We start from the raw sequence: 57152 nt of genomic DNA on the forward strand, positions 1-57152 counted from the left end.
GGGGGGCTTGCCTTGGGCAGGGCTGCAGCTTAGGTTGATGACATTGGGATCTTTGCTGCGGTCGATTGCCTGCTGGGTAGTTTATGTTCCGCAGATAGAATATAACGTGCGGTTGTCCATTGTTCAGGGCCTGATAAGAGCTTGCCGTTACGCTTGAATATGAGATCGTTGAAAGTATCTTAAGGTGATGTCCGGTATAAAGTTGTTCCTGTAGGCTTATGGATAAGAGTAGTTGATCAATCTTTTACAAACTGATCAGATTAGGTGAGTATCACCGTTAGGTTGATCGATATAGCGATACTTTGGCCAGATGGATCAGTTGTGTCGATTCGCAATATTTGGTTTGTCCCTGTTCTGAAGGGTGCTAAATCACGTAGCTCTAACAATATCTCTTTCATTTGCTTTATGTAGTTGATGCTGGCTTGATCCAGCGGGCGTTGGTGAGCCTGTTGCTTAGGGTAGGCGCCTGAAGGGCTGTTACCCGCCCTTTGTAATGTGACACGGATAATGCATCCAGGTACTAGAGCCTGGATAACCGCTGGTGTTAACGCCCACCCGAGAATAATGCTGTTCCGAGGGAGTGACACTGCGTAGGGCGCGGGCGATGGATTTGGCGTATTTAAAAAATACGGTTTCGACCCGATAAGTGGCAGTGGCATAGGCTGGCCTCCATGATTACATCGTGCACATCATTCGATTTTTTGAGTGAGCGGTAAATTCCGCCACCCTCAATGACACGCTAAGGTATTCTAGCCTTACAGCGTTATTGATAGATTCGTTGAAATTATCTTAACGGTGTTCAGTGTGTCAGTAATGTTTATTCTTAATATGTAGTTTGTGTTTGGAGTAAGAGACTTGAATGTGCAAATTTCTATTCCAATAAAGCCAAAGGTTGCCGCTGTTTGAATTCGCTGATTAGACAGCACTTCAGTGAAAATCTGTTGTGGGGGGTACGGCCCTGAAGGGGTATTACCGTTTCTTTGCAATGTGACAGTTATCTTATCCCCAACAGTGAGCGCTGCGAGTGACGCCGAGTTTGTCGGTGCTTTTACCACTTCGCATGCGCTGGTTGGGTTCACGCGGAACGGTCCTGAAGCCGGGAGAGGCTTATTCGAGAATGTGGGTCTTGGCATTATCAGTGGAATGGTTGGCATAGTAGGCGTTCCTTAAGCTGTCTTTAGGTACCTGGTCAATATGGATGCTGATAATGTTAAATAATCATAATCAAAATATTTGGGGTCAATGCTTTTACCATGCCGCTGCTATCTGTTAGTGTGATTCTTAAAGTGTAGTTCAGATTTTTAATCAGTGTTTTGAACATGCTGACATTTAAGTTGAAATAGTTGGGTGGGGTATTCATTGCGGTATTCATTTTTTGCTGTTCAATACTTTCCAATGAAATAACATTGACAGGATAAGGCCCTGCTGGGCCACTGCCATTACGCTGCACAGATATTCGCCATTGATCAGTTGGTGAGTAAATGGCAAATGTCGCGGGCGTGATTACCATATTCAATGTTTGATTGACTGGGTTCAATGGGATCTTGTAAGGGCCACTTTTTGGTTTGGCCACACCGGGAAAACTAGGAGCAGATGTGATAATAGGTAACGGCATGATAGCCACCTTGGTAAGTCTGATAAATCAGGAGTAATCCATTATGAAGGCTAATCTTTCTCTTTCACGCCTCTCTTCTTCAGCACGCCAATAGGCTACGTCTAAACGTTGAGGCGGAGGTGGTAGTGATGCTCCTGTGGGCGGGTAGTTGGTTTGCTCGTATATGTTAATATTGTGGTTTCCATCCGTGAGCTCTGTGATTTCCACAATAATCGGCACATTAATTGTCACTATCGTGACCGAACTTACCTGAGGGCCTGGACTGGAGAGTGTGGGGTTATTTGAGATCGCTACCGCGCCCTGGTACAAGGGCTCGGCGTATTGGACGCCTTGATAGGTGTAGGCTCGAATACCTGTGTTTTCCAGGGGGAAGCCTATGGCGAGTTCTTTGGATTGCTCCACCTTCAAGGGGACAGAACTGCCTGTTGAAGGACAAGGCTGAGGTATAAGTTTTATGGCCAGTTTCATGCCCTCAATAGCGATCGCTTCCTGTGCGCCTCCGGCTGTTTTTATCAGCGCACTTCCTTGTTGCACCCTAAGCAGGGTGGCGTGGCTATAAAGTTGGTCGTCAGCGGTAAATGAGAAAATTTCCCCTTCTTTAATTGCTATAAATTGTCGGATTTCATTAATAATGCTCATGGTTAAAAAGTTCCTTTTTCATAGAGGGGGCGGTGGATTTGCACATGTCGTCCAGCCCCCCGACCGTTAGAGTTAACGAAGGAACAGTCCGTAGTGAGACCAGCTTGTCAGGTAAGAGATTTTTTGAGCAGCTAATTTCGGTTTTGCTGAAGGAACGTCTAGTGCACTGGATATCGTGACAGGTAGAAGGGGGACAGTATCGTTATAAGGGATCGCTTCAATACCGTTGGCAAGTGATTTGATCGTCAATACATAGTCTTGTTGGTTGTCGTCGTAGTCGGCAGCAACCAGTTCTGCATCACGGTAAATAGTTCCGGCGGAGATGAAGTCGAATTTTTCTCCGACCTCGATTTCCACGGCGCTAACGATATACTCTACAAACTTTGGCATTTTATTATTCCTTTTTATCACGTAATAAATATTTTGATTTGCGAGTAACCATACGTTAGCGAACGATAAACGGGCTATGGGCGACAAATGCCCGCGTCGATGCTAGGAATTTTGCTCTGTACGTCGCGCTCCGAGTATATTGGTTGACAGCGTAAACGGGTCCGTTGAAATTGTTATTGATTCCGCCATACTGTCCTGGGTATATGTTGACATTGTTTACAGGGGCGTAGAAAGATATAAAGCGGGCACTTACGTTCGTTGTTGCGCCGGTTTCACCGTCTGCGATAACTGCGGTTTTTCCGTCAGTAGAGATACTGTCCAAAAATCCGGCCACTTCTGTCGCCACGCCCGCGGGATTTAACGTATCAGCGATTACAAACTCACCCACCCTCAAGAACGAGTTGATCGTCAAACCGGGTTTCGATCCAATGGTTTGTATTGGCGCAGGGGCGGTGGGGGTGGGAGAAGTTGAACCGGTGTCGCAACATGGGATCGTCGCAACATTCGGGGGAGACCAGAAAAAATTATTAATAGCCATTTTTATATTCCTCAGCACAATGTGTGAGCCTTCATTGTGTGAGGTTTCATTGGGGGCTGATACTGTCAAGGTTGACAGGTATGCATAATTTTTAGATATATTTAATATTCTGTTTTTGCATAAGGTTTGTGATTTTTTTGCTGACGGGCTTTTATGGGGGGCAGATCTATTTTTGCTTTTGGGGTCTGCCTTGTTCTCGGTTTTTAATTCGTGGGTCTGTAATTTTTTAGAATAAAGTGGGCAGTGTTATATAAGTCTGTCCCTTTTAAGGAGTGATGATTCCTTGGCTTCAGCTCTTCATCTTCAGGCGAAGAAAAAGCCCGCAACATTGCAGGCTCAATCGTATGACTAGAATTGATCACGCGGCGTTAGGCGTATCAAAACCCCGATGCTCGATCACGCGGAAAACATCACTGACGTCCTGCACCAGAATGCGCGCCGTGTTCGTCACATTGTTCAGGTCGCGTTCGCCAAAGTCCGGCAGGCTGGTGCAGGCCATCAGGTTGAGTTGTTCGAGGGCGGCGTTGAGGCGTTCGCGCAGGCAGGCGTGGAGGTCTGGCAGTGGGGCGTCGCTGTCGATCAGTAGGACGGGGTTGTCCGTAGCGTTTTCGGTGCAGGGGTAAAAGCGGCGGGGTGGTAGTTGGTTCTTCATGGCAAATCCTTAACTCAAGAGAAGAATGGCCACCGTTTGCTGCGAAACAAATAGGGTGGCAGTTGTGCGCGGGTTCGCAGACCGAGGAGTTAAGACCCGGCAGACCCGAAGGTCTCCCACGCACAACCGCCATAACAAAGACGGCCGTCGGCAAGAATACCGGGGCTGCTTTGACGGTTGTGGTTTTAACTCTGAAGGGCTGCGAAACCCTATCGCCGTTCAATGCCGGCGACGGGGCGAACTATAAGCGTGGCCCTGATTCACCGCAACGGCCCTGTAGGACGCAGAACCCCTGTGGGAGCCGGGCTTGCCCGCGATGGCGGTGGGCCAGTCACCAAAAATGTTACCTGATACACCGCCATCTCGGGCAAGCCCGGCTCCCACAGGGATCATTGGCGTGTTCAAAAAGGTGATTGATCTCTGGCTTGTTCGGATAAGGCCTACACGGTAGTGAGCGATGCTCAGTCGTGATCAATATCCAACTTGGCAAACGTCACCCGCGCCCCTTCCTTGCTATCCCCACTGTTGTCCTGCACGTAAGCGCCCGCCTTGAAATACAGAGGCTTGCTGCCCCACGCCGCACCAATGCGCTCATTCCACTCCCCATCCGCTGCATACACACTGAGCAGCCCGGCTTTGTTGAGGTTGATCACGTAGGTGAAGCTCTTCTCCAACGGCACATTCGAGGCCACGATGATCACTCGCCCTTCACCATCATCCGGGCGCATGCGCACCTTGGCGACGATGTTGCCGGTCTGGGTTTTTTCCTTGAATTGATACTCCAGCTTGATCAGTGGTTTCTGGCTGTCATAGGCATGGATCTGCCCAATCACGATCTTGCCGCTGGACGGCACCTGATTGACCTCTAAAGTGGCGCGCAGGAAGTTGTCCGCATCCGGATAGGTCCAGTTACGCAGGCGCCCATCGGCATAGGTCTCACGCAGTTCGCTGCGCGGGTACACGGCGTTTTCGGTGCGGGTGCCGGTGACGGGGGTCCAGAATTGCACGTTGCTGCCTTCGGCCTGGAAGTATTGGTCGTTGAAGCCGCTCATCAGTCTGGGGGTTTCGATGGTCGCGGGCGGGGAGCCGACAGGGATGCTGAGGTTCCAAGTAGATAGGTCGATCATGGCGTAGGCCTTTTTACAGAGGGGTGTAGGCTAAGGCCCTTGGGCCAGACAGGTTCTTTATAGGTGGTGTTAACCGTCTTGTTAAACGTTTGCTGGCAATTTATTGGCGTCAAAGAAGTGTCAAAAAGCCATGTTTCCCATGATCCGTGGGCTCCAGGCATTGACCGTTAGTCGGCTTCCTGAAAATTGGCGCAATGATGGCACTGCCATTACTTCTGATTTTCCGGAACCGGGGCTAGAGTGAGGCCTCAGTGTTTGTCCGGGTTTTCTCCCAGAATTGACCGGAGTGGCTCCCAAGGAAGAGACGTAGCATGGAATGCGCTCCACACCACGGCGATGGTCGTTCGGTTCTTCTGGTGGTCGACGACTATCCGGAAAACCTGCTCAGCATGCGCGCGCTCTTGCAGCGCGATGACTGGCAGGTCATCACCGCAGCGTCTGGCCTGGAAGCCCTGGAGCTGTTGCTGCAGCATGATGTCGACCTGGTACTGCTGGACGTGAAGATGCCCGGCATGGACGGCTTCGAAGTGGCTCGCCTGATGCGCGGCAGCCAGCGCACGCGGATGACGCCGATCATCTTCCTCAGCGCCAACGCGCAATCCCCCGCCGCCGTGCTGGAAGGCTACGCCAGCGGCGCCATCGATTACCTGTTCAAACCCTTCGACCCGCATATTCTCAAGCCCAAGGTCCAGGCATTGCTGGAGCACCAGCGCAATCGCCGGGCCTTGCAGCGCCTGAGTCATGACCTGGAGTCCGCCCGCGCGTTCAATGCGTCGGTGCTGGACAACGCCGCCGAGGGCATTCTGGTGGTGGGCGAGGGCAGTGTGATCGAGTACGCCAACCCGGCTATTTCGCGGCTTCTGAATGCCACCATGACGGAGTTGCAGGGTGAGAGCTTTCTGAGTTTCCTGCAAAAACCTCACGTGCCGGCCTGGCTGGGGTTCGCGATGTTCGAGGCGTACCGCAAAGGCGAAACGTGGCGCCAGCACGACGCCATTTTACGCACCGGTCGCGGTCAGCAGGTGCCGGTGGCGCTGTCCTGCGCGCCGTTGCCCGCCGAGCAGAAGGCCATGGTGGTGACGGTGCTGGACATGTCTGAAGTGCGCCATTTGCACCAGCAACTGGAGTTCCAGGCGGTGACCGATCCGTTGACCGGGCTGTTGAACCGGCGTGGTTTCCATCAGGCAGCAGAGAGCACATTGTTGCGCAGCGAGCGGAGCGAGCACTCATTGGTGCTGCTGTACCTGGACCTGGATGGTTTCAAGCGGGTCAATGACTCGTTGGGGCATGACGCAGGCGACCGGGTGTTGCGCTGGGTGTCGGAGCAGATGCAGGCCTGCTTGCGGTCCGGCGATATGCTCGGGCGCATGGGCGGGGATGAATTCACGGCGTTGCTGGAGCTGGAGTTTCCGGAGCAAGCCGCGAAGATTGCGGAAAAACTGATCGAACGCGTGTCGGTGTGCCAGCAAATCGACGGTCTGGATGTGATGCTCGGCGTCAGCATCGGCATCGCCACGTTCCCGGATTGTGGTTCGGACTTGAATGGCCTGCTACGCGCCGCAGACATTGCCATGTACGAAGCCAAGCGTGCGGGCCGTCAGCAGTATCGCTATTACGACCAGGAAATGAACGGCCGCGCCCGCTCTCGGCTGATGCTGGAAGACAGTGTGCGCACGGCGATCCAGAACAAGGATTTCACCCTGGTCTATCAGCCTCAAGTTTCTCTGGACGATGGGCGCCTGCGCGGTGTCGAAGCGCTGTTGCGCTGGCAGCACCCGAGTGTTGGCGATGTGCCGCCGGGGCTGTTTCTGCCGTTGCTGGAGGAGGCGCGGTTGATCAGCCAGCTCAGCACCTGGATTTATCAACAGGTCGCCGCGCAACGCCAGGCCTGGAAAACCACGTTTGATGATGAATTGGTGCTGAGCGTGAGCCTGAGCAGCAACCAGTTCAATATGCCCAACCTGGCCAGCCAACTGCAGCAGGTACTGGAGCGACATGGGTTGCAGGGGCGGCAGTTGGAGGTGGAAATCAGTGAAGACTGCCTGATGAGTAACCTTGAAGAGTCGACCAAGCAGCTCAAGTTGTTGCGCCAGATCGGCGTGCGCACCGCGCTGGATGACTTTGGCTTGGGCAATTGCTCCCTGGCGCATCTGCGCGACCTGGCGTTCGATACGCTCAAGCTCGACCCGCAATTGGTCGCGCGCCTGCCGGGTTCCGCGCGGGACGCGGTGATGGCGGGCAGCATCATCGAACTGTGCGGGCATTTTGAGGTTGTGGTGGTGGCGGAGGGCGTCGAAACCCAGGAGCAAGCCCAATGGCTCAAGGCCAACGGTTGCCCGTTTATCCAAGGCCCGTTGGCGGCGCAACCGTTGATGGCCGAGGAAGTGACCGACTGGTGCCGCGCTCGCCTGGGCTGAATTCGTTACACTGGCGGCCATCCGAACCTGTTGCAGACCCCATGACCGCGCTGAAATACCTACAGGCCTATCCCGCCGCCCTCCAGGAACAAGTGCGCCAGCTGATCGCCAAGGACCAGTTGGGTGCCTACCTGGAACAACGTTACCCCGAACGCCACGCCGTGCAGAGCGACAAGGCCCTGTACGCCTACGCCCTGGCCTTGAAGCAGGAGCACTTGCGCAATGCGCCGGCCATCGACAAGGTGTTGTTCGATAACCGCCTGGACTTGACCCACCGCGCCCTCGGCCTGCACACCACGATTTCGCGGGTGCAGGGCGGCAACCTCAAGTCGAAGAAAGAGATTCGCATTGCCGCGCTGTTCAAGGAGGCCGCGCCGGAGTTTCTGCGCATGATCGTGGTCCACGAGCTGGCGCACTTCAAGGAATCGGACCACAACAAAGCGTTCTACAAACTCTGTGAGTACATGATGCCGGGCTACCATCAGGTGGAATTCGACCTGCGCGTCTACCTCACGTACCGCGACCTGCAGGGCAAACCCTGACCGCACAAGGCGACCGACCATGGATGTGAGCAAGACCAAGAGCAGCTTTTATCGCCGCCTGTACGTGGCCTACCTGATCGACAGCGGCCAGGCCAGCAGCGTCCCAGCATTGACCGACGCCACCGGCATGCCCCGGCGCACGGCGCAGGACACGATTGCGGCGTTGGCCGACTTGGACATTGTGTGTGAATTCGAGCAGGAAGACGGTGCCCGCAACCATGCCGGGCACTATCGGATTCGCAGCTGGGGGGCGATCGATCGGCGCTGGATCGAGGCGAACCTCGGGCAGATCAAGCAGGTGCTGGGTTACCCCTAGTCCTTTCTCATGCCAATGTGCGGAATATCATCTTCCAGGTATTCCTCACCGGCGACGACAAACCCATAACGCCCGTAGTAGCCCTGCAAATGCGCCTGGGCTGACAGGAAAATCGGTGTTTGTGGCCAGATATCCTCAATCCGCTTGAGTGTTTCTTCCATCATCCGATGCCCCAGCCCGGTGCCACGCGCTACCGGCGCCACAATCACGCGGCCGATTACCACGTCACCACCTTGGGTTTCTGGGTCCAGCAGGCGCAGGTAGGCCACTAACTGATCATCCTGCCAGGCCATCAAATGGTGGGTGTCGCCCGACAGATCCTGCCCGTCGAGGTCCTGGTAAACGCATTTCTGCTCGACAACGAAGACCTCGTTGCGCAGGCGCAGGATGGCGTAGAGCTGCTCCTTGCCCAGGTCATCGTGGTGCTTGCAAACCCATTCAACGGTCATGGCGTGTTCTCTTGTAGATGTCTGCTGCGGATAGTAAGCGCGGCAGCCGTTTGTGTCTAAATCGACTATTTTTGTGAGTGAAATCAAATTGCCATCATTGAGTGCGTTCGGCGCCGGTTTCTTTGTGTAATCTGAGCTACTGTTAGAACCTCAGGCCTCGCCTGAGCTAAGGCTACCGCCTGCCTGCCAAGGACTTTGAGCATGCCGCGATTCTCTCGTGCCGTTGCTTTGATTGGAGTGTTGTTGCTGGCCCAGCCGGCCTTCGCACAGCGTCTGCGTCTGGTAGCGGATGCCTGGCCGCCGTTTACTGACGCCACTTTGATCAATGGCGGGCTGGCCACCGATATTGTCAGCACCGCCCTGGCCCGCGCGGGTTATGTCAGTGATTTCGAACAGGTGCCCTGGGCCCGGGCATTAATGGGGGTGGGCGACGGGCGTTATGACGTGTTGGTGAACGCCTGGTACGACGATGCGCGCACGCAGCTGGGGCAGTTTTCCGGCGAATACCTGCTCAACCGCGTGCGTTTCATCAAGCGGCGTGACGATCCCATTGCATTCCAGAACCTTGAGCAACTGCACGACTACCCCATCGCCGTGGTGCGCGGGTATGCCTATTCGGCGGCGTTCGATGGCGATGCGCAGTTGCAGAAAGTGCCGGTGCATAACTTCGCCATGGCGGTGCGCATGCTTGCGGCGCAGCGGGTGCGGCTGACCGTGGAGGATGAATATGTGGCGCGTTATTACCTCTCCCGCGAGTCGGCGCGGGTGCGCAATGCGGTTGAGTTTTTACCCAAGCCGTTGAGCGAAAACAGTCTGCATATCTTGGTGAGCTTGAAGAACCCCGAGCATGAACAGATCGTCGCCAGCTTTGACCGGGAGATTGCCAAGATGAAGGTGGATGGCAGTTATGCGCGGTTGATGAAGGCGCATGGTATGTAGTGGGCTTGTTGTGGCAAGCCCGCTCACCACAGGTCAGGCCGCGCTGGTGTCTTTGATCAGATGCGCCGCCAACGTGCGTAACGGCCCCAACTGCCGACAGATCAACGCCAACTGTGTCTGCACCAATCGCTGCCCTTCATCAATCTCATCCGGCATCTGTTCCAGGTCGGCCGCTAACGCTTCCTCGGCGTCGCTCTGAATCGCAATCGGCTGCTTGTTCGCAAGCCCCGTGGCGATCTCATCAATACTCGCCGCCAAGGTATTCCCGGCGCCATCGATCAGATGCTCGCGCACCTCCGCTGGCAACTGGGTTTCGCGGTGCGCGCCGAGGCCTGACAAGTAACTGAGCAAGGTGTGCGACAACACCAGGAAGCGGAAGCCCACATCCGCCTCCTTACGGAAGTGCCCCGGCTCCATCAGCATATTCGCCAGGGTGGTCGACAGCGCCGCATCGGCGTTGTGCGCGTTGCGTCGCGCCAGGCGGTAAGCCAGGTCGTCGCTTTTGCCAGCGGCGTATTGCTGCATGATCTGGCGCAAATAGATGCTGTTGCAGGTCAGGGTGTTGGCCAGCACTTTGTTCAGGCGACGGCCCTGCCAGTCCGGCAGGAACAGGAACACCGCCAGGCCCGCAATCAAGCTGCCCAGCAAGGTATCGAACAGACGCGGCAGGAACAGCCCGTAACCGTCACCCACCTGGTTGAAGCAGAACAGCACCATCAACGTAATCGCGGCGGTGGCCAGGGTGTAGCGCGTGGTGCGGTTGATAAAGAACACCAGGCCGGCGGCGATGGCGAACATCGACTGCACCAGCGGGCTCGGAAACAGGTCGAACAAGGCCCAGGCCACGGTAAGGCCGATAGCGGTGCCGATGATCCGCTGGCCGAGCTTGCGCCGGGTGGCGCCGTAATTCGGCTGGCACACGAACAGCGTGGTCAGGATGATCCAGTAGCCTTGGGAGGCATGAATCGCATGCAACATGCCGTAGCCCACGGTCAGCGCCAGGGACAGGCGCAACGCGTGACGGAACAACAGTGATGTGGGCGTCATCTGCGTGCGCAGGCGCGTCCACATTTCCTTGAGGTTGCGCGGGGCGCGGTCCAGCAGGTTGCTGTCGGTGGCGTCGGCCAGGCTGTCGGGGTTGCTGGCGTCGCCCAGCAGGCGGTCCAGCGTTGACAGGTTGGCCGCCAGCGCGCGCAACGAGCGCAGCAGGCCGCGCCAGGCTGGGTTGCTCTGGATGCGCAGGTGTTCCAGGGAGGCGTTCAAATCGCCCAAGGCTTCGGCGAAGCTGTCGTCATAGATGAACGGCTGGCGCAGCTGGATCGACTCGGCCAGGGTCTGGCACGCCTTGCCCTGTTGACGCAGCAGGCGTTGGCAGCGGAACAGCACGTCACTGTGGAAGAAGGCTTCGGCCAATGCGTTGTAGGGATAGTGGGATGAGCTGGCACGCTCATGGATGTCTTGGGCGAGGAAGTACAGCTTGAGGTAGCGGCTGACTTTCGAGCCAGGGCGGCCATTGCCCACGCGGTGCAGGATGATTTCCTTCGCCGCATTCAGCGCGGCAACCACCCGCCCATTTTGCTGGGCCAGTTCCAGGCGACGCGCTTCCACATCCAGCTGGCGGATCGGCTCGAACAACGACGACTTGAGCTTGAGGTAGCGCCCCAGCTCGCGAAACAACCGCGCCAGGCTTTGCTGCACCGGCTGGTTGGAAAACAACGCCTGCCACAGCACCGACAGCGCGCCGTACCAGGCGGCACCGGCCACCAGCAGCAGCGGCTCATGCCAGAAATCCGAGACGGCACCACCGCGCTGGTCCACGCCGATCATGGTGTACACCGACAGGATCAGCGTCGCGGAGGCAATCGCCCCATAACGTTCGCCCAAGGCGCCGAGCATGGTCAGGCAGAAGGTGGCCAGGGCCAGGGAGATCGCGAAGACCCAGGGATAAGGGAACAGCAGCTCCACCGACAGCGCGGCGATGCTGAAACACACCAGCGTCACCGCCAGGGCGTTTAGACGGCCTTGCCAACTGTCATCGGTCTCGGCCAGGGCGCTGGCGATAATCCCCAGGAACAACGGGATCAGCAGCGTCATTTCATCCTGATACCAGCACAGCGCCATGCTGCCGGTGAGGGCGATGAACACCCGGATGCTGTAACTGAATTTATCCAGCGCCCACAGGCGCCGCATGGACTGCTTGAACGAGGTCGATGACATGAAGTCTGGAGTCTTCCGGGACGATGCCGCTAAATTGAGCTATCAAGGACGCCACGGCAAGCGTGGCGATCACATCCAACAGCAAAATTTATTCCACTGCGCCGATCAGGCGTACTGCGCCGCCGCGTAACCCGAAGCCCAGGCCCATTGGAAGTTGAAGCCGCCCAGGTGACCGGTCACATCCAGCACTTCACCGATAAAGTACAGACCAGGGCTTTTCAGGGATTCCATGGTCTTGGACGACACTTCACGCGTGTCCACACCGCCCAGGGTCACTTCGGCCGTGCGATAGCCTTCGGTACCGGCCGGCACCAATTGCCAACTGCCGAGTTTTTGCGCGATGTCGGCAATTTCAGCGTGGGTGTACTGCTTCATCGGCTTGGACGAAAACCAGGTGTCCGCCAGCAGGTTGGCCATCTTCTTGGTGAAGATCTCGCCCAGCAGGGTTTTCAGCTCGCTGTTCGGGCGTTCGGCCTGTTGCGCTTGCAGCCACTCGTGGGCGTCGTGGTCGGGCAGCAGGTTGATTTCCACCGTGTCGCCGGATTCCCAGTACGAAGAAATCTGCAGGATCGCCGGCCCACTCAAGCCGCGATGAGTGAACAGGATGTTCTCGCGAAAGCTCTGGCCGTTGCAGCTCACCAGGCAATCCACCGAGGTGCCAGACAGCTCGCCGCACAAGTCTTTGAGCTGATCGGTGATGGTGAACGGCACCAGCCCGGCGCGGGTCGGCAGCAGTTCGTGGCCGAACTGCTTGGCCACTTGATAACCAAAACCGGTGGCGCCCAGTGTCGGAATCGACAGGCCACCGGTGGCGATCACCAGGGATTCGCAGCGCAGCTCACCCAAGGTGGTCTGCAACTGGTAGCCGCTGTCGAGCTTGGCGATTTCCTGGATCGAGGTGTCCAGGTGCAGGCTCACGCCGACCTGGATGCACTCGTCTAAGAGCATGCCGAGGATGTCGCTGGACTTGTTATCGCAGAACAGCTGGCCGAGCTTCTTCTCGTGATATGGCACCCCGTGCTTGGCCACCAGCCCGATGAAATCCCACTGGGTATAACGCGCCAGGGCGGATTTGCAGAAGTGCGCATTGTGCGAGAGGAAGTTGGCAGGCTCGGTGTATATATTGGTGAAATTGCAGCGGCCACCACCGGACATGAGGATCTTCTTGCCGGCCTTGTTCGCATGGTCGATCAACATCACTTTGCGCCCACGCCCGGCGGCGGTCAGTGCGCACATCAAGCCTGCGGCGCCGGCGCCAATGATCACAACTTCGGTCGAGCGCAAAACGGTGTCCTCACAAAAATCTGATTTGAAGCACGTTTAAATGTAGGTGCGGGCTTTTTGTGGCGAGCGAGCTTGCTCGCGCTGGAGTGCGAAGCGCTCCCAAAATCGTGGGGCCGCTGCGCAGCCCAGCGGGAGCAAGCTCCCTCGCCACAACAGCCCGCTCCTACATTAGATCTCCATTGAACGAGAGAGCTTTACAGGATCCGCACGCGCAACGAACGGCCTTTGATCTTGCCGTCGTTCAAACGCTGCAACGCCTGCTTGGCGATCCCACGTTCCACGGCCACGAAGGCCTGGAAGTCAAAGATTGCGATCTTGCCGACCTGGGCGCCCGGAATCCCGGCTTCACCGGTCAGCGCACCAAGGATATCGCCTGGGCGAACCTTGTCCTTGCGGCCGGCAGCGATACACAGGGTGCTCATCTGTGGCAGCAACGGGCCACCGCTTTGCGGCTTGAGGTTGTCCAGTTGGTCCCAGTTCAGCGGCGACTTCTGCAGTTGCTCGATGGCCTGGGCGCGGTGCGCTTCGGACGGCGCCACCAGGCTGATGGCAATGCCGGTCTCACCGGCACGACCGGTACGGCCGACGCGGTGGATGTGGATTTCTGAGTCGCGGGCCAGTTCGACGTTGATCACCATGTCCAGCGAGTCGATGTCCAGACCACGGGCAGCCACGTCGGTGGCAACCAGCACTGAGGTGCTGCGGTTGGCGAACATGGCCAGCACCTGGTCACGGTCGCGCTGTTCCAGGTCGCCGTGCAGGCCGACGGCGGAAATGCCCTTGGCCGTCAGGTGATCCACGGTTTCCTGCACTTGCTGCTTGGTAAAGCAGAACGCTACGCAAGACGCTGGGCGAAAGTGCGCCAATACCTTGGTCACTGCGTCCATGCGCTCTTCCGGCGAGATCTCGTAGAAACGCTGCTCGATCTGGTCATCGGAGTGGAAGGCTTCGGCCTTCACTTGCTGCGGCGCGCGCATGAACTTGGAGGCCAACTGCTTGATGCTCACCGGGTAGGTGGCCGAGAACAGCAGGGTCTGGCGGCGCGGTGGGGTCTTGCTGATGATGTCTTCGATGGCGTCGTAGAAGCCCATGTCGAGCATGCGGTCAGCTTCATCGAGGATCAGCGTGTTCAGGCCGTCGAGGACCAGCGAACCTTTGCGCAGGTGCTGCTGGATACGGCCCGGCGTGCCGACGATGACGTGGGCGCCGTGTTCCAGGGAGGCGATCTGCGGGCCGAGGGACACGCCGCCGCACAGGGTCAGCACCTTGATGTTGTCTTCGGCACGGGCCAGGCGGCGGATTTCCTTGGCGACCTGGTCGGCCAGCTCACGGGTCGGGCACATCACCAGGGCCTGGCAGCCGAAGTAGCGCGGGTTGATCGGGTTCAACAGACCGATGCCGAAGGCGGCGGTCTTGCCGCTGCCGGTCTTGGCCTGGGCAATCAGGTCCAGCCCCTTGAGGATCACCGGCAAGCTTTGCGCCTGGATCTGCGTCATCTCGACATAACCCAGCGAGTCGAGGTTAGCCAGCATGGCGGCGGACAGGGGCAAAGTATTAAAAGCGGTGGCGATGGTAGTCACGGGACTGGCTCTGCAAAACAAAATGTCGCGCAGTGTACCAGCCCTGTGGGAATTTCCCCGCAAGTTCTAGACGAGAAGCCTGTTAATGCTCGATATGCTGCTCGGGGCTGGCGGCACGCTTGCCGTCTTTTGGCGACAGTTGCAGGAAGATCGCGGCCGCCAGCATCGCCATGATGCCCACCGTGAGGAAGGTCAGCTGGAATGCGCCGAGGACCGTGCTGACGCCGTCGTTGCCGGTTTCGGCGGTAAACCCGCCGAGCAGCGCGCCGGCGCAGGCGACCCCGAGGCTCAACGACAATTGCGCCACCACCGACAGCAGACTGTTGCCGCTGCTGGCCTGGGCGTCATCGAGATCGATCAGGGTGACGGTGTTCATCGCGGTAAATTGCAGCGAGTTGATCGCCCCCAGCACCGCCAGCATTCCCAGCAGCAGCGGGTAGGGCGTGTGTTCCGTGACCAGTCCCATGCTCGCCAGCATGATGCCCAGGGCCAGGGTGTTGCCGGTCAGCACGATGCGGTAGCCCAGGCGTTCGATCAGCGGGCGTGCCACGGACTTGGCAAACATCGCCGCCGCCGCCAGGGGCAACATGCTCATGCCGGCTTCCGACGGTGAGTACCCCAGCGCCACCTGTAACAGCAACGGCACCAGGAACGGCAGGGCGCCGCTGCCCAACCGCGCGAACAAGTTGCCGAGGATGCCCACGGCAAAGGTGCGGGTCTTGAACAGCACCGGTGAAAACAGTGGATTATCGATGTGCCCGGCCCGCAACCAATACGCCGCCAGGCACGCGAGCCCGCCGAACAGCAGCAACATCACCCTCAAGTGCGGCAAGTGCAGTTCGCCCAGGCCTTCCATGGCGATAGTGATCAGCACCATCGCGGCGCCAAACAGCAAGAAGCCGATCCCATCGAAGCGCGTGCGCTCGCTGCCGCGCAGGTCGGGGATGAATTTCCACACGGCGTAGCAGCCAATCATGCCCACCGGCAGGTTGATCAGGAAGATCCAGTGCCAGGTCAGGTATTGCACCATCCAGCCACCCATGGTCGGGCCGAGCAACGGGCCGAGTAAACCGGGGATGGTGATGAAACCCATGATGCGCACCAGTTCGGAGCGCGGGTAGGCGCGCAGCACCACCAGTCGTCCGACGGGCAGCATCAATGCACCGCCCAGGCCTTGGATCACCCGTGCGCCCACCAGCATGGTCAAGCTGCTGGACAGGGCGCACAGCAGCGAGCCAATGCTGAACAGCATGATTGCGCCAAAGAAGATTTTCTTAGTGCCGAAGCGGTCGGCGATCCAGCCCGACGCCGGGATCAGCAAGGCGACGGTGAGCATGTAGGCGATCACCACCCCTTGCATACGCAGCGGGTTTTCCGCGAGGTCCCGGGCCATCGCCGGTAATGCCGTGTTGAGGATCGTCCCGTCCAGCGACTGCATGAAGAAGGCAATCGCGACCACCCAGGGGAGCCAGCGGGCGGTCTTGGCATCGAGCGGGACGCGGTTCGGCATGGAAACCCTTTTGGTTAGCAGGCTATGTGTTGGCGATTATGCGCCATTCGTCGCGCCTTTTCCCACCAGGAAATCCAGCAGTTCACGGTGCACCGCCACCGCGGCTTCGTTGGATTCAAGGTCGAGCAAGTGGCCAGTATGTTCGGCCACAGCGAAACTGCTGCGCCCCACGTATTGCTTGAACAACTGGGCCTCGGCGGCGGGGGTGTATTCGTCGAGAGCACCGTTGAGAAAGTGCACCGGCGTTTCAATCTGCTTGAGTGCCGGCAGATAGTTGCCGTCACCCAAGGCCAGCACTTGGTGGATATGAAACCGCGCCTGGCGGTATTCGGTGGTGGCCATGGTCGACAGGTGACGGTGGTTGTTGCGTTTGAGCCGGGGCGACAAATATTGGCCGACGGTTTCATTGAGCAAGTGGCCGACGGCGGACTTGTCATCGGCCTCGATCAATACACGTACGCGTTCCACATAATCGAGCATGGCTTGGTTGAGGTTGGGTGCCAGGGCCATCACCACTGAGCTTTCGATGGAGGGTGGGTTGTGCGCCAGGGTCAGCAACGTCGAGATGCCGCCCCAGGAGGCCGATACCAGGTGGTTGACCTGAAAGCGCTCGACCAGCGCGCGCAGCATCTGCACTTCGTCGTCCTTGGTCACCAGGTCCAGCTCAGTGTTGTGTTCGCGGGAGTAGCCGGAGAACGGCAGATCGAACAGCACCACATTGAAATGCTCCGCCAGGCATTTGCTGGTGCGGGCGAAGGAGCGCGTGGTGGACAGCGCGCCATTGACCATCAAGACGGTCTTCTTTCCAGAATCGTTTCCTAGCTGCTCAACATGAACGTTGTAGTGCTTGAACAGCTTCTCAATGACAAAACTTCCATGGTTCATGTCAACGCTCCAGCTTGCCCTTCCCGGGCAAGGTCGTGCTCTCGTGGGTGGGGGTGGCGGGATGCCATTAACCCTTATAACGAGGATTCTGGAGGAAAGGAAGGTGTCCTACGGTGGAGGAGAAACGCCTGTAGGAATGCCTCTGCCTACAGGCGTAAGACGCTTACAGAGTAAGTGTCAGGCGTTTTACCAACGCTCCTGGCAGCAGATTTGAGGCGGTATTGCGCTGACTGTAAGTGCTGGCAGAAAGCAGCAACTCCCGATCAGAGGTCAGGGCTTCGAGCTGCGAACCGAGCAGGCTGTAGACACTGTCATCAAAGCGCATGGTGCTGACCGGCGCCTTGATCTCGCCGTCTTCCACCCAGAAGGTGGCGAAGCGCGTCATGCCGGTCAGACGTGCCGCCGGCAGGTCGGAATAGTTCAGGTACCACAGGTTGCTGATGTACAACCCGGTGCCCAACTGCTTGAGGATATCGGCCTGGGCCAGGCTGCCGCCGGCCATCTGCAAGGCGCTGGGCGATTCATCGCTGCTTGCGCCATTGGTGCTCAAGCCGTATTCGGCGGCGCTGCGCGAATTGATCAATTGGCCCTCGGCGTTTCCCGCCTTGATCAGCGTGACGTCGCCGCGCGGGTAACCTTCGGTGGAAAACGCCTGGCTCAGGGAACCGCTGATCTGTTCCGTCAGCGTCACCAGCGGGCTCAGGGACTGTTCGCCGGCGTACAGCTTTTGCAGCGAACTGCCCTTGCTGGCGATGGCCTGGGCTGAAAAACCACCCCAAGTGATGATGCTGATGATCTCTTCAATCGCCGCCGGGGCGAGGTAGGCGCGGTATTGCCCAGGCGCCAGTGTGTGCAGTGGCCGGCCGAGGAACTCCAGCTGTTCGCGGGCCTGCTGGAAGCGCGCGGCAAACTCGGCGCTGTCCCAGGTGTGCCCGGCGTAGCTGGCTTTCACCGCTTCGCCATTGGCGTGAAACAGGCTGAAATCGAAGTTGAAGCTATTGGCCTGGTGCCAGCCGAAGGCGCCCGACGAACTGGCAAAGCCCCGGCTGATGGGGCCGGCCGCATAGAAACCGACCAGGTCGACGCCGTGGGCGGCCTGGCTGATGTCTTCCAGTACCTGGGCCAGTTCCGGCAGCGGGCGGGTTTGTTCGTTGCTGCTTTGCCAGGCATTGTGGTTCAGCAGCAGGTACGGATCCTGGGGCAGCAGCGGCAGGGTTTCACGCAACTGTTGTAGGCCGTCGGCCAAGCGTTGGCGGTCCAGTTCGGGCTCGCCGGCCAGGGTGATGCCGAGGTCGGCGTGGCGGCCGTCGTTGATCAGTTTCAGGTTGAGGCTGGCCTGTTGCACCTGGCCGGCCTGGCGCACCTTGGCGTGGTTGAAGCGCACGAATTCGGACGCTTCATCCGCATAGCCCAGGTGGAACTGTTCGTTGTCGGTGATGGTGTGCTTGAGCCATTCCACCAATGCCTTGAAGTTGTTCATCAGGCGTCTCCCCCAAATACGTCGACATCACTGAATACGCAGGCCGGCGACGCATGGCCGACGCGGATCACTTGGTTGGGTTCGCCTTTGCCGCAGTTCGGCGTGCCCAACACCTTGAAGGTGCTGGCGTCACCGACCGCGCTGAGGTTGCGCCAGAAGTTGGCAGAAATGGCGCGGTAGTTGGGGTTCTTCACCACGCCTTTCAGCTCGCCGTTCTCGATCAATTGGCCCCATTCGCAGCCGAACTGGAATTTGTTGCGCGCATCGTCGATGGACCATGAACGGTTGGTCGACATCAGCACACCGTTTTCGATACCGCCGATCAGTTGCGCCAGGCTCTTGTCGCCCGCTTCGATGTTCAGGTTGGCCATGCGGTCGATGGGCGCGCGGTTCCAACTGCTGGCCCGGCTGTTGGCTACGCCGCTCATACCCGAACGGAACTGCGACAGCGCACCGCCCAGCGGTTTGAGCAGCAGCCCTTCGCGGATCAGGAACTGCTTGCTGGCGGGCGTGCCGTCATCGTCATGGCTGTAGCTGGCGAGTTGCTCGGGGATATCCGGGTCGAACGTTACGTTGAGCAACTGGGAGCCATAGTGCAGATGGCCGAAGTCGCTGGCCTTCACAAAACTGGTGCCAGCGTAATTGCGCTCGTCACCCAGAATGCGATCCAGCTCCAGCGGGTGGCCGATGGATTCGTGAATCTGCAGGATCATCTGGTCGGGCATCAGCAGCAGGTCGCGTGGGCCGTTGGGGGTGTTCGGCGCGAGCAGCAGTTGCAGGGCTTCGTCGGCAATGCGTGGCGCGGCACCGACCAGGCCGAAGCGGCTGATCACATCAAAGCCGCCTTGCTGGCCGAAGTTGCTGCCACCCAGGGTACGGCTCTGGCTATCGTTGCCGTCGTAGGCGGTCACGTTGACGCCGGGGAACACGAAGCGCTGGGCCTGGCGCAGTTCGGCGCCAGCGTTGTTGAGGTAGATCTGCTCGACGTGGGTCAGGCCGAGGCTGACTTCCCAGCTCACCAGGCGCTCGTCCTTCGGCACAGCGGCGGATTCGTCGCCCAGCAGCTGGTAGCAGTCGCTCAAGGACGGGAAGGCTTGGTTGAGTTCAGGGGATAAATAGTCGGCCACATCACTGGAGACATGCTGGTCGCGCAGGTCGAGCAGGGCGTGGGGCTTGATCAACCGGGCTTGCTGTTCGGCCCGCTCAAGGGCGGCTTGCAGGCCAGGCAGGGAAATGTCGTTGGTTGCCGCGTAGGCTTCCACACCGTTGAGACGCACGGTGAGCATGGCGCCTTCGTCGTGGTTCAGGTGCGGTGGTTCGGCGACGTTCTTGCGTACGGCCAGATATTGGCCGGATTCGCGTACGTAGCGCAGGGAGAAGAATTCGGCGGTGGTGCGCAGGGCACTGAAGTGTTTTTTGAGTGTGGCGTGGTGGTCGAACATGGGGCCTTCCTTGTGGGCGGCTCGTCGCGGGCAGGCAAACAGAGTAGGCCTGGGCTGGGAGCTGATCAAGGAAAGGCAACCATTTGTGGCAGGTGAACTATTGTGGCGAGCGGGCTTGCCCCGCGTTGGGCTGCGCAGCGGCCCCAAAAACCTTGGGAGCGCTACGCACTCCAACGCGGGGCAAGCCCGCTCGCCACAAGGGTGTATCAGTTACTGCGCAGTCGGACCCACTTCACGCATCGGCTTGCCACGCACCGGCGCATCGCCCGCCACGTAGTAGTCGGCGGTGCTGCGCGGCAGTGGCTGGCGGCCACGGATCTTGTCGGCGATTTTCTCGGCGATCATGATCGTCGGCGCGTTCAGGTTGCCGGTGGTGATGATCGGCATGATCGACGCATCCACAACGCGCAGACCCTGCATGCCATGCACGCGGCCTTCGCCGTCCACTACGGCCATCTCGTCGGTGCCCATCTTGCACGAGCAGGACGGGTGGAACGCAGTCTCGGCGTGCTCACGGATGAACGTGTCGAGCTGCTCATCGGTTTGCACGTCAATGCCGGGGCTGATCTCGCGGCCACGGTACTGGTCTAGAGCAGGCTGTTGCATGATTTCACGGGTCAGGCGGATGCCATCGCGAAATTCCTGCCAGTCCTGTTCGGTGGCCATGTAGTTGAAGAGGATGCTCGGGTAGTCCCGTGGGTTCTTCGACTTCAGCTGGATGCGACCACGGCTCGGCGAACGCATGGAACCCATGTGCGCCTGGAAACCGTGCTCTTTCACACCGTTGCTGCCGTTGTAGTTAATTGCCACCGGCAGGAAGTGGTATTGGATGTTCGGCCACTCGAATTCTTCACGGGTACGGATGAAACCGCCCGCTTCGAACTGGTTGCTGGCGCCGATACCGGTGCCGTTGAACAGCCATTCGGCACCAATGGCCGGCTGGTTGTACCAGAGCAGCGACGGGTACAGCGAGACCGGCTGAGTGCACGCGTATTGCAGGTACAGCTCAAGGTGGTCCTGCAGGTTTTCGCCGACGCCGGGCAGGTCGTGGACCACTGGGATGTCGAGGCTTTCCAGCAGTTTGGCCGGGCCGACGCCGGAGCGTTGCAGCAGTTGCGGCGAAGCGATTGCGCCGCTGCACACCAGCACTTCTTTACGGGCGCGGGCTTCAACGCGCTCTTCAGCGGCGCCGATCAGGTAACGCACGCCCACGGCACGCTTGCCTTCGAACAAGACTTTGTCGGTAAGGGCGTGGGTGACGATGGTCAGGGTCGAACGCTTTTTGGCAGTGTCCAGGTAACCACGCGCGGTGCTGGCGCGACGGCCTTTAGGCGTGACGGTACGGTCCATCGGGCCGAAGCCTTCCTGCTGGTAGCCGTTCAGGTCGACGGTGCGCGGGTAACCGGCCTGTACGCCGGCTTCAACCATGGCGTGGAACAGCGGGTTGTTGCCGGCTTTTGGCGTGGTCACGCTGACCGGGCCATCGCCACCGTGCCAGTCGTTCGGGCCGATGTCGCGGGTTTCGGCCTTGCGGAAATACGGCAGGCAGTCCAGGTAGGTCCAGTTTTCCAGGCCTGGCAATTTCGCCCAGTTGTCGTAGTCCATGGCGTTGCCACGGATGTAGCACATGCCGTTGATCAGCGAAGAACCACCCAGGCCCTTACCGCGACCGCATTCCATGCGACGGCCGTCCATGTGTGGCTCTGGATCGGTCTCGTAGGCCCAGTTGTAGCGGCGGCCTTGCAGTGGGAAGGCCAGGGCGGCTGGCATTTGCGTGCGGAAGTCGAAACGGTAGTCGGGACCACCGGCTTCCAGCAGCAGGACGGTGACGCCTTCGTCTTCGGTCAGACGGGTCGCCAGGGTGTTACCGGCGGAGCCGGCACCCACAATGATGTAATCGTATTCTTGGGACATTGGATGCACCCTCTTTTGAGATAGTCAGGTCGGGCCTCATCGCGGGCAAGCCCGGCTCCCACAGGGGAACGCATTCCAACTGTGGGAGCTGGCTTGCCTGCGATAGGGCACTCACAGGCAATACAAGGCTCGGGTCTTAGAACACCGAGGCGTAGTCGCCCAGCTCAACCTGTACCGATTTGATGCGGGTGAAGTTGTTCAGCGAGCTGATGCCGTTCTCACGGCCCACACCGGATTGCTTGTAGCCACCGACCGGCATCTTCGCGTCGGATTCGCCCCAGGCGTTGATCCAGCAGATACCCGCTTCCAGCTGATGAATCACGCGGTGGGCGCGGTTCAGGTCCTTGGTCACCAGGCCTGCGGCCAGGCCGAAGTCGGTGTCGTTGGCGCGGCGGATCACTTCTTCTTCGGTTTCGTAGGTGAGGATGCTCATCACTGGGCCGAAGATTTCTTCACGCACGATGACCATGTCGTCGGTGCAGTCGGTGAACACGGTCGGGGCCACGAAGGCGCCTTTGGCGAAGTCGCCGTCGGTCAGGCGGTCGCCGCCGCACAGCAGGCGGGCGCCTTGCTCTTTGCCCTTGGCGATGTAGCCCAGCACGCTTTCCATGTGGGCAAAGCTGACCAGCGGACCGAAGTTGGTGTTTTCGTCTTCCGGGTTGCCAACGCGAATGCGCGCGACACGCTCAACGATCTTGGCTTCGAACGCCGCTTGCAGGTGCTTGGGTACGAATACACGAGTGCCGTTGGTGCAGACCTGGCCGGAGCTGTAGAAGTTGGCCATCATCGCGGTGTCGGCGGCGCGGTCGAGGTCGGCGTCGTCGAAGATGATCAGCGGGGACTTGCCGCCCAGTTCCATGGTCACGTCTTTGAGCGACGAGCTGGAAGCGCTGGCCATGACTTTCTTGCCGGTATCGGTGCCGCCGGTGAACGAGACTTTCTCGATGCGCGGGTGCTCGGTCAGCCAGGTGCCGACTTCACGGCCGCTACCGGTCAGTACGTTGAACACGCCCGCCGGAACGCCGGCTTCGGTGTAGATCTCGGCCAGTTTCAGGGTGGTCAGCGAGGTGACTTCGCTCGGCTTGAAGATCATCGCGTTACCGGCAGCCAGGGCCGGTGCGGATTTCCACAGGGCGATCTGGATCGGGTAGTTCCACGCGCCGATACCGGCGACCACGCCCAGCGGCTCGCGGCGGGTGTAGACGAACGAAGTGTCGCGCAGTGGGATCTGCTCGCCTTCGATGGCCGGCACCAGGCCTGCGTAGTATTCCAGCACGTCAGCGCCGGTAACGATGTCGACGTACTTGGTTTCGGAGAAGGATTTACCGGTGTCCAGGGTTTCCAGGGCGGCCAGCTCGTCGTTGCGCTCGCGCAGGATGTCGACGGCACGACGCAGGATGCGCGAACGCTCCATGGCGGTCATGGCGGCCCAGATTTTCTGGCCTTTTTCGGCGCTGACCACGGCACGTTCAACGTCTTCTTTAGTCGCGCGTTGCACTTGGGCGAGAACTTCACCGTTAGCCGGGTTGATGGCTTCGAAGGTGGCATCGCTGCCAGCGTCGCTGTAGCCGCCGTCAATGTAGAGTTTTTGCAGGTCGAAACGGGCCATAAAGTCCTCGCAAGTGCATAAGTGGTTGGCGTTAACCGCCGAACAGTGAGCCATAAGGGTGTGGCAACACTGAGCGACAGCAGTTCAGGGGTTGAGCGGTTATGTGTGCTCTAACTCACCTGCTTGGCCAATTGGAAATCCATGTATTCGTAAGCGATCCGTTGCGCCTGCGCCGTGTCGAAAGCGTCTCCCGACAGGGCGCCGCGCAACCATAAACCGTCGATCAGGGCCGCCAGGCCTCGGGCTGCTTTGCGTGCGTGCGGCAGCGGCAGCACTCGGCGGAACTGGCAGCACAGGTTGGAATACAGACGTTGATCGTTGATCCGCTGCAACCTGTGCAATGACGGGTGATGCATGCTGGTGGCCCAGAAGGCCAGCCAGGTTTTCATTGCCGGGCCGTTGACCTGGCTGGCATCGAAGTTGCCCTCGATGATCACTTGAAGGTGTGCCCGTGGGCTGTCGTCCTTCAGTGCGAGCCTGCGTTCGTGGACGTTCTCGATCAGCGCATTCATCAAGTACCGCATCGTCGCGGCGATCAGGCCGTTCTTGTCCTGAAAGTAGTGACTGATGATGCCGTTCGAAACGCCGGCCAAACGGGCGATCAGCGCAATGCTGGCATCTCCCATTCCGACCTGATCGATGGCCGTCAGCGTGGCTTCGATCAACTGCTGGCGGCGTATGGGTTGCATACCGACCTTGGGCATGTAGCACCTCTCCTTAGGCCTGCCGATGGGCGATCAACGTCCGTCGGCTTGAGGGCCAGTCTATTTTGTTTTGATTGAGCGTTCAATCAACAAAGAATAAGATCTGCGACAAATGGTCGCGTCCTACAGGTGTTTCCTACATGTAGGCGCGACATCTGGCACCTGGTTAAACCCCTGAAACGTCCCTGGGCACTGCGCTCATGGGGTGCAGGGATTTAAGGGGTGTCTTTATAACACCCGTCCGTCGACTGCCGAAAAATCGATGTCCCGGGATAACCGTTGCCTTGTGTTTCTCTCTCGCACTGCCCGGAGCATCTGCGCCATGAGTTCTGCCTCTCTTATAAAGACCCCACCGGAAAAGGTGCGGGTCAACGGTTGGGTGTTCTACACCTCCACCGCGTTGATTCTGTTGTTGACTGCCATCCTGATCATCGCCCCGCAGGAGGCCGGGCGCATGCTCGGTGTCGCCCAGGCGTGGCTGTCGAAAAGCTTCGGCTGGTACTACATGGTGGTCATCGCCGCCTACCTGGTGTTCGTGGTCGGCCTGGCGTTTTCTTCCTATGGCAAATTGAAACTGGGCAGCAAGGACGACACCCCGGACTTCAGCTACGGCGCCTGGGCCGGCATGTTGTTCTCGTCGGGCATCGGCATTTCGCTGCTGTACTTCGGTGCTTCCGAGCCGCTGGACCACTACTTCAACCCGCCCGAAGGCGCTGCCGCCAGCAATGGCGCCGCACGCCAGGCGCTGCAATTGACCTTCCTGCACTGGGGCCTGCACGGCTGGGCGATCTACGCCCTGGTCGGCCTGGCCGTGGCGTACTTCGCGTACCGTCATAACCAGCCGCTGGCCTTGCGTTCGGCGCTGTACCCGCTGGTGGGCGAGCGTTGGGTGAAAGGCGCGGCCGGCCACGCAGTGGACGGTTTCGGCATGTTCGTGACCCTGTTGGGCCTGGTGACGAACCTGGGGATTGGTTCGATGCAGGTGTCGTCCGGGTTGGAAAACCTGTTCGGCATGGAGCACAGCAACACCAACCTGCTGATCGTGATCATCGTGATGAGCACCGTGGCGACCATCGCCGCCGTGTCGGGCGTGGAGAACGGCATTCGCCGCCTGTCCAACCTCAACATCGTGTTGTTCAGCGGCCTGCTGATCTTCGTGCTGTTGTTTGGCCCGACCTTGCACTTGCTCAACGGCTTTGTGCAGAACATCGGCGACTACATGAACGGTCTGGTGCTGAAAACCTTCGACCTCTATGTGTACGAAGGCGACGCCGACAAAACCGAGCGCTGGATGGGCCTGTGGACCCTGTTCTACTGGGCCTGGTGGATTTCCTGGGCGCCATTCGTGGGCATGTTCATCGCGCGTATTTCCCGTGGTCGTACGGTGCGTGAACTGGTGGCCGGCGTGCTGCTGATCCCGCTGGGTTTCACCCTGGCGTGGTTGTCGATCTTCGGTAACTCGGCCTTGGACCTGGTGCTGAACCACGGTGCGGTGGAGTTGGGCAAGACCGCACTGGAACAGCCGTCCATGGCGATCTACCAGTTGCTTGAGCATTACCCGGCGTCGAAAGTCGTCATCGGCGTGTCGATCTTCGTGGGCTTCGTGCTGTTCCTGACCCCGGCGGATTCCGGCGCGGTGATGATGGCCAACCTGTCGTGCAAAGGCGGCAATGTGGATGAAGATGCGCCGCACTGGCTGCGGATCTTCTGGTCGGCGGTGATCACCCTGGTGACCATCGGCCTGTTGTTCGCCGGCAACTTCGAAGCCATGCAGACCATGGTGGTGCTGGCGGGGCTGCCGTTCTCGGTGGTGTTGATCTTCTTCATGTTCGGCTTGCACAAGGCGATGCGCCAGGACGTGGCTATCGAACAGGAGCAGGCGCAACTGGCCGAGCGTGGCCGCCGTGGTTTCAGCGAGCGTTTGACCGCGCTGGACCTGCAACCGAGCCAAGGCACCGTGCAACGCTTCATGGACAAGCACGTCACGCCGGCGTTGGAAGAAGCGGCGACGGCCTTGCGTGAACAGGGGCTGGAAGTGCAGACGCTGCTGGGTAAATCCAAGCGCTGCATCGGTGTGCGCATCGAGATGGAAGAGGGCAACCCGTTTGTCTACGAAGTGAGCCTGGATGCTTACTCGTCGGCACCGAGCGACCTGCCCGAGGAAGAGCGCACGCGTTACTACCGCGCTGAGGTCTACCTGCACAACGGACCTCAGGAGTACGACCTGATGGGCTTCGCCCAGGAACAGATCACCCGGGACGTGCTCGATCAGTTTGAAAGCCATCGGCAGCTCCTTGGCCGTGTCTATAGCTGAAGGTTGATCATCCATCTGTAAAACAAAACGCCGCGATCCTCGCGGCGTTTTTGTACCTGGGGGATTACCCCAGGTTCTTGCCCAGCAGGGCGTGGTACAACTCGCTGTCTCCGAGAATCCCCACCACCTGGTTGTTGTCATGCAACACCAGCTTGTTCCCGGTGTGATAACGAATCTGCAACGCGTCGCGCATGCCGATATTCGAATCCACCAGCGTAGGCAACCGGCCCAGGCCTTCCACCGCTTGGCCTGGCGCCCAGTTCTGCAGGTTCATCACCGCGCCATTCTGGCGGGCACCTTTGATGGTGTTGCCTTCGGCCAGGTCCAGCCATGAGTCGCCGCCTGGGTCCAGGCACACTGAACCGTTCACACGCTTGCAGTTGTCCAGGGTGCGCATCAGGCTGCGGCCGCACAGTACGTTCAGCGGGTTGGTATGCGCGACGAAGGTGCGCACATAGTCGTCCGCCGGGTTCAGCACGATCTCTTCCGGCACGCTGTACTGGATGATCTTGCCGTCTTTCATGATTGCGATGCGGCTGCCCAGTTTGAGCGCCTCGTCGAGGTCGTGGCTCACGAAGACGATGGTCTTGCTCAGCTTGCGTTGCAGTTCCAGCAACTCATCCTGCAGGCCTTGGCGGATCAGCGGGTCGAGGGCGGAGAAGGGTTCGTCCATCAGCAGGATGTCGGCGTCCATCGCCAACGCGCGGGCCAGGCCGACCCGCTGCTGCATGCCGCCGGAGAGTTCGTCCGGCTTCTTGTTGCGCCATTGGGTCAGGCCTACCAGTTCGAGCTTTTCATCCACCAGCTTGCGTCGGTCTTTCTCCGGACGGCCCTGCATTTCCAGGCCGAAGCTGATGTTTTCGCGCACCGTTAGCCAAGGCATCAGGGCGAACTTCTGGAACACCATGGCGATGCGTTTGGTGCGCATCATTTTCAGCTCGGCGGGTGTGCAGGAGGCGATGTCGATCTGGCGACCTTCATGCTCCACGAACAACTGGCCACGGCTGACGGTGTTGAGGCCGTTGATGCAGCGCAACAGACTGGATTTGCCGGAGCCCGACAGGCCCATCAGCACACAGATCTCGCCTTTCTGGACATCCAGGCTGGCCTTTTCTACGCCGACAATCTGCCCGGTCTTTTTCAGGATTTCATTACGGCTCATGCCTTGGTCCAGCAGCTTGAGCGCCTCGCGTGGGTCTTTGGAAAAGATCACGTCGACATTGTCGAATCGGATAATGCTCATGCATCACCCCCTACTTTAGCGTCGGGTTGTTTGCAGATGCGGTCGAGCATGATGGCCAGCAGCACGATCGCGAGACCGGCTTCAAAGCCCAAGGCGATATCGGCGGTGTTCAGCGCGTTGACCACCGGTTTGCCGAGGCCGTCGGCGCCCACCAGGGCCGCGATCACTACCATCGACAACGACAGCATGATGCATTGGGTAATGCCGGCGGCAATGCTCGGCATGGCGTGGGGCAGTTCAATGCGCGAGAGCAACTGACGGCGCGAGCAGCCAAAGGCCTTGCCGGCGTCCATCAACTCTTGCGGTACATCACGGATACCCAGGTAGGTCAGGCGGATCGGCGCGGCAATCGCGAACACCACCGTAGAGATCAAACCAGGCACCACACCCAGCCCGAAGAGGGTCAGGGTAGGGATGAGGTAGACGAAGGTCGGTACGGTCTGCATCAGATCGAGCACCGGCCGCATCATGGTGTAGAACAACGGTTTGTGCGCGGCAACAATGCCCAGCGGCACACCGATGACCACGCAGACCAGGGTGGCGAACAGCACTTGCGCCAGGGTCTCCATGGTTTCCTGCCAATACCCCAGGTTGAGGATCAGCAGGAAGGAGGCGATGACAAAGACAGTCAGTCCCCATTTACGTTGGATAAAGTGAGCCAGCAGCGCAATCAGACCGATCAATGCCAGCGGATTGAACCAGGTCAGCGCGAACGTCACGCCGTGGATCATCGTTTCCAGTGTCGATGCGATTGCGTCGAAGTAGTTGGCGCCGTGTTGGGTCAACCATTCGACGAAGGCAGCGATGTACTGGCCTAGTGGGATTTTCTGTTCAGTCAGCATGGTAGTGAATGTCCACATGCGAAGAGGGAAAACATCCCGGGGCAGCGCACCGCCCCGGGGACAACATTACTTGGCGAGGTAGGCTTTAACGGCGTCGAGTCCTGGTTTGCCATCTACGGTGGTGACACCGGCGAGCCAGGTGTCGAGGACTTGCGGGTTGGCTTTCAGCCAGGCCTTGGCGGCGGCGTCAGGCTTTTGTTTGTCGTCCAGGACTTTACCCATCAGGGTGCTTTCCATATCCAGGGTGAACACCAGGTTTTTCAGCAACTGGCCGACGTTGCTGCATTCCTGGGTATAACCCTTGCGGGTGTTGGTGTAGATGGTGGCCTGGCCGTAGTTGGGGCCGAACGAGTCGTCACCGCCGGTCAGGTACTTCATCTTGAAGCGGGTGTTCATCGGGTGCGGTTCCCAGCCGAGGAACACGATGGCCTGGTCACGCTTGGAGGCGCGTTCGACCTGGGAGAGCATGCCGGCTTCGCTGGATTCGACGACTTTGAAACCGGCGGTTTTCAGGCCGAAGGCGTCTTTGTCGATCAGCGTCTGGATGGTGCGGTTGCCGTCGTTGCCTGGCTCGATGCCGTAGATCTTGCCGCCCAGCTCATCCTTGAATTTGGCGATGTCGGCGAAGTCCTTCAGGCCTTTGTTGTACAGCGCTTCCGGGACAGCCAGGGTGTACTTGGCGTTCTCCAGGTTGGCGCGCACGGTTTCCACGGTGCCGGCATCACGGTACTGCTTGATGTCGTTTTCCATGGTCGGCATCCAGTTGCCGAGGAAGATGTCCATGTTCTTGCCGTCGGCCAGGGACTTGTAGGTCACGGGTACCGAAATCATCGTGGTGCGCGGCTTGTAGCCCAGGCCCTTGAGGATCTCGCTTGTGGTCGCGGTGGTGACGGTGATGTCGGTCCAGCCGACATCGGAGAAGTTGACGGTCTGACATTGTGCCGGTTCTGCGGCGTGCGCCATGACTGGCAGACTCAGCATGGCGGCCAACAACAACGAGGGTGAACCTTTCATCTGGGTAGACTCCTGTGTTTTTTCTGGCGGCATTCGCCGCGCTTTATAAGTGTTGCGGTTGGTGCGTGCGACAACAGCTCTGGCACGGTGCCTTGCAAACGAGTCGAGACTGATCATGTACCAGTGAAAATCTGACGCCTACAGGGGGCGTCGTATCCAGTACAGGGATGGTCGTATCCAGTGTCGGTGACGTCGCTTACAGATTTTTCCAGAGGCGAAACTGCAGTTTTCGTCCATCTGCACCGCTAAAAACGGCCAAAACAGGTGATCGTACGCAAGCGACGCTGGTGAGCATGGTTACGTCGGTGTGAGACGCCGTGGCGGTCAGCAAAAGCTTGATGATGCCGCCATCTGGGCGATTTGAGCGTAGCAGCTCCTTGGTGCCCGGTTTGCTCACCTGCGGAGTTCCACGGCAATGGCTATCAGTGTTTTCGACCTGTTCAAGATCGGCATCGGGCCTTCGAGTTCTCACACCGTCGGCCCCATGCGCGCCGCGGCGTTGTTCGTTCAAGGCTTGCGTGAACGTGAACTGTTGGAACAAGTGCGGCGCGTCGAAGTTCAGCTTTACGGCTCCTTGTCCGCCACCGGCATTGGCCACGGCAGCGACACCGCGACCATCATGGGGCTGATGGGCGAGTGGCCGGACGCGATCGATCCATCGCAAATCGGCCTGCGCATTCACACCCTGCGCGAGACCGACACCTTGCTGCTGGACGGGCGTTTGCCGGTGCCCTTCGTCTGGGCGCGGGACATGCGCCTGCTCGACGAAAACCTGCCGTTCCACCCCAACGCCATGACGCTGGTGGTGTACGGCGACAGCGCTGAACTGCACCGCGACACCTACTATTCAGTGGGTGGCGGTTTCGTAGTGGATGAAGCCCAGGCGCAAAGCGGCGTGGCCGATATGGACCGCACCGAGTTGCCTTACGATTTTTCCAGCGCGGTCGAGCTGTTGCAGCTGTGCAAGACCCACAACCTGCGCGTGGCCGAGTTGATGCTGGCCAATGAAAAGGTCTGGCGCTCCGAAGAAGAAATCCGCAGTGGCCTGATGAAGCTCTGGCGCGCCATGCAGGATTGCGTGGAGCAAGGCCTCAAGCACGAAGGCATCCTGCCTGGCGGTTTGAACGTGCGCCGGCGTGCGGCCAAGTTGCACCGCAGCCTGCAGGAATTGAACAAGCCCAATGTGATCGGCTCGACCTTGAGCGCCATGGAATGGGTCAATCTGTTCGCGCTGGCGGTCAATGAAGAAAACGCCGCGGGTGGACGTATGGTCACCGCGCCTACCAACGGCGCGGCGGGGATTATTCCGGCGGTGTTGCACTACTTCATGAAGTTCAGCGAGGAAGTGACTGAAGCCAACGTCGTCGACTACCTGCTGGGTGCGGCGGCGGTGGGGATCCTGTGCAAGAAGAACGCCTCGATCTCCGGTGCCGAAGTCGGTTGCCAGGGCGAAGTGGGTTCGGCGTGCGCCATGGCCGCCGCCGGCTTGGCCGAGATCCTCGGTGCTACGCCGGAGCAGCTGTGCAACGCCGCCGAGATCGGCCTGGAACATAACCTGGGCCTTACCTGCGACCCGGTGGGTGGGCTAGTACAAGTGCCGTGCATCGAGCGCAATGCGATTGCGGCGGTGAAGGCGATCAACGCTGCGCAAATGGCGCTGCGTGGCGATGGCCAGCACTTTATCTCCCTGGACCGGGTGATCCGCACCATGCGCGATACCGGGGCGGATATGCATGACAAATACAAAGAGACATCGCGGGGTGGGTTGGCCGTGAGTGCTGTGGAGTGTTGAGTGGCACTCCTGCTCATTAAGTGAACACCCGGATCCAAACGCGCCACCTTTTAGCGCGTCGCAAACAGATAAGTAGCTACCGAACGATTTCCCGCCTGACCACCGGTCACCCGTGCTTGGGGTGACAGACTTCTCCCACACCCGCAAAGCGCCTTCCCACAAGTGCTACCGATCTGCTCACGCCTCGTGGGCAGACTCGTTCCTACAGCCGATTCCGGCTATATCCGTACTCGCGGCGCGGGCTTATCTAGACGCGTCATCAGGTCGTTTTTAGGAGTTATTGGACGGCCATTCAATTTTAGGCATGGCATTTGCTCTATCAATTCAAAGCCTCTCTCCTGGCTGGATGAAGAGCGCAATAACAAGAGCCTCGCCTGAGGCCATCACCCGCTTTGTGTGAGGAGATACCGCGATGACGTCGTTCAACTCCGGGGCCCAACCCCAGAACCGTGCGCCTCAATCCATCGGCTTTTTGCTGCTGGACAATTTCACGCTGATTTCCCTGGCCTCCGCAGTCGAACCCCTGCGCATGGCCAACCAGCTCTCCGGTCGCGAGTTGTATCGCTGGACGACCTTGAGTGTCGACGGAAACCAGGTGTGGGCCAGCGACGGTCTGCAAATCACCCCCGATGCTTCCATGCACAAAGCCCCAGCCCTGGACACCGTGATCGTGTGCGGCGGCGTGGGTATCCAGCGCACCGTTACCCGTGAACATGTGTCGTGGCTGCAAAGCCAGGCGCGCCAATCGCGCCGCTTGGGCGCAGTGTGCACCGGCAGTTGGGCACTGGCCTGCGCCGGTTTGCTCGATGGGTTTGATTGCAGCGTGCACTGGGAATGCCTGGCCTCGATGCAGGAAGCCTTCCCCCGCGTGGCCATGAGCACACGCCTGTTCACCCTCGACCGCAACCGCTTCACTAGCTCCGGCGGCACCGCGCCACTGGACATGATGCTGCACCTGATCAGCCGCGACCACGGCCGTGAACTGTCGGCCGCCATCTCCGAGATGTTCGTGTACGAACGCATCCGCAACGAACAGGATCACCAGCGTGTGCCGCTCAAGCACATGCTCGGCACCAACCAGCCGAAGCTGCAGGAAATCGTCGCGCTGATGGAGGCCAACCTGGAAGAACCGATCGACCTGGACGAACTGGCGGTGTACGTCGCCGTGTCCCGCCGCCAACTGGAGCGTCTGTTCCAGAAATACCTGCACTGTTCGCCGTCGCGCTACTACCTCAAGCTGCGCCTGATCCGCGCACGGCAGTTGCTCAAGCAAACGCCGATGTCGATCATCGAAGTGGCGTCGGTGTGCGGGTTTGTCTCCACGCCGCACTTCTCCAAGTGCTACCGCGAATACTTCGGCATTCCGCCACGGGATGAGCGTGTGGGCTCCAACACCACCCAACAAGTGGCGATGATGCCGATTCCGCAGGCGCTGGTGTTGTCACCGTTGTCGGGGCCGATGTCGGCGTTGAGTCAGGCGCGTAACGAATCGACGTTTGCCAGCGTAAGGCTCTAGACCCTGTGGGAGCAGGCTTGTTGTGGTTGTGGTTGTGGTTGTGGTTGTGGTTATGGTTGTGGCAAGCCCGCTCGCCACAGTGATCTATTCAGGCGCCGGAGTTCTGTTTGAACTGCACCAACGCCGGCAATAGCTGCTTGTCGATTGCCTGCCGCACCGCCGGCAGGATCGTCGCGCTGCCGGTGTACATCTGTTCAACCATCCCTTTGAGCGCCTTGGCCCGCGCCTCGCTCAACCCACGCACCGCACACTCGCAGGCCTGCTCGGCGGTGGCGCCGCTGGACACTTCAAAACCCAGTGAGCGCAGTTGGCCCAGCAGGTCATCCTGGTCAATCAAATCCGCGTGCATCATGACGTTTATCCTGGTGAAGGGAACGGGGTTTGACCTCGATTCTGGTAGCCGCCCAAGCGGTCGGCAAGGGCAGATTGCACGAATGCCTCAGATGGCTATGAGCATGTCGTTTTCGGGCCGTTTACCGAACGCATTAATGGGCACACTGAACTCAGGCACTCAGCTTGAAGGTTTGGTCACCCTCAGGATGTCACGCTCACACAAGGCACTCTGCCCCGATCCAGTCACGGCTGGATCGGGGCTTTTTTTAACGCTGCAATACCAAAATTCGCGAGAGCAACTCATCCCGATCGATGTAGCAACCCTGGAAGTGCCGCGCCCCGGAAGCCGGGTCAAAAGCATTACGCGCATGCAAGGTACGGCGGTTGTCGAAGCACCACAGCTCCCCCGGATTCAGGCGCTTGACCACACGAAAACGATCCTCCCGCGTCATGGCGATAAAACGTCGATACGCGCGATACAGCAACGGCATCTGCGCAACGCTGGCCTCGAACGGCCCACGCAAAAAGTTGGCCATGCGAATCTCCGCCACATCCCCCAGCGCATCCAGTGCAATGATCGGCGCCAGGCGGCGATAGTCGCTGTGCCGGTCCTTGTTGCGAAACTCCACCGGGATCTCACACAGTGCCCGGAACGCTTCGGGCTCTTCCGTGCGCAAAGCGTTGGCGATGGCAAACCCGTCGACAAAAATACTCTCGCCACCGCTGGCATCGTTCACCAGGCAATGCAGGAATTGCAGGCCCGGTTGCAGCTCCCGCGTGGGCAGATCGGTGTGCAAGGGCAGGTTGAAAGCGGTGTAGGCATTGCTGTCGGCATCGGCCTTGGATTGCACATTGAACAGCACGCCGAAGTTGCTCTCGCGGATGAAGGATATGCGCTTGGCGATCAGCGCCAGGGAGCCGGGCTCGGTAGGAACGCCTCGGATTTGCGTCAGGCCTGAATCGCGCAGCGCCAGCAACCATTGCAGCAGCGTGTTCGGGTCTTCCATGACCGTCGAGTAGTTGAACACCGGCAGTTGGAAGCGACTGTCCCACAACTGGGGTTGGGGCTTCGCCGCACGGCGTTCGGCACGGGATTCATCGTCGTAGGCATGAGCCCGCAACCAGCCGGGATCGTACTGGCTGCGGTGGCCGCCGCTCCATTCCACCCACAGATTGCCTTGATCAAGACGGGCCGAGGCAGCCCTGAGATTGGCGTCCACGTCGACAATCTCCAGCACTTGTTCGCGGGTCACGCTGTACACGCATTCTGCACAGGGGCAGTTGTCCCGCAGCCATTGATGATGAAACGGGCTGACCCGCCCATCGGCCCAATGCACGAGGATTTGATCGTCCAGCACCCGCACGTCCGCGATGTCGCAGATCTTCGGGTAGGTAAGGAAATCGGCGACAGCGGCGGCGGTTTGCATGGTGGCTCCTTATTGCTTCTTGGGGGGAAGTCCAATCACTCGGCCAAGCAGGGCAGGGCGCGGCAGGTCGGCCTGTTCCGCACTGATCGCCGTGAGTTTTTCCAGCGTGGCCTCGGTGAACGGCGCCGAATTCGGGCCCGCCAGATCAACGTGCAGCAGCATCTGCTCGTTGCCCGCCAGTTCCTTCTCATCCCCGACCAAGTGCAGGCTGTGATAGAGGTGCAGGCGCTTGGCATCAAAGGCAATCAGTTGGGTATGCACCTCCACGTCGGCACCGAGTTTCACTTCGTGCAGATAGTTGAGGTGCAGCTCCAGGGTGAACAGCGAATGGCCGCTGGCTTCGCGGTTTTCACTGTCCAGGCCCAGGGTGTCCATCAGCGCGTCGGTGGCGTAGCTGAAGATCAGCAGGTAGAACGCGTCGCGCAGGTGGCCGTTGTAGTCCACCCAGTCGGGGTGGACCTGGGTGCTGTAGGTGGTGAGTGCGGGCATGTCAGGGGTTCCGTTATTCGGCGAAGGTCATGCCGTGCTTGGCCTTGGTGGTTTTCACCGCTTCCAGCACCGCCAGCAGGCAATCATCACGATAGCGCTCCAGCGCCGAAATGCTGTGTTTGCCCAGCTGATCGCTGGTGCCGTCGACTACATCGTCGATCAGCTTGTCGGTCAGCTCCGGCGCCGGCAGGTAGGTCCACGGCAATTGCAGCGCCGGGCCGAACTGCGCCATGAAATGACGCATGCCGGCGTCGCCACCTGCCAGGGTGTAGGTCAGGAAGGTGCCCATGAACGACCAGCGCAAGCCCGCGCCAAAGCGGATCGCGTCGTCGATTTCGCCGGTGGTGGCCACGCCGTCATTGACCAGATGCAGGGCCTCACGCCACAGCGCTTCAAGCAGACGGTCGGCGATAAAGCCGGGGACTTCCTTGCGCACGTGCAGGGGGCGCATGCCGAGGGATTCGTACACCTTGATCGCGGCCTGGATTGCCTCTGGTGCGGTGTTCTTGCCACCGACCACTTCCACCAGCGGCAGCAGGTAAACCGGGTTGAACGGGTGGCCGACCACGCAGCGCTCAGGGTGGGTCGAACCTTCGTAGAACTCGCTCGGCAACAGGCCGGACGTGCTCGACCCTATCAACGCATTCGGCTTGGCCGCAGCGCTGATCTTGCTGTGCAGGTCGAGTTTCAGTTCCAGGCGTTCCGGGGCGCTTTCCTGGATGAAATCGGCGTCTTTCACGCACTCTTCAATGGTGGCGACAAAGCGCAGGCGATCCTGGGACGCGCCCGGCGCCAGGCCTTGTTTTTCCAAGGCGCCCCAGGCGTTGGCGACGCGTTTGCGCAGTGCGGCTTCGGCACCGGGCGCCGGGTCCCAGGCGACCACATCCAGGCCATGGGCCAGGGCGCGGGACACCCAGCCGCTGCCGATGACACCGCTGCCGAGGGCGGCGAAGGTTTTGATTTCGGTGATAAAGCTCATGGCAAATTCCTAAAAAAGTGGTGGCTGCGATCAACCGCGCTTGGTCAAACCCATCTTGATTCGGCCTTCCGCCGGGGTCATGACCCGTGCACCCAGGCGGCTGAGGATTTCACTGGCGCGCTCCACCAACTGGCCGTTGGTGGCGAGCACGCCTTTGTCCAGCCACAGGTTGTCTTCCAGGCCGACCCGCACGTTGCCGCCCAGCAGCACCGCTTGCGCCGCCATCGGCATTTGCATGCGGCCGATGCCAAAGCCTGCCCACACCGCGTCGGCGGGCAGGTTGTCGACCATGGCTTTCATGGTGGTGGTGTCCGCCGGCGCGCCCCATGGGATGCCCAGGCACAGTTGGAACAGTGGGTTGTCGAGCAGGCCTTCCTTGATCATCTGCTTGGCGAACCACAGGTGACCGGTGTCGAAGATTTCCAGCTCAGGCTTAACGCCCAGTTCCTGGATGCGTTTGGCGCCGGCCCGCAGTTGCGCCGGGGTGGAGACGTAAATGGTGTCGCCATCGCCAAAGTTCAGGGTGCCGCAGTCCAGGGTGCAGATTTCCGGCAGCAGCTCCTCGACGTGAGCCAGGCGGGTCAACGGGCCGACCAGGTCGGTGTTGGGGCCGAACTCCATTGGATTCTCGCCGCCGCCGATCTCCAGGTCGCCGCCCATGCCGGCGGTGAGGTTGACGATAATGTCGATGTCGGCCTCGCGGATGCGCTCCATCACTTCGCGGTACAGGGCGACGTCGCGGCTGAACTTGCCGGTTTCAGGATCACGCACATGGCAGTGCACAACGGTGGCGCCGGCCTTGGCCGCTTCCACGGCGGCGGCGGCGATTTGTTTGGGGGTGACCGGCACGTGGGGGCTGCGGCTGGTCGTGTCGCCAGCACCGGTGAGTGCGCAGGTGATGATGACGTCGTGGTTCATTTGGCGGTTCCTTACAGGCGTGGGGGTGCCGTTCGCAGCCCGGATGAGCTGCGAAACGGTGGTTCAGAAAAGGTTATTGGCTGGTCAATTGCAGGTTGGTCGCGGCCGGCTTGCCGTCGAAGGTGGTCACCCCTTCCAGCCAGCGCGCCTGGTCTTGCGGGTGATCCTTGAGCCACTGCTTGGCGGACTCGATGGCGTCCTTGTGATCCAGCAACGGCTGCATCATCCGGCTCTCGTCGGCGGCGGTGAAGGTCAGGTTGGTCAGCAGCTTGTGCACGTTCGGGCATTGCTCGGCGTAGTTCGGCGCGGTGACGCTCCACACGGTGGCCATGCCTTCGTTCGGGCCGAGGGCGTCGTCGCTGCCGGTGAGGTAGGTCATGGCGACGTTGACGTTCATCGGGTGCGGCGCCCAGCCGAAGAACACCACGGCTTCCTTGCGGCGCACCGCGCGGTCGACGGCGGCGAGCATGCCGGCTTCACTGGATTCCACCAGCTGGAACTTGCCCAGGCCGAACTGGTTCTTGGCGATCATCGCCTTGATCTGGGTGTTGGCGCCCGAGCCTGGCTCGATGCCGTAGATCTTGCCGCCCAGCTCTTTTTCGAACTTGGCGATGTCAGCGAAGGTTTTCAGGCCCTTGTCCGCCAGGTAAGTCGGCACGGCGAGGGTGGCGCGCGCGTCTTCGAGGCTGGGTTTGTCGAGGACCTTGACTTGCTTGGCGTCGACGAACGGCGTGATGGTCTGGGTCATCAGCGGGTTCCAGTAGCCCAGGAACAAATCCAGGCGCTGGTCGCGGATGCCGGCGAAGATGATTTGCTGGGAGGCGCTGGTCTGTTTGGTCTTGTAGCCGAGGCCGTCGAGCAACACTTGGGTCATGGCGCTGGTGGCGATTACGTCGGTCCAGTTCACCACGCCCATGCGCACGTTCTGGCAAGATGCCGCGTCGGCAGCCAGTACGTTCGTGCTCAAGATGGCGCTGGCGCTGAGTGCAAGCACACAGCGGCTGATCAGTCGGTTCATGGTGGATCCCTCGGCAGGTCGTTATTGTGGGGTCCGGCGTCTTTGTGCGCCGTGGGATCAAGTTACGCAGCTTGAGGGCCTATAAAACGCACGGCGGCGACCAGCTCTTGCACTGCAGCGACCTGCCCCCTTGAATCCACCCGAGAACGGGAGTATCACAGTGCCACGCTGCCCGTCCGACGAGAGCGCCACCATGTCCCAGGATTTCTACTTTCTGCTGATGCCGGGCTTCTCGGCCATCGGCTTTATCTCCGCGCTGGAACCGCTGCGGGTGGCCAACCGCTTTCGTGGCGAGCTGTACCGCTGGCACGTGCTGAGCGCCGATGGCGGCGCGGTGCTGGCGAGCAATGGCATGTCGGTCAACGCCGACGCCGCGCTGGAACCGTTGAAAAAAGGCGCGACCTTGCTGGTGGTCGCGGGCTTCGAACCGCTGCAATTCGCCACCCCCGCGCTGGAACACTGGCTGCGCCGCCTCGACCACGACGGCGTGACCCTCGGCGCCATCGACACCGGCGCCTGCGTACTCGCCGAAGCAGGCCTGCTCGATGGCCATCGCCTGACCCTGCACTGGGAAGCCATCGACGCCTTCAAGGAGTCTTATCCACAGCTCACCGTGACCCAGGAACTGTTCGAGATCGACCGCCGCCGCATCACCTGCGCTGGCGGTACGGCCTCCATCGACCTGATGCTTGACCTGATCGCCCAGGCCCACGGCCCCGAACTGGCGATCCAGGTCTCCGAACAATTCGTGCTCGGCCGCATCCGCCCACGCAAAGACCACCAGCGCATGCAGATCGCCACGCGCTACGGCATCAACAACAAGAAGTTGGTGCAAGTGATCGGCGAGATGGAGCAGCACACCGAGCCGCCGCTGAGCACATTGGCGCTGGCCGAAGCGATCAAAGTGACGCGTCGCCAACTGGAGCGCCTGTTCCGCCTGCACCTGAACGACACCCCCAGCAACTTCTACCTCGGCCTGCGCCTGGAGAAAGCCCGGCAGCTGCTGCGCCAGAGCGACATGAGTGTGCTGGAAGTGAGCATTGCCTGTGGGTTTGAATCGCCGTCGTATTTCACCCGCAGTTATCGGGCACGGTTTGCGAAGTGCCCGAGGGAGGATCGGCGAAGGGAAGTGGTTTGACGGCCAATTATAGTCAATTATACTCGTTACTATAATTTATAGTTCTTTCCATAATTGAGTATAAACCATGTCCAAGCACAGCGGCTTTGTATTCCGCCGTCCCGCGCTGGCAAGCAGTATTGCCGACGGCCTGGTGGGGGCCGGTATCCAGGATTTCACCTCTGGCCTGTTTCTCGCGGCACCGCGTCGCACGGGAAAAAGTACTTTTTTGCGTGAAGACCTGATCCCGGAGTGTCAGCTGCGAGGGTGGCTGGCGGTGTACGTCGATCTGTGGGCCGACAAAGAGAAAGACCCTGCGGAGTTGATTGCCAGCGCCATTGGCGCAGCGCTGGTGCCCTATGAAAAGGGCATTCGCAAGCTCGCCAAGAACCTTGGGATCGAGAAACTGAGTTTTCTGCGCACGCTGTCCTGGGACTTCAGCAAGCCTCAATTGCCCGTCGGCGCGACCTTGACCCAAGCCTTGGAGTTATTGCATCACGCGGCGGAAAAAACCGTCGTCCTGGTGATTGACGAGGCGCAGCACGCCTTGACCAGCGATTCAGGCATCAATGCGATGTTTGCGCTGAAGGCCGCCCGGGATCAGCTCAACCAGGGGCGTGACGAGGAAGGCAGCGGTTTGCATCTGGTGTTCACTGGCTCCAATCGCGACAAGCTGGCCCACCTGGTATTGGGTAAAAGCCAGCCTTTCTTCGGATCCAGCATTACGCCGTTCCCGTTGCTGGGCAAAGCGTTCACCCAGGCCTATACCGCGCACCTCAACGCGCACTTGGCGAAAACCAACCAATTCAACCCGGCCGATATTGATGAGGCGTTTGAGCTGGTTGGCCGTCGGCCCGAGATGTTGCGCACGATCATCGGCGAAGTGGCGCTGGAGCTGGGTGAGGCGAGCAATTTGGGCCAACTGCTGCACAGTCGCGCCGAACTGTTGCGCGCAGGCGTGTGGACCGAATTCGAGAGCGCCTGGAACACGCTCACCATCCCCCAGCGCGCCGTGCTGCAAGTGATGGTAGAGCGCTCTCAAACCAACGAACCCTTCGCGCCGTTCACCGACAGCACCCTCGCTGCGGTCAGCAAAGCGCTGGAAGGCATGGGCAGCGACGTGGTGCCGGGCACCCAGACGATTCAGGCTTGCATCGATGCCCTGCGCGACAAGGAACTGGTGTGGAAGTCGAGCCGGGGCGGTTATGCCCTGGAGGACAAGACCTTTGGCGATTGGCTGCAACACAGGGGGCGTACAGCCAGCTCCCACAGTGAATAGGGGGTTTCTTATTTCTTTAGCAGGGCCGAGCAGGCTGCCTTGTAGGCCTCATGTTGATACTTGTTCAGCGTCGCCGGCAGTTCAAAATTGTGCTTCTTGTTCTGCGCATTGAGGGTCTGCGGTGACAGCAGCGTCACCTCAACCGCATCCAGCAGCTGAAACACCCCTTCAATCTTGAACGTGGTCGGGCCGCCGGCGAATTCACCCTTCTTGCTGCGTTTCTTGATGGCGATACGGGTGACGGCGTTTTCCTGCACAAACGCTTTCACTTGAGCGGCGAAGGCTTTGACGTTGGCGGCCTCATCGTCGTCTTCAAGTGCGATCTTCTTGGTCGCGAGGGCGACATGGCTCAACGCCTGATTGTCCAGGGAGGCGACAGCGATGATGGCTTCGCTGCCTTTGATTTCGATGCCGCAGGTTTTCATGGTTTGGCCTTGAAGGAGGTGAGATGGCGCAGATGGTCGCTTACCTTTCGATGGGGGTCAAAGGCACTGGAGATCAGATCGAAGAGATTATGAAATAAGGGTCAATATATTATCCGTTATGTCGATAATCATCGTTTTATGGATAACCCGTTATCCATTATTTAATATGATTGTAGGGTAGCCTGCTACACTTGCTAACACTCCTCTGAGGTCGAACCATGGCCCTTACGCATATTCTCTACGCCCCTGGCGAGATTGCCTTGCAGATCGCCGGTAATGCCAAGGCTCTGCGGCTGAGCAAGAACCTTTCTCGCCGAGCCTTGGCAGCCCAGTCCGGAGTGGCTGAATCCACACTCAAGCGTTTTGAAACGACCGGCAAGGTATCCCTCGATGCGCTGCTGCTGATCGCCATGAGCCTGGGGGTAGGAGAGCAAATGGCGAATCTGTTCAGTGCACCACCGCCACTCAGTCTTCAGGAACTGAAAAGCCAAACCAGGCTGCGAGGACGCCGATGAAAACAGTCTCTGCACTGCACGTGATGTTGCAGGGCTCACGCGTCGGTGAGCTGGTAGATGCGCCTGGCCGGGGCATTTATTTTTCGTATGATCCGAGTTGGCTGGCTAACGGCTTCAACCTGGCGCCGTTGTACATGGACTTTTCTTCGGCGCCTCAGTTGGCGGCAGACGCATTGCTGTTCGGTGGCCTGCAAGGGGCGTTCAGCGATTCGTTGCCCGATGGCTGGGGGCTCTTGTTGATGGACCGCTTCTTTCGCACGCAATTGGGCATGGAGCGTCGTGCGATCGGCCCATTGGAGCGGCTCGCCTATATGGATAATCGGGGTATGGGGGCACTGGAATACAAGCCAGCGTTCGAAAAGAGGCCAGAACAGAACGAGCTTGACCTGGCCTCTCTTTACCAGGCTTCACAAGAGGTGCTGTCGGGTGAGTCGAAAGACGTGATTGAGTCACTGCGCCTCGCGGGCGGCTCCCCTGGCGGTGCACGTCCTAAGGCAGTCATGGGTCTTTCATCCGACAAGACGCAGGCTATCTCTTCATTTGGTGAGATGCCTGAAGGTTACGAACATTGGTTGATCAAGTTCCGTAGCCAGGAAGAGCATCCGGACAGTGGCGCTATCGAACAGGCCTACGCCTTGATGGCCCGTATCGCGGGGGTCGAAATTTCAGACTCGGCGTTACTTGAGGTAGAGACAGCTACCGCAATAGAGCGGTTTTTCGTCACACGGCGCTTTGATCGCGTGGGTCTTACGAAGCGTCATATGCTCACCGCTGCGGCGATTCTGTATGCCGACTACCGTATGCCCAGCCTGGACTATAGCGATTTGTTGCGCCTGACCTTCGCGATCACCAAAAATGCCAGGGAGGTGGAAAAAATGGCCCGGCTGATGGTGTTCAATGCACTGACCCATAACCGTGACGACCACGCAAAAAACTTCTCGTTCTTTGGCTCATCGACAGGCTGGCAGATGGCGCCGGCCTATGACCTGACGTTTGCCAATACCAGCGGTCGGGGGAATGAGCACACCAGTGCTTTTGCAGGTGCAGGCCAGCCATCACGCACGGCAATCAAGAAGGTCTGTGCACCCTTCAGCTTTCTTGAACCTGACCTCTACATCGAGCAGACGATGGAGGCTCTATCCCGGTGGCATCAGCATTGCGCTGACCTCAATATCGACAAAGCCCAGCGGGATCAGGTGCAAATGGCCTTCAATTCAATCGGGAAAGCCTTCTAGCCGTTACTCCTGCCCAATCGACTCCAAAAACTCCGACCGCTCATCGCTCATTCGTGCCAGACAATCATTCTGCGCAATCGCATACGCCTTGGTGCCGTTGACTGCCGGGAAGGTGTCCACGGCGCAATCAGCATCCCGTAACTTTTCCCACTTCTGCTGGGCATCCTTCAGACGAGCGGTAATGTCCGCCAGCTTGGTCTTGTCGCTGCCATAGGTCGAAGCCATGCGTTCCAGCAGACCTTGATAGTTGTCTTTGAGCAGTTGTTCGGCGGTGGTTTTGTTGTAGGAGGCGCATTCCAGGGTTTGCTTGTCGTTTTCGATGCCGTCGCACGGCGTGCTGTCGGTGTCTTCGGCCGCGTGGACGCCGGTTGCGATGAGTGCCAAAGCCAGGAAAATCGATTTCATTGCGCCGTCTCATATCAGGTGATGCGGGAATTCTGGCTCAAGCGTAAGACAAAGAACAGCCGCCAGTCAGACCTCTCATAACAGGCTTTGTCGTGGATTGACGCTTTCGGCAATTCCCCTGTCGTTTTTGCACCCGGCTCTGTCGGCCCCTGGGCATATGCTGGCCCCAAAGCGCCGGCAGACGATTCGGCGCATGAATCGCCAATAAGGGGACGCCTGATGAGCCCAGCCGAATTGCACGCCGACAGCATCGTTATCGACGGGCTGATTATTGCCAAGTGGAACCGCGACCTGTTCGAGGACATGCGCAAAGGCGGCCTCACCGCTGCCAACTGCACCGTGTCGGTGTGGGAAGGGTTCCAGGCCACCATCAACAATATCGTGGCCAGCCAGACCCTGATCCGTGAAAACAGCGACCTGGTGATCCCGGTGAAAACCACCGCCGACATCCGCCGCGCCAAGGAGCAGGGCAAGACCGGCATCATCTTCGGCTTCCAGAACGCCCATGCCTTCGAAGACCAGCTTGGCTATGTCGAGATCTTCAAGCAGCTCGGCGTCGGTGTGGTGCAGATGTGCTACAACACCCAGAACCTGGTCGGCACCGGTTGCTACGAGCGTGATGGCGGCCTGTCGGGTTTTGGCCGTGAAATCGTCGCTGAGATGAACCGCGTCGGCATCATGTGCGACCTCTCACACGTCGGCTCCAAGACTTCCGAAGAAGTCATCCTCGAATCGAAAAAACCGGTGTGCTACTCCCACTGCCTGCCGTCCGGGCTCAAAGAGCACCCGCGCAACAAGTCCGATGAAGAACTCAAGTTCATTGCCGACCACGGTGGTTTTGTCGGCGTGACCATGTTCGCGCCGTTCCTGGCCAAAGGCATCGATTCGACCATCGACGACTACGCCGAAGCCATCGAATACACCATGAATATCGTCGGCGAAGACGCCATCGGCATCGGCACCGACTTCACCCAGGGCCATGGCCAGGATTTCTTTGAAATGCTGACCCATGACAAGGGCTACGCCCGCCGCCTGACCAGCTTCGGCAAGATCATCAACCCGCTGGGCATCCGCACCGTGGGCGAGTTCCCCAACCTCACCGAGACCCTGCTCAAGCGCGGCCACCCTGAGCGCGTGGTACGCAAGATCATGGGTGAAAACTGGGTGAACGTCCTCAAGGACGTCTGGGGCGAATAAGCCACCGCCACCGCATCTTTTCCCCCCGGCCATTCGCGCCGGGGGCATCAACAAGAATTTTTCTGGAGTTAAGTTTCCATGGCCAAGATCGCCCCGCAATTGCCTATCGAAGTCGACAGCGAAACCGGTGTCTGGACCTCCGACGCCCTGCCGATGCTGTACGTGCCGCGCCATTTCTTCGTCAACAACCACATCGGTATCGAAGAAGTGCTGGGCGCCGACGCCTACGCCGAAATCCTCTACAAGGCCGGCTACAAATCCGCGTGGCACTGGTGTGAAAAAGAAGCCGAATGCCACGGCCTGGAAGGCGTCGCGGTGTTCGAGCACTACATGAAGCGCCTGTCGCAACGCGGCTGGGGCCTGTTCAAGATCCAGGATATCGACCTCGACAAGGGCACCTGCAGCGTCAAGCTGGAACACTCCGCGTTTGTGTACGTGTACGGCAAGGTCGGGCGTAAGGTGGACTACATGTTCACCGGCTGGTTTGCCGGCGCCATGGACCAGATCCTGCAAGCCCGCGGCAGCCAGATCCGCACTGTCGCCGAACAAGTCTACGGAGGCTCCGAAGAGGGCCACGATGACGGCCTGTTCACCGTCAAGCCGTTGTAAGCCGAGGACCGTGCCATGGCTTTCGAAGCAATGTTCCAGCCGATCCAGATCGGCAAACTGACCATCCGCAACCGCGTGCTCAGTACCGCCCACGCCGAGGTCTATGCGACCGACGGCGGCATGACCACCGACCGCTATGTGAAGTACTACGAAGAGAAAGCCAAGGGCGGTATCGGCCTGGCGATCTGCGGCGGTTCCTCGGTCGTGGCTATCGACAGCCCGCAGGAATGGTGGAGTTCGGTCAACCTGTCCACCGACCGCATCATCCCGCACTTCCAGAACCTGGCCGACGCGATGCACAAGCATGGCGCCAAGATCATGATCCAGATTACCCACATGGGCCGTCGCTCGCGTTGGGACGGCTTCAACTGGCCCACGCTGATGTCGCCGTCCGGCGTGCGTGAGCCGGTGCACCGTGCGACCTGCAAGACCATCGAACCGGAAGAAATCTGGCGCGTGATCGGCAACTATGCCAGCGCAGCCAAACGCGCCAAGGCCGGCGGCCTGGACGGTGTGGAACTGTCCGCCGTGCACCAGCACATGATCGACCAGTTCTGGAGCCCGCGGGTCAACAAGCGTACCGACGAGTGGGGCGGCACCTTCGAAGGCCGCATGAAGTTCGGCCTGGAAGTGCTGAAAGCCGTGCGCGCCGAAGTCGGTGACGACTTCTGCGTTGGCATGCGCCTGTGCGGTGATGAATTCCACCCGGACGGCTTGTCCCATGAGGACATGAAGCAGATCGCCAAGTACTACGACGACACCGGCATGCTGGATTTCATCGGCGTAGTGGGCTCGGGTTGTGACACGCACAACACCTTGGCCAACGTGATCCCCAACATGAGTTATCCACCGGAGCCGTTCCTGCATTTGGCCGCCGGTATCAAGGAAGTGGTCAAGGTCCCGGTGCTGCATGCGCAGAACATCAAGGACCCAAACCAGGCCACGCGCATCCTGGAAGGCGGTTATGTGGACATGGTCGGTATGACCCGTGCGCACATCGCCGACCCGCACCTGATCGCCAAGATCAAGATGGGCCAGATCGACCAGATCAAGCAGTGCGTCGGTGCCAACTACTGCATCGACCGCCAGTACCAGGGCCTGGATGTGTTGTGCATCCAGAACGCCGCGACCTCCCGTGAATACATGGGTGTGCCGCACATCATCGAAAAAACCACCGGCGTCAAACGCAAGGTTGTGGTGGTCGGTGCCGGCCCGGCCGGGATGGAAGCTGCACGCGTAGCGGCCGAGCGCGGCCATGACGTGACCCTGTTCGAAAAGAAAGAGTTTATTGGTGGGCAGATCACCACGGCGTCCAAGGCGCCGCAGCGTGACCAGATTGCCGGTATCACCCGCTGGTACCAACTGGAGTTGGCGCGGTTGAAGGTCGATCTGCGCCTGGGCGTGGCCGCTGATGCCGACACTATCCTGGACGTGCGTCCGGACGTGGTGGTGCTGGCGGTGGGCGGACATCCGAACGTGGAACAGAACGAACATTGGGGCGCGGCCGAAGGCCTGGTGGTGAGCAGCTGGGATGTGCTCGACGGCAAAGTGGCGCCGGGCAAGAACGTGCTGGTGTACGACACCATCTGCGAATTCACCGGCATGTCGGTGGCGGATTTCCTCGCGGACAAGGGCAGCCAGGTCGAGATCGTCACCGACGACATCAAGCCAGGCGTGGCCATCGGCGGTACGTCGTTCCCGACCTACTACCGCAGCATGTACCCGAAAGAAGTGATCATGACCGGCGACATGATGCTGGAAAAGGTCTACCGCGAAGGCGACAAGCTGGTGGCGGTGCTGGAGAACGAATACACCGGCGCTAAAGAGGAGCGGGTGGTGGACCAGGTGGTCGTCGAGAACGGCGTGCGTCCGGATGAAGCTATCTACTACGCACTCAAGGAAGGCTCGCGCAACAAGGGCCAGATCGACGTCGAAGCCTTGTTCGCGATCAAGCCGCAGCCGTGCTTGAGCGAGGCGGGTGACGGGTACTTGCTGTTCCGCATCGGTGATTGTGTGGCGCAGCGTAATACCCATGCTGCGATCTATGACGCCCTGCGCCTTTGCAAGGATTTTTAAGAACAGTCGCAAGTCACAAGCTTCAAGCTGCAAGAAAGAGCGATGTGTGACCGGCTTTGACTTGCCGCTTGTAGCTTGAGGCTTGCCGCTTGAGGTCACCTCAATGTTGAACACCTTGCTGCCTATTCTCTTGTTTGCCGCCCTGGGCCTTGCCGTCCTCGGCGCCCTGCGCCGGGTGAACATGTGGCGCCGTGGCCGCGCGTCCAAGGTTGACCTTTTGGGCGGCCTGCTCGCCATGCCCAAACGCTACATGGTCGACCTGCACCACGTGGTCGCCCGCGACAAATACATCGCCAACACCCACGTCGCCACCGCGCTGGGTTTTGTGCTGTCGGCGTTGCTCGCCATTCTGGTCCACGGCTTCGGCCTGCAGAATCGCATCCTCGGCTACGCCTTGCTGCTGGCCTCGGTACTGATGTTTGTCGGCGCCACCTTCGTTTACCTGCGCCGTCGCAATCCGCCTGCACGTCTTTCGAAAGGCCCATGGATGCGCTTGCCGAAAAGCCTGATGGCGTTCTCGGTCAGCTTCTTTCTGGTGACCCTGCCGGTGGCCGGGATTCTGCCAGCGGATTTCGGCGGCTGGTTGCTTGCCGCGTTGCTCGGGGTGGGTGTGTTGTGGGGCGTGTCCGAGATGTTCTTCGGCATGACCTGGGGCGGCCCGATGAAGCACGCCTTCGCCGGTGCCTTGCACCTGGCCTGGCACCGTCGCGCCGAGCGCTTTGGCGGCGGCCGTTCCACCGGTTTGAAACCACTGGACCTCAGCGATAAATCCGCGCCGCTGGGCGTGGAGAAACCCAAGGATTTCACGTGGAACCAACTGCTGGGCTTCGACGCCTGCGTACAGTGCGGCAAGTGCGAAGCCGCGTGCCCGGCCTTCGCCGCCGGCCAGCCACTGAACCCGAAAAAGCTGATCCAGGACATGGTGGTCGGCCTGGCAGGTGGCACCGATGCCAAGTTCGCCGGCAGCCCGTATCCGGGCAAAGCCATCGGCGAACACAGCGGCAACCCGCATCAGCCGATCGTCAACGGCCTGGTGGACGCCGAGACCCTGTGGTCCTGCACCACCTGCCGCGCTTGCGTGGAAGAGTGCCCGATGATGATCGAGCACGTGGACGCCATCGTCGACATGCGCCGTCACCTCACCCTGGAAAAAGGCGCCACGCCGAACAAAGGCGCGGAAGTCCTGGAAAACCTGATCGCCACCGACAACCCCGGCGGTTTCGCACCGGGTGGTCGCCTGAACTGGGCGGCAGACCTGAACCTGCCGCTGCTCAGCGAGAAAGGCAGTGCCGACGTGCTGTTCTGGGTCGGCGACGGTGCCTTCGACATGCGTAACCAACGTACTCTGCGCGCCTTCGTCAAAGTGCTCAAGGCGGCCAAGGTCGACTTTGCCGTGCTCGGCCTGGAAGAGCGTGACAGCGGCGACGTGGCGCGTCGTCTGGGCGATGAAGCGACCTTCCAGTTGCTGGCTTCGCGCAATATCCAGACCCTGGCCAAGTACAGCTTCAAGCGCATCGTCACCTGCGATCCGCACAGCTTCCATGTGCTGAAAAACGAATACGGCGCCTTCAACGGCAACTATCGGGTGCAACATCACAGCACCTTCATGGCCGAGCTGATCGGCGAGGGCGCGCTGAACCTGGGCCAGCACAAGGGCAACAGCGTGACCTACCACGACCCTTGTTACCTGGGCCGCTACAACGGCGAATACGAGGCGCCGCGCCAAGTGCTGCGGGCGTTGGGCATCGAGGTCAAGGAGATGCAACGCTCGGGCTTCCGTTCACGCTGCTGCGGTGGCGGGGGCGGTGCGCCGATTACCGACATTCCCGGCAAGCAACGCATACCGGATATGCGCATGGAAGACATCCGCGAAACCGGCGCCGAGCTGGTGGCCGTGGGTTGTCCACAGTGCACGGCGATGCTTGAGGGTGTGGTTGAGCCACGTCCGCTGATCAAGGATATCGCCGAACTGGTAGCCGACGCTCTGCTGGAAGACGCAGCCCCGACCAAGGCTCCCATCAAACGCCCGGTCCAACAAAAGTCTGCGGAGGTGCACTGATGAGCGACATTATCCGCCGCGACCCACGCGCTGAGTGGATCGCCCGCAACCGTCTGCACCCGCTGCATGCGGCTATGCAACCGGTGCAACACAGTTGGATGGGCCCCAATGGCGTCATCCGCAAAAATGTACATGGTGTTGGCTTCATCGGCCCCAATGGCATCAAGCGCATCGACCGCAGTGGCGCCCAGCAGGGCGGCGCGGCCAAGCGTACAGCGGCGGTGGAAGTGCAGTTGCCGCTGCATCAGGTGGCGGCGCCTGCGTTCTACATCAACGTGGTGCCGGACATGGTCGGCGGCCGCTTGAGCAGCCACGACCGTGACTTGCTCGGCCTGGCCCGACAACTGGCGGGCAGCGACGGCGCGGTGCTGGCGGTGGTGTTTGGCGAACACAAGGAAGGTGCATTTGCCACCGCAGGCGTCGATCGCCTGCTGGTGCTGGAAGGTCACGAATTCGACGGTTATTCACCGGAACAACGGGTGCAAGGTTTGCGCGCTGTGGATCACCAGTTCAATCCGCGTCACTGGTTGCTGCCAGACAGCCGCAGCGGTGGTGGCGAACTGGGCCGACGTTTTGCCGCCAGCCTCAAGGAACGCCCGGCTACGCGGGTTTGGCAGATCAAGGGCGACGAGTGCATCGGCCGCGCCGGTGCGGGCCAGGAAGACTTGGCCCGTCCGCTGCCACGCCTGATTCTGGCCGCCGCTGAATGCGCCGATCCTGTCAGTGAGACACGGCATGAAGTGCTCCCCGTGGAGTTATCCACAGCCCTGGCACGCAGCCTGCCGCGCATCGAAGACCTCGGTGCAGTGGCGGTGGATCCGGCGGCGATTCCCATGGCCGAGGCAGAATTCATTTTCTCTGGCGGCAACGGCGTGAAGGACTGGGCCCTGTTCCACCAGACCGCTGCGGCCCTGGGCGCCACCGAAGGCGCCTCGCGGGTGGCGGTGGACGATGGCTTCATGGCGCGTGATCGCCAGGTCGGCGCCAGCGGCACCTGGGTGACGGCGCGGGTCTACGTGGCCGTGGGTATTTCCGGGGCGATCCAGCACCTGCAAGGCATCGGTGCCTGCGACAAGGTGGTGGCGATCAACCTCGACCCTGGTTGCGACATGATCAAGCGGGCCGATCTCTCGGTCATCGGCGAAAGCGCCGCGATTCTGCATGCCTTGATCGCTGCGGTAGAGGCCTACCGCAACGGCGCCAAGCGCGATGCGGCTTGAGGATATGAGCATGAACACGAATGTTATCAGCCTGGTATCCATCGGCGCCCACCCGACCTCCGGTCGCCCGCGCCGCGCCGAGCAAGACGCGCGCGCAGTGGAATTGGGCCTGCAAATGGCTGGGGATAAGTTGCAGGTGCTGCACGCCGGCAACATTGCTGAGCCGACCCTGCGCAGCTACCTGGGCATGGGGTTGCCGCAATTGCATGTGCTGGAGCAACCGGCGGGCAGCGATGCCTTGCCGGTGCTCAGCGAATACCTGCGCGACGCCGGTGCCCAGGTGGTGCTTGCTGGCAGCCAGGCCGAAACCGGTGAAGGCTCGGGCATGTTGCCGTACCTGCTGGCCGAGCAATTGGGCTGGCCGCTGATTGTCGGGCTGGCGCAGGTCGAATCCATCGATGGCGGCGTGGCCCATGTGCTGCAAGCCTTGCCACGCGGCCAGCGGCGACGCCTGAAGGTGCGCCTGCCGTTTCTGGCGACAGTGGATAACGCCGCGCCCAAGCCTCGGCAGAGTGCTTACGGCCCGGCGCAGCGCGGTGAGCTGGCGGCCCATGAAGTCGAAATCGAACAAGACGAGTTATTCACAGGCGCCGTGCTGCAACCGGCCAAGCCACGCCCCAAGCGCCTCAAGGTAATCAAGGCCAAGAGCGGTGCTGACCGCATGAAAGCCGCCACGGCCAAGGCCAGTGGTGGTGGCGGGCAAGTGCTCAAGGGCCTGAGCCCGGAAGCGGGCGCCGAAGCTATCCTCAAGCTGCTGGTTGAGGAAGGTGTGGTTCGCTGAAGCTGAACAGGGAATGTGGCTTACCCACAATCCCTGTTGACCCGTCTGTGGATAACCTGTTCGCGGTTGTCCACACCCCCTGTGAATCAAGCCCTCCAGCCCTCTGTACGAAAAACAACCAAGCTAACTTGCGGTTTTTACTTGGGTTTTTCGCTGCTCCTGTGCATTTCTCCGGCCCGACTTGCCCCCATAGTCTGTTGGCGCTTCTGTGGATAACATGTTCGCTGTCGGCTGAAGCCCTTATTATTCAAGGCTTTCATCGGATTGATCAAAATGTGATCGATTTGGTTTTTTTACCGACTAAAAACCCTGTAAACCCCGATTTGTGAAGGTTTGAGGTGGTTTTCCACAGCACCCTCCAAGTTGCCCCCAAAGTCTGTTGGTGCTTCTGTGGATAAGGTGTTCGCGTTCCGCTACAGGCCACGTAATTCGTGGCTTGCGCTGGTTTGGTCAATAAATGAACAAAGCCGGTTCAAACCGAATGGCTTGAATAAGTCACGGATTTTCTTCATTTAATTTCAGGAGGCAAGCGTAGTTGCCCACAATTGCTGTGGGTGGCTTTGTGGATAAGTTGTTGGGGAAAGGCTGGAGGGCAGGGGAATCAAGGGTTATCAGGGGGTTGGGTGTTTTTTGTACAGCCCAGCCCCCCGAAGATCAACAGGTTATTCGTGAACCGCAACGCCCTTGAGGTACGGCGCTGGAGCGGCCCCCAGGTTGCTCAACAGGCGCTCGCTGTACCAGTCCACGAAGTTCACCACGCCGAACTCATAAGTCTTGGAGTACGGGCCAGGCTGGTAGGCGGTGGAGTTGATGCCGCGCTGGTTTTCTTCGGCCAGGCGACGGTCCTGGTCGTTGGTGGCGTCCCACACCTGGCGCATGCGCTCCACGTCGTAGTCCACGCCTTCCACGGCGTCCTTGTGCACCAGCCATTTGGTGGTGACCATGGTTTCCTGGGCGCTGATTGGCCACACGGTGAACACAATGATGTGATCGCCCATGCAGTGGTTCCAGGAGTGCGGCAGGTGCAGGATGCGCATCGAGCCCAGGTCCGGGTTCTTGATGCGGCCCATGAGCTTGGCGCAGCCTTGCTTGCCGTCGAGGGTCATCGACACGGTGCCCTTGAGCAGCGGCATGCGCACGATACGGTTGCGCAGGCCGAAACTGGCGTGGGCGTACGGGATTTTCTCGGCATCCCAGGCGGCGGCGGAGGCGGCCACGTGGTCCTTGAACGCCTGGTCGGCGCGCGGGTCGGTGACGTCGTCCCACTCCAGCAGGGTTTTCAGCAGTTCCGGGTGCGACGCGTTGCAGTGGTAGCACTCGCGGTTGTTTTCCAGCACCAGCTTCCAGTTGGCTTTCTCCATCAAGGTGGTGGTAATCGCCACCTTGGTGTTCTCCATGTCGTAGGGTTCCATGTAATGGTTCAGCGTCGACAGGAAGTCATCGATGGCCGGCGGGTTGTCCGCCAGGCTGATGAAGATGTAGCCACCGGCCGTCTTCACGTTGACCGGCTTGAGGCCGTACTGCTTCATGTCGAAGTCGGCGCCCATTTCGGTGCCAGCGAACAGCAGGCGGCCATCGAGTTCGTAGGTCCACTGGTGGTAGTGGCAGACCAGTTTGGCGACCTTGCCCTTGTCGCTGGTGCACAAGCGCGAGCCACGGTGACGGCACACGTTGTGGAACGCGTGAACCACGCCTTCGGCGCCCCGGATCACGATGATCGGGTTTTTGCCGATTTGTAGGGTCAGGTAGTTGCCCTTGGCGGGGATTTCGCAGGTCATGCCGGCGATCAACCACTCTTTCTGGAAGATCTCCTGCATGTCGATATCAAACAGCCGCTCATCAGAGTAGAACGGCTGCGGCAGCGAGAAAGTGCGCTCGCGCTCTTGCAGCATTTGCGCGGTGGCCTTGCGTGCGGGTTCCAGCGGATCGCCCAAGCTTAAGGTTGCGGTGACGTCCATCGTGTGTGTCCTCATGGCCATTCTGTGTGGCCGAGATAAGTGGCTAATCAGGTTTGCAGCAAGGCGTAAAGAAAGCGTCTGTGTTGGGAGCGAGTGTGGGGCCGCCGATGCGCCGAACCTTATCCATGGGCGACATGGCCCAATCTGTTCCCGACGCGCAACACTAGGTCGTTGGGGGCTGGTCGCGATAAGTATGTGAATGTCGCAGATAGGTAAATGGGTGGTTCTGGCGTTACGCAGAATCGCCACCATAAGGCCGATGTCGGCGGTGGAGAACAACATGTCCAATAATTTCCTGAATCCGGTAACCACCCAGACCTGGGCCAATGGTCGGCACATTGTCCGTTGCGTCAAAGTCATCCAGGAAACCTGGGACGTGCGCACCTTCTGTTTCATGGCCGACCAGCCGATCCTGTTCTTTTTCAAGCCGGGGCAATTCGTCACCCTGGAGCTGGAGATCGAAGGCCAGCCGATCATGCGCTCCTACACCATTTCAAGCTCACCGTCGGTGCCCTACAGCTTCTCGGTGACCATCAAGCGTGTGCCGGGCGGCAAGGTGTCCAACTGGCTGCACGACACCCTTCATGAAGGGCAAGAGTTGGCGGTGCACGGGCCGGTGGGCTTGTTCAACGCCATCGACTTCCCGAGCCCGAAAGTGCTGTACCTCAGCGGCGGCGTGGGCATCACGCCAGTCATGTCCATGGCCCGCTGGTTCTACGACACCAACGCCAACGTCGACATGACGTTTATCCACAGCGCCCGCTCGCCCAAGGACATCATCTACCACCGCGAGCTGGAGCACATGGCGTCGCGGATCGACAACTTCAGCCTGCACCTGATCTGCGAGAAACACGGCTTGGGCGAGCCATGGGCGGGGTATCGCGGTTACCTGAATCACAAAATGCTTGAACTGATGGTGCCGGACTTCCTGGAGCGCGAAGTGTTCTGCTGCGGCCCGACGCCGTACATGAACGCGGTGAAGCGCCTGCTGGAAGTGGCGGGTTTCGACATGACGCGTTATCACGAGGAATCCTTCGGCGCCACGCCGCCGGAAGCCCGTGCGGACGCGGTGGAGCAAGCCGAACAAGCCGCCGACGCGCCGGAAATCGACCTGGCGGATCTGCACCAGGTGGAGTTCATCGCATCGGGCAAGAGCATCCGCGTCGCCCCTGGGGAAACCGTGCATGCCGCGGCCGCCAAGCTTGGCCTGTTGATCCCGAAAGCCTGCGGCATGGGCATCTGCGGCACCTGCAAGGTGATGAAGTTGGGCGGCGAGGTGGAGATGGAGCACAACGGCGGCATCACTGAAGAAGATGAAGCCGAAGGCTACATCCTGTCGTGCTGCAGTGTGCCGAAGGGCGATGTGCGCATCGAATTCTGAGGCGATCCCCGTTGTAGGAGCCGGCTTGCCGGCGATAGCGATCCTAAGGCCGCCATCGCCGGCAAGCCGGCTCCTACAGTTATGGGTTAGCGGACGAAAACGTTGATGAGGTACGCGCCGGATGCTGTCATTTCGAACTCTTTCCCAGTGATGGTAAAGGTTCTTGAAGGCTCGATGATGGTATCACCGACATTCGCCAGTTTCCTGAGATCATCCAGGTTGACGAGTGTGGCGTTGTTATCATCTCGAAGTTGCGAATCAGTTGTGTAGCATTGAATTTCCATGATGTTGCCCTAGATAGGATTTCCATTTCCAGCCGACTATTCGGCAGGCAGTCAGCCCCGAAGTAACGCGTCCGTTCAATCGGGGTGACAAGATCCTATCCAAGACAGGGGGTAGATAGATACTGTCAGAAATACGTACAAACAGTCTCTGAAAACGCGCTGAAAGCCCCGTGGTTTCAGGCCTCCATCACTTTCCGAATATCCGCTGCCAATTCTCTTACACGTTCTTCCTCGGTATCCCACGCACACATGAAGCGTGCGCCGCCTTTGCCGATAAAGGTGTAGAAGCGCCAGCCCTTGGCGGTCAACGCGGCAATCGCCGGTTCCGAGAGTTGCAGGAACACGCCGTTGGCCTGCACCGGGAACATCAACTCCACGCCAGGAATATCCGCCACCAGGCTGCTCAGCAATTGAGCGCAGTGGTTGGCGTGACGCGCGTGTTTGAGCCAGGCGTCGTTTTCCAGCAGGCCTACCCAAGGGGCGGACAGGAAACGCATCTTCGACGCCAGTTGGCCGGCTTGCTTGCAGCGGTAGTCGAAGTCTTCAGCCAGCTTGTGGTTGAAGAACAGGATCGCTTCGCCCACGGCCATGCCGTTCTTGGTGCCGCCAAAGCACAGCACGTCCACCCCGGCTTTCCAGGTCAGATCCGCCGGTGAGCAGCCGAGGAACGCGCAGGCGTTGGAGAAGCGCGCGCCGTCCATGTGCAGGTTCAGGCCCAACTCTTTGCAGGTGGCGCTGATGGCGCGGATTTCATCCGGGGTGTACACGCTGCCGACTTCAGTGGCCTGGGTCAGGGTGACCACGCGCGGCTTGGGGTAGTGAATGTCCTGGCGCTTGAGGGCGATCTCGCGGATCGACTCCGGGGTCAGCTTACCGTTTTCGGTGCGAGCGGTGAGCAGCTTGGAACCGTTGGAGAAAAACTCCGGCGCGCCGCATTCGTCGGTTTCGACGTGGGCAGTTTCCGAGCAAATCACGCTATGGTAGCTCTGGCACAAGGACGACAGCGCAAGGGAGTTGGCGGCGGTGCCGTTGAAGGCGAAGAACACTTCGCAGTCGGTTTCGAACAAGTTGCGGAAACCGTCGGCGGCGCGGTGGGTCCATTCATCATCGCCGTAGGCGCGCTGATGGCCTTGGTTGGCTTGTTCCATGGCGGCCCAGGCTTCCGGGCAGATGCCCGAATAGTTGTCACTGGCGAATTGTTGGCTCTTGTCGGTCATGGCCCATTCCTGTGGTCGATGTTGGTGCGCACTGTAACCAAGATTGTTGCGGGTGCGCACGCACTGTAAATGCAAAGTCACTGGGGAATTATGCACGGTACTGGAACCCTGCCTGTCGGACGTGTCCGTGATGGCGCTTTGGATCTGCTCAAGTGGCTGGCACTGTTGAGCATGGTGCTCGATCACCTACGCTATGTCGGTTTGAGTCTGGACGGCCTGTACGTGCCGGGGCGCCTGGCGTTCCCGTGGTTTTGCCTGGCGATTGCGGCGAATCTGCACCGGGTCAGGGGCGCGCCTGTGACAGGTCAATGGCGCTACCTGGGCTGGCTGTTACTGTTCAGCGTGATCAGCGAAGTGCCGTACCGACTGTTTATCGACGATGCCGATACGTTGAACGTCCTGCCGACCTTGGCGCTGGGGCTGCTGGTTGCCCGAGGATGGCGGCAGAAGGCGCATTTTGATCGAGGATTGGCGCTGATTGCCCTCACGATTGCCGCCGTGTTTTCCACACAGCTGATGTTCGGTTTTTTCGGCGTATTACTGCCACTGGCGACGCTGCTGGTATTCCGTCGCCCCTGGTATTTCAGTGTATTGCCGGGCCTGGTCTGTGTGGCGGCCAATCAATGGCAGGTTCTGCTCAATAGCGGCACCCCCGTAGCGTTGGTCGGATTGGCCGCTTGCCTGATTGCGCCAATGCTTGGCCTGGTCCTCTTGCGACACGCTCAAAACGCCTCGCCACCGGCCATGCGCCGCTGGGCGTATGCCCTCTATCCCGCGCATTTCCTGCTACTGCTGGCTTTGCGCCACAGCCTTGCCTGAGTCGCTGAATTCATTCCATGTCGTAAACGCACCTTTGCGTGGCGTGCGTAGGCATTTGACCTGCTGACGCCAGCCCTACCATCGCATCAAAGGGCCCTGCACCGGGCCTCAACAATACGAAAGGCTGGGAGAGACGCGATGTTCAGCAAACAAGACCAGATCCAGGGATATGACGACGCACTGCTGGCGGCCATGAATGCCGAGGAGCAGCGCCAGGAAGATCATATCGAGCTGATCGCGTCAGAGAACTACACCAGCAAACGCGTAATGGAAGCCCAAGGCAGCGGCCTCACCAACAAATACGCCGAAGGCTACCCGGGCAAGCGCTACTACGGTGGCTGCGAGCACGTGGATAAAGTCGAGGCCCTGGCCATCGAACGCGCCAAGCAACTGTTCGGCGCCGATTACGCCAACGTGCAGCCACACTCCGGTTCGTCCGCC

The 57152-nt window shown here is 59.8% G+C and carries 52 protein-coding genes (1 of these 52 running past the window's edge); 20 read left to right on the forward strand and 32 right to left on the reverse strand.

Translation table 11 applies throughout. The features are described 5' to 3' along the window. Nucleotides 1-1210 precede the first annotated feature (1210 nt). The 6 genes from H096_RS33850 to H096_RS10130 all read right to left on the reverse strand — a co-directional run bounded on the left by H096_RS33850 (nt 1211) and on the right by H096_RS10130 (nt 4961). Nucleotides 1211-1615, reverse strand: coding sequence for a hypothetical protein (locus tag H096_RS33850; RefSeq protein ID WP_156487779.1), 405 nt, complete (start codon nt 1613-1615; stop codon nt 1211-1213). Between the two features lie 27 nt (nt 1616-1642). After that, nucleotides 1643-2254 (reverse strand): hypothetical protein, encoded by a 612-nt coding sequence (locus tag H096_RS10115; RefSeq protein ID WP_033898007.1) that lies wholly within the window; start codon nt 2252-2254, stop codon nt 1643-1645. Nucleotides 2255-2326: 72 nt separating this feature from the next. Further along, nucleotides 2327-2644, reverse strand: a complete 318-nt coding sequence (locus H096_RS10120) for a hypothetical protein (protein WP_033898009.1) — start codon at nt 2642-2644, stop codon at nt 2327-2329. A gap of 55 nt (nt 2645-2699) precedes the next feature. Then, entirely contained in the window at nt 2700-3182 is a 483-nt protein-coding gene (locus H096_RS33855) for a hypothetical protein (RefSeq protein WP_156487778.1), read from the reverse strand. 358 nt (nt 3183-3540) lie between these two features. Next, a complete protein-coding gene (locus H096_RS10125; RefSeq protein ID WP_033898010.1) occupies nt 3541-3834 on the reverse strand; it encodes a hypothetical protein in 294 nt (97 codons plus the stop codon). Nucleotides 3835-4295: 461 nt separating this feature from the next. Continuing rightward, a complete protein-coding gene (locus H096_RS10130) occupies nt 4296-4961 on the reverse strand; it encodes a polysaccharide lyase family 7 protein (protein ID WP_033898011.1) in 666 nt (221 codons plus the stop codon). Nucleotides 4962-5272: 311 nt separating this feature from the next. Here H096_RS10130 and H096_RS10135 point away from each other — a divergent pair, with 311 nt between their 5' ends. The 3 genes from H096_RS10135 to H096_RS10145 are packed head-to-tail and all read left to right on the forward strand — an operon-like array spanning nt 5273 to nt 8236. Beyond that, complete coding sequence (locus tag H096_RS10135) at nt 5273-7378, forward strand: EAL domain-containing protein (RefSeq protein ID WP_033898012.1); 2106 nt, start codon at nt 5273-5275, stop codon at nt 7376-7378. A 41-nt stretch (nt 7379-7419) separates the two neighbouring features. Further along, nucleotides 7420-7920, forward strand: a complete 501-nt coding sequence (locus H096_RS10140) for a M48 family metallopeptidase (protein ID WP_010207148.1) — start codon at nt 7420-7422, stop codon at nt 7918-7920. A 19-nt stretch (nt 7921-7939) separates the two neighbouring features. Further along, nucleotides 7940-8236, forward strand: coding sequence for a winged helix-turn-helix domain-containing protein (locus H096_RS10145; protein ID WP_033898013.1), 297 nt, complete (start codon nt 7940-7942; stop codon nt 8234-8236). Here H096_RS10145 and H096_RS10150 read toward each other — a convergent pair. Next, nucleotides 8233-8685: a GNAT family N-acetyltransferase gene (locus tag H096_RS10150; protein ID WP_033898014.1), complete on the reverse strand. Its 453-nt coding sequence runs from the start codon at nt 8683-8685 to the stop codon at nt 8233-8235. The genes H096_RS10145 and H096_RS10150 overlap by 4 nt on opposite strands. A gap of 201 nt (nt 8686-8886) precedes the next feature. Here H096_RS10150 and H096_RS10155 point away from each other — a divergent pair, with 201 nt between their 5' ends. Beyond that, nucleotides 8887-9624: a transporter substrate-binding domain-containing protein gene (locus H096_RS10155; protein WP_033898015.1), complete on the forward strand. Its 738-nt coding sequence runs from the start codon at nt 8887-8889 to the stop codon at nt 9622-9624. A 33-nt stretch (nt 9625-9657) separates the two neighbouring features. Here H096_RS10155 and yccS read toward each other — a convergent pair whose 3' ends face one another. From yccS to betI, 10 genes are all read right to left on the reverse strand, one after another. After that, nucleotides 9658-11841: a YccS family putative transporter gene (gene yccS / locus H096_RS10160; protein WP_033898017.1), complete on the reverse strand. Its 2184-nt coding sequence runs from the start codon at nt 11839-11841 to the stop codon at nt 9658-9660. A gap of 105 nt (nt 11842-11946) precedes the next feature. Further along, nucleotides 11947-13125 carry an NAD(P)/FAD-dependent oxidoreductase gene (locus H096_RS10165; protein ID WP_033898018.1) on the reverse strand — a complete coding sequence of 393 codons (1179 nt, stop codon included), beginning with the start codon at nt 13123-13125 and terminating at the stop codon, nt 11947-11949. 194 nt (nt 13126-13319) lie between these two features. After that, entirely contained in the window at nt 13320-14657 is a 1338-nt protein-coding gene (gene dbpA, locus H096_RS10170; protein WP_232289440.1) for an ATP-dependent RNA helicase DbpA, read from the reverse strand. Between the two features lie 130 nt (nt 14658-14787). After that, entirely contained in the window at nt 14788-16215 is a 1428-nt protein-coding gene (gene mdtD / locus H096_RS10175) for a multidrug transporter subunit MdtD (RefSeq protein WP_016977771.1), read from the reverse strand. Nucleotides 16216-16251: 36 nt separating this feature from the next. Then, nucleotides 16252-17100 (reverse strand): alpha/beta hydrolase, encoded by an 849-nt coding sequence (locus tag H096_RS10180; RefSeq protein ID WP_033898019.1) that lies wholly within the window; start codon nt 17098-17100, stop codon nt 16252-16254. A 163-nt stretch (nt 17101-17263) separates the two neighbouring features. Next, entirely contained in the window at nt 17264-18580 is a 1317-nt protein-coding gene (locus tag H096_RS10185) for a metallopeptidase TldD-related protein (protein WP_033898020.1), read from the reverse strand. Beyond that, on the reverse strand, nt 18580-20022 hold the full coding sequence (locus tag H096_RS10190; RefSeq protein WP_033898021.1) for a TldD/PmbA family protein: 1443 nt from the start codon (nt 20020-20022) through the stop codon (nt 18580-18582). The genes H096_RS10185 and H096_RS10190 overlap by 1 nt, the downstream gene beginning before the upstream one ends. A 210-nt stretch (nt 20023-20232) precedes the next feature. Continuing rightward, nucleotides 20233-21936, reverse strand: a complete 1704-nt coding sequence (gene betA / locus H096_RS10195; RefSeq protein ID WP_033898022.1) for a choline dehydrogenase — start codon at nt 21934-21936, stop codon at nt 20233-20235. Between the two features lie 136 nt (nt 21937-22072). Further along, complete coding sequence (gene betB, locus H096_RS10200; protein ID WP_016977776.1) at nt 22073-23545, reverse strand: betaine-aldehyde dehydrogenase; 1473 nt, start codon at nt 23543-23545, stop codon at nt 22073-22075. A 110-nt stretch (nt 23546-23655) separates the two neighbouring features. After that, nucleotides 23656-24249, reverse strand: a complete 594-nt coding sequence (gene betI / locus H096_RS10205) for a transcriptional regulator BetI (RefSeq protein WP_033898023.1) — start codon at nt 24247-24249, stop codon at nt 23656-23658. A gap of 379 nt (nt 24250-24628) precedes the next feature. Between betI and H096_RS10210 the strand changes: the two genes are divergently transcribed. Beyond that, on the forward strand, nt 24629-26563 hold the full coding sequence (locus tag H096_RS10210) for a BCCT family transporter (RefSeq protein ID WP_237142559.1): 1935 nt from the start codon (nt 24629-24631) through the stop codon (nt 26561-26563). A 64-nt stretch (nt 26564-26627) separates the two neighbouring features. On the opposite strand, the gene choV is transcribed toward H096_RS10210, so the two are convergent. From choV to H096_RS33860, 4 genes are all read right to left on the reverse strand, one after another. Further along, on the reverse strand, nt 26628-27806 hold the full coding sequence (gene choV / locus H096_RS10215; protein ID WP_033898027.1) for a choline ABC transporter ATP-binding protein: 1179 nt from the start codon (nt 27804-27806) through the stop codon (nt 26628-26630). Next, entirely contained in the window at nt 27803-28648 is an 846-nt protein-coding gene (choW, locus tag H096_RS10220) for a choline ABC transporter permease subunit (protein ID WP_016972877.1), read from the reverse strand. Before choW ends, choV begins: the two co-directional genes overlap by 4 nt. A gap of 66 nt (nt 28649-28714) precedes the next feature. Beyond that, a complete protein-coding gene (locus tag H096_RS10225) occupies nt 28715-29662 on the reverse strand; it encodes a choline ABC transporter substrate-binding protein (RefSeq protein WP_033898028.1) in 948 nt (315 codons plus the stop codon). 196 nt (nt 29663-29858) lie between these two features. After that, a complete protein-coding gene (locus tag H096_RS33860) occupies nt 29859-30059 on the reverse strand; it encodes a hypothetical protein (protein ID WP_133075420.1) in 201 nt (66 codons plus the stop codon). Between the two features lie 18 nt (nt 30060-30077). Between H096_RS33860 and H096_RS10230 the strand changes: the two genes are divergently transcribed. Together H096_RS10230 and H096_RS10235 are read left to right on the forward strand one after the other, a co-directional pair. Next, complete coding sequence (locus tag H096_RS10230) at nt 30078-31454, forward strand: L-serine ammonia-lyase (protein WP_033898029.1); 1377 nt, start codon at nt 30078-30080, stop codon at nt 31452-31454. A 412-nt stretch (nt 31455-31866) separates the two neighbouring features. Next, complete coding sequence (locus tag H096_RS10235) at nt 31867-32970, forward strand: GlxA family transcriptional regulator (RefSeq protein WP_005792167.1); 1104 nt, start codon at nt 31867-31869, stop codon at nt 32968-32970. A gap of 88 nt (nt 32971-33058) precedes the next feature. Here H096_RS10235 and H096_RS10240 read toward each other — a convergent pair whose 3' ends face one another. The 6 genes from H096_RS10240 to H096_RS10265 all read right to left on the reverse strand — a co-directional run bounded on the left by H096_RS10240 (nt 33059) and on the right by H096_RS10265 (nt 38134). Further along, nucleotides 33059-33322: a hypothetical protein gene (locus H096_RS10240; RefSeq protein ID WP_010207120.1), complete on the reverse strand. Its 264-nt coding sequence runs from the start codon at nt 33320-33322 to the stop codon at nt 33059-33061. A 247-nt stretch (nt 33323-33569) separates the two neighbouring features. Next, entirely contained in the window at nt 33570-34730 is a 1161-nt protein-coding gene (locus H096_RS10245; protein ID WP_033898031.1) for a gamma-butyrobetaine dioxygenase, read from the reverse strand. Between the two features lie 9 nt (nt 34731-34739). Next, complete coding sequence (locus H096_RS10250; RefSeq protein WP_033898032.1) at nt 34740-35219, reverse strand: thioesterase family protein; 480 nt, start codon at nt 35217-35219, stop codon at nt 34740-34742. A gap of 13 nt (nt 35220-35232) precedes the next feature. Continuing rightward, complete coding sequence (locus tag H096_RS10255) at nt 35233-36198, reverse strand: L-carnitine dehydrogenase (RefSeq protein WP_033898034.1); 966 nt, start codon at nt 36196-36198, stop codon at nt 35233-35235. A gap of 30 nt (nt 36199-36228) precedes the next feature. After that, nucleotides 36229-37116 carry a 3-keto-5-aminohexanoate cleavage protein gene (locus H096_RS10260; protein ID WP_033898035.1) on the reverse strand — a complete coding sequence of 296 codons (888 nt, stop codon included), beginning with the start codon at nt 37114-37116 and terminating at the stop codon, nt 36229-36231. Nucleotides 37117-37189: 73 nt separating this feature from the next. Further along, nucleotides 37190-38134: a choline ABC transporter substrate-binding protein gene (locus H096_RS10265; protein ID WP_033898036.1), complete on the reverse strand. Its 945-nt coding sequence runs from the start codon at nt 38132-38134 to the stop codon at nt 37190-37192. A 193-nt stretch (nt 38135-38327) separates the two neighbouring features. Between H096_RS10265 and H096_RS10270 the strand changes: the two genes are divergently transcribed. Together H096_RS10270 and H096_RS10275 are read left to right on the forward strand one after the other, a co-directional pair. Further along, entirely contained in the window at nt 38328-39272 is a 945-nt protein-coding gene (locus H096_RS10270) for a GlxA family transcriptional regulator (protein WP_016977789.1), read from the forward strand. Nucleotides 39273-39339: 67 nt separating this feature from the next. Further along, the gene (locus tag H096_RS10275; RefSeq protein ID WP_033898037.1) at nt 39340-40530 is read left to right on the forward strand and encodes an AAA family ATPase; all 1191 of its coding nucleotides are present in this window, start codon (nt 39340-39342) and stop codon (nt 40528-40530) included. A gap of 8 nt (nt 40531-40538) precedes the next feature. Here H096_RS10275 and H096_RS10280 read toward each other — a convergent pair whose 3' ends face one another. Next, a complete protein-coding gene (locus H096_RS10280; protein WP_033898039.1) occupies nt 40539-40955 on the reverse strand; it encodes a DUF3010 family protein in 417 nt (138 codons plus the stop codon). A gap of 218 nt (nt 40956-41173) precedes the next feature. Between H096_RS10280 and H096_RS10285 the strand changes: the two genes are divergently transcribed. Both H096_RS10285 and H096_RS10290 read left to right on the forward strand, forming a co-directional pair. After that, the gene (locus H096_RS10285) at nt 41174-41470 is read left to right on the forward strand and encodes a helix-turn-helix transcriptional regulator (RefSeq protein ID WP_033898040.1); all 297 of its coding nucleotides are present in this window, start codon (nt 41174-41176) and stop codon (nt 41468-41470) included. Next, nucleotides 41467-42705 carry a type II toxin-antitoxin system HipA family toxin gene (locus tag H096_RS10290; protein WP_033898042.1) on the forward strand — a complete coding sequence of 413 codons (1239 nt, stop codon included), beginning with the start codon at nt 41467-41469 and terminating at the stop codon, nt 42703-42705. Before H096_RS10285 ends, H096_RS10290 begins: the two co-directional genes overlap by 4 nt. A gap of 3 nt (nt 42706-42708) precedes the next feature. Here H096_RS10290 and H096_RS10295 read toward each other — a convergent pair whose 3' ends face one another. Further along, nucleotides 42709-43110 carry a lysozyme inhibitor LprI family protein gene (locus H096_RS10295; RefSeq protein WP_016977792.1) on the reverse strand — a complete coding sequence of 134 codons (402 nt, stop codon included), beginning with the start codon at nt 43108-43110 and terminating at the stop codon, nt 42709-42711. Nucleotides 43111-43329: 219 nt separating this feature from the next. Here H096_RS10295 and H096_RS10300 point away from each other — a divergent pair, with 219 nt between their 5' ends. The 6 genes from H096_RS10300 to H096_RS10325 all read left to right on the forward strand — a co-directional run bounded on the left by H096_RS10300 (nt 43330) and on the right by H096_RS10325 (nt 51052). Next, nucleotides 43330-44307: a dipeptidase gene (locus tag H096_RS10300; protein WP_005792153.1), complete on the forward strand. Its 978-nt coding sequence runs from the start codon at nt 43330-43332 to the stop codon at nt 44305-44307. Between the two features lie 78 nt (nt 44308-44385). Next, complete coding sequence (locus H096_RS10305; RefSeq protein ID WP_033898043.1) at nt 44386-44916, forward strand: DUF5943 domain-containing protein; 531 nt, start codon at nt 44386-44388, stop codon at nt 44914-44916. Nucleotides 44917-44931: 15 nt separating this feature from the next. Next, nucleotides 44932-46992 carry a dimethylglycine demethylation protein DgcA gene (gene dgcA, locus H096_RS10310; RefSeq protein WP_016977794.1) on the forward strand — a complete coding sequence of 687 codons (2061 nt, stop codon included), beginning with the start codon at nt 44932-44934 and terminating at the stop codon, nt 46990-46992. A 103-nt stretch (nt 46993-47095) separates the two neighbouring features. Continuing rightward, nucleotides 47096-49051: a dimethylglycine demethylation protein DgcB gene (dgcB, locus tag H096_RS10315; RefSeq protein ID WP_033898044.1), complete on the forward strand. Its 1956-nt coding sequence runs from the start codon at nt 47096-47098 to the stop codon at nt 49049-49051. Further along, the gene (locus tag H096_RS10320; protein WP_033898045.1) at nt 49051-50271 is read left to right on the forward strand and encodes an electron transfer flavoprotein subunit alpha/FixB family protein; all 1221 of its coding nucleotides are present in this window, start codon (nt 49051-49053) and stop codon (nt 50269-50271) included. Before dgcB ends, H096_RS10320 begins: the two co-directional genes overlap by 1 nt. 10 nt (nt 50272-50281) lie before the next feature. Beyond that, on the forward strand, nt 50282-51052 hold the full coding sequence (locus tag H096_RS10325; RefSeq protein ID WP_033898046.1) for an electron transfer flavoprotein subunit beta: 771 nt from the start codon (nt 50282-50284) through the stop codon (nt 51050-51052). 662 nt (nt 51053-51714) lie between these two features. On the opposite strand, the gene gbcA is transcribed toward H096_RS10325, so the two are convergent. Beyond that, nucleotides 51715-53010 (reverse strand): glycine-betaine demethylase subunit GbcA, encoded by a 1296-nt coding sequence (gene gbcA, locus H096_RS10330; protein WP_033898047.1) that lies wholly within the window; start codon nt 53008-53010, stop codon nt 51715-51717. A gap of 280 nt (nt 53011-53290) precedes the next feature. On the opposite strand from gbcA, the gene gbcB reads away from it, so the two are divergent. Continuing rightward, a complete protein-coding gene (gbcB, locus tag H096_RS10335; RefSeq protein WP_033898152.1) occupies nt 53291-54391 on the forward strand; it encodes a glycine-betaine demethylase subunit GbcB in 1101 nt (366 codons plus the stop codon). Nucleotides 54392-54477: 86 nt separating this feature from the next. Here the strand turns inward: gbcB and H096_RS10340 are convergent, their stop codons facing one another. Beyond that, nucleotides 54478-54675 (reverse strand): hypothetical protein, encoded by a 198-nt coding sequence (locus H096_RS10340; RefSeq protein ID WP_033898048.1) that lies wholly within the window; start codon nt 54673-54675, stop codon nt 54478-54480. Nucleotides 54676-54851: 176 nt separating this feature from the next. Then, nucleotides 54852-55892: a low specificity L-threonine aldolase gene (locus H096_RS10345; RefSeq protein WP_010207092.1), complete on the reverse strand. Its 1041-nt coding sequence runs from the start codon at nt 55890-55892 to the stop codon at nt 54852-54854. 90 nt (nt 55893-55982) lie between these two features. Here H096_RS10345 and H096_RS10350 point away from each other — a divergent pair, with 90 nt between their 5' ends. Together H096_RS10350 and glyA are read left to right on the forward strand one after the other, a co-directional pair. Continuing rightward, nucleotides 55983-56711 (forward strand): TraX family protein, encoded by a 729-nt coding sequence (locus H096_RS10350; RefSeq protein WP_033898050.1) that lies wholly within the window; start codon nt 55983-55985, stop codon nt 56709-56711. Nucleotides 56712-56849: 138 nt separating this feature from the next. Beyond that, nucleotides 56850-57152, forward strand: partial view of a serine hydroxymethyltransferase gene (glyA, locus tag H096_RS10355; protein ID WP_033898051.1) — the 5' end (the start) only. 951 nt of this gene lie beyond the right edge of the window; the window shows 303 of its 1254 coding nt (coding positions 1-303); the start codon lies at nt 56850-56852; the stop codon falls past the right edge of the window.

This window comes from Pseudomonas sp. FH1, assembly GCF_000510895.2.
In the GTDB taxonomy this organism is placed as follows: domain Bacteria; phylum Pseudomonadota; class Gammaproteobacteria; order Pseudomonadales; family Pseudomonadaceae; genus Aquipseudomonas; species Aquipseudomonas azotoformans_A.

Excerpts from the sequence above, each read along its gene's own strand:
- H096_RS33850 (WP_156487779.1), bottom strand. The coding sequence starts at position 1,615 with ATGCCGTTACCTATTATCACATCTGCTCCTAGTTTTCCCGGTGTGGCC.
- H096_RS10115 (WP_033898007.1), bottom strand. The coding sequence starts at position 2,254 with ATGAGCATTATTAATGAAATCCGACAATTTATAGCAATTAAAGAAGGG.
- H096_RS10120 (WP_033898009.1), bottom strand. The coding sequence starts at position 2,644 with ATGCCAAAGTTTGTAGAGTATATCGTTAGCGCCGTGGAAATCGAGGTC.
- H096_RS33855 (WP_156487778.1), bottom strand. The coding sequence starts at position 3,182 with ATGGCTATTAATAATTTTTTCTGGTCTCCCCCGAATGTTGCGACGATC.
- H096_RS10125 (WP_033898010.1), bottom strand. The coding sequence starts at position 3,834 with ATGAAGAACCAACTACCACCCCGCCGCTTTTACCCCTGCACCGAAAAC.
- H096_RS10130 (WP_033898011.1), bottom strand. The coding sequence starts at position 4,961 with ATGATCGACCTATCTACTTGGAACCTCAGCATCCCTGTCGGCTCCCCG.
- H096_RS10135 (WP_033898012.1), top strand. The coding sequence starts at position 5,273 with ATGGAATGCGCTCCACACCACGGCGATGGTCGTTCGGTTCTTCTGGTG.
- H096_RS10140 (WP_010207148.1), top strand. The coding sequence starts at position 7,420 with ATGACCGCGCTGAAATACCTACAGGCCTATCCCGCCGCCCTCCAGGAA.
- H096_RS10145 (WP_033898013.1), top strand. The coding sequence starts at position 7,940 with ATGGATGTGAGCAAGACCAAGAGCAGCTTTTATCGCCGCCTGTACGTG.
- H096_RS10150 (WP_033898014.1), bottom strand. The coding sequence starts at position 8,685 with ATGACCGTTGAATGGGTTTGCAAGCACCACGATGACCTGGGCAAGGAG.
- H096_RS10155 (WP_033898015.1), top strand. The coding sequence starts at position 8,887 with ATGCCGCGATTCTCTCGTGCCGTTGCTTTGATTGGAGTGTTGTTGCTG.
- yccS (WP_033898017.1), bottom strand. The coding sequence starts at position 11,841 with ATGTCATCGACCTCGTTCAAGCAGTCCATGCGGCGCCTGTGGGCGCTG.
- dbpA (WP_232289440.1), bottom strand. The coding sequence starts at position 14,657 with ATGCTGGCTAACCTCGACTCGCTGGGTTATGTCGAGATGACGCAGATC.
- mdtD (WP_016977771.1), bottom strand. The coding sequence starts at position 16,215 with ATGCCGAACCGCGTCCCGCTCGATGCCAAGACCGCCCGCTGGCTCCCC.
- H096_RS10180 (WP_033898019.1), bottom strand. The coding sequence starts at position 17,100 with ATGAACCATGGAAGTTTTGTCATTGAGAAGCTGTTCAAGCACTACAAC.
- H096_RS10185 (WP_033898020.1), bottom strand. The coding sequence starts at position 18,580 with ATGAACAACTTCAAGGCATTGGTGGAATGGCTCAAGCACACCATCACC.
- H096_RS10190 (WP_033898021.1), bottom strand. The coding sequence starts at position 20,022 with ATGTTCGACCACCACGCCACACTCAAAAAACACTTCAGTGCCCTGCGC.
- betA (WP_033898022.1), bottom strand. The coding sequence starts at position 21,936 with ATGTCCCAAGAATACGATTACATCATTGTGGGTGCCGGCTCCGCCGGT.
- betB (WP_016977776.1), bottom strand. The coding sequence starts at position 23,545 with ATGGCCCGTTTCGACCTGCAAAAACTCTACATTGACGGCGGCTACAGC.
- betI (WP_033898023.1), bottom strand. The coding sequence starts at position 24,249 with ATGCCCAAGGTCGGTATGCAACCCATACGCCGCCAGCAGTTGATCGAA.
- choV (WP_033898027.1), bottom strand. The coding sequence starts at position 27,806 with ATGAGCATTATCCGATTCGACAATGTCGACGTGATCTTTTCCAAAGAC.
- choW (WP_016972877.1), bottom strand. The coding sequence starts at position 28,648 with ATGCTGACTGAACAGAAAATCCCACTAGGCCAGTACATCGCTGCCTTC.
- H096_RS10225 (WP_033898028.1), bottom strand. The coding sequence starts at position 29,662 with ATGAAAGGTTCACCCTCGTTGTTGTTGGCCGCCATGCTGAGTCTGCCA.
- H096_RS10230 (WP_033898029.1), top strand. The coding sequence starts at position 30,078 with ATGGCTATCAGTGTTTTCGACCTGTTCAAGATCGGCATCGGGCCTTCG.
- H096_RS10235 (WP_005792167.1), top strand. The coding sequence starts at position 31,867 with ATGACGTCGTTCAACTCCGGGGCCCAACCCCAGAACCGTGCGCCTCAA.
- H096_RS10240 (WP_010207120.1), bottom strand. The coding sequence starts at position 33,322 with ATGATGCACGCGGATTTGATTGACCAGGATGACCTGCTGGGCCAACTG.
- H096_RS10245 (WP_033898031.1), bottom strand. The coding sequence starts at position 34,730 with ATGCAAACCGCCGCCGCTGTCGCCGATTTCCTTACCTACCCGAAGATC.
- H096_RS10250 (WP_033898032.1), bottom strand. The coding sequence starts at position 35,219 with ATGCCCGCACTCACCACCTACAGCACCCAGGTCCACCCCGACTGGGTG.
- H096_RS10255 (WP_033898034.1), bottom strand. The coding sequence starts at position 36,198 with ATGAGCTTTATCACCGAAATCAAAACCTTCGCCGCCCTCGGCAGCGGT.
- H096_RS10260 (WP_033898035.1), bottom strand. The coding sequence starts at position 37,116 with ATGAACCACGACGTCATCATCACCTGCGCACTCACCGGTGCTGGCGAC.
- H096_RS10265 (WP_033898036.1), bottom strand. The coding sequence starts at position 38,134 with ATGAACCGACTGATCAGCCGCTGTGTGCTTGCACTCAGCGCCAGCGCC.
- H096_RS10270 (WP_016977789.1), top strand. The coding sequence starts at position 38,328 with ATGTCCCAGGATTTCTACTTTCTGCTGATGCCGGGCTTCTCGGCCATC.
- H096_RS10275 (WP_033898037.1), top strand. The coding sequence starts at position 39,340 with ATGTCCAAGCACAGCGGCTTTGTATTCCGCCGTCCCGCGCTGGCAAGC.
- H096_RS10280 (WP_033898039.1), bottom strand. The coding sequence starts at position 40,955 with ATGAAAACCTGCGGCATCGAAATCAAAGGCAGCGAAGCCATCATCGCT.
- H096_RS10285 (WP_033898040.1), top strand. The coding sequence starts at position 41,174 with ATGGCCCTTACGCATATTCTCTACGCCCCTGGCGAGATTGCCTTGCAG.
- H096_RS10290 (WP_033898042.1), top strand. The coding sequence starts at position 41,467 with ATGAAAACAGTCTCTGCACTGCACGTGATGTTGCAGGGCTCACGCGTC.
- H096_RS10295 (WP_016977792.1), bottom strand. The coding sequence starts at position 43,110 with ATGAAATCGATTTTCCTGGCTTTGGCACTCATCGCAACCGGCGTCCAC.
- H096_RS10300 (WP_005792153.1), top strand. The coding sequence starts at position 43,330 with ATGAGCCCAGCCGAATTGCACGCCGACAGCATCGTTATCGACGGGCTG.
- H096_RS10305 (WP_033898043.1), top strand. The coding sequence starts at position 44,386 with ATGGCCAAGATCGCCCCGCAATTGCCTATCGAAGTCGACAGCGAAACC.
- dgcA (WP_016977794.1), top strand. The coding sequence starts at position 44,932 with ATGGCTTTCGAAGCAATGTTCCAGCCGATCCAGATCGGCAAACTGACC.
- dgcB (WP_033898044.1), top strand. The coding sequence starts at position 47,096 with ATGTTGAACACCTTGCTGCCTATTCTCTTGTTTGCCGCCCTGGGCCTT.
- H096_RS10320 (WP_033898045.1), top strand. The coding sequence starts at position 49,051 with ATGAGCGACATTATCCGCCGCGACCCACGCGCTGAGTGGATCGCCCGC.
- H096_RS10325 (WP_033898046.1), top strand. The coding sequence starts at position 50,282 with ATGAACACGAATGTTATCAGCCTGGTATCCATCGGCGCCCACCCGACC.
- gbcA (WP_033898047.1), bottom strand. The coding sequence starts at position 53,010 with ATGGACGTCACCGCAACCTTAAGCTTGGGCGATCCGCTGGAACCCGCA.
- gbcB (WP_033898152.1), top strand. The coding sequence starts at position 53,291 with ATGTCCAATAATTTCCTGAATCCGGTAACCACCCAGACCTGGGCCAAT.
- H096_RS10340 (WP_033898048.1), bottom strand. The coding sequence starts at position 54,675 with ATGGAAATTCAATGCTACACAACTGATTCGCAACTTCGAGATGATAAC.
- H096_RS10345 (WP_010207092.1), bottom strand. The coding sequence starts at position 55,892 with ATGACCGACAAGAGCCAACAATTCGCCAGTGACAACTATTCGGGCATC.
- H096_RS10350 (WP_033898050.1), top strand. The coding sequence starts at position 55,983 with ATGCACGGTACTGGAACCCTGCCTGTCGGACGTGTCCGTGATGGCGCT.